This is a genomic window from Hydrocarboniphaga effusa AP103 (assembly GCF_000271305.1).
GTDB lineage: Bacteria > Pseudomonadota > Gammaproteobacteria > Nevskiales > Nevskiaceae > Hydrocarboniphaga > Hydrocarboniphaga effusa.
Genome location: NZ_AKGD01000001.1, coordinates 2,103,968 through 2,155,000, shown reverse-complemented (window position 1 = coordinate 2,155,000; position 51,033 = coordinate 2,103,968). Strand labels below are relative to the sequence as shown.

Annotated in this window: 43 protein-coding genes (1 of these 43 running past the window's edge); 24 read left to right on the top strand and 19 right to left on the bottom strand. The window is 66.2% G+C overall.

All coding sequences use genetic code 11. The annotated features are described in order from the left end of the window. Positions 1 to 407: 407 nt before the first annotated feature. Both WQQ_RS09440 and ppk1 read left to right on the top strand, forming a co-directional pair. Positions 408 to 1,118 (top strand): glycerophosphodiester phosphodiesterase, encoded by a 711-nt coding sequence (locus WQQ_RS09440; RefSeq protein WP_040453283.1) that lies wholly within the window; start codon positions 408 to 410, stop codon positions 1,116 to 1,118. 81 nt (positions 1,119 to 1,199) lie between these two features. Beyond that, on the top strand, positions 1,200 to 3,296 hold the full coding sequence (gene ppk1 / locus WQQ_RS09435) for a polyphosphate kinase 1 (protein ID WP_040453842.1): 2,097 nt from the start codon (positions 1,200 to 1,202) through the stop codon (positions 3,294 to 3,296). Positions 3,297 to 3,449: 153 nt separating this feature from the next. On the opposite strand, the gene glnA is transcribed toward ppk1, so the two are convergent. Together glnA and can are read right to left on the bottom strand one after the other, a co-directional pair. Continuing rightward, positions 3,450 to 4,862 (bottom strand): type I glutamate--ammonia ligase, encoded by a 1,413-nt coding sequence (glnA, locus tag WQQ_RS09430; protein ID WP_007184929.1) that lies wholly within the window; start codon positions 4,860 to 4,862, stop codon positions 3,450 to 3,452. Between the two features lie 147 nt (positions 4,863 to 5,009). Continuing rightward, positions 5,010 to 5,696 (bottom strand): carbonate dehydratase, encoded by a 687-nt coding sequence (gene can, locus WQQ_RS09425; RefSeq protein ID WP_007184928.1) that lies wholly within the window; start codon positions 5,694 to 5,696, stop codon positions 5,010 to 5,012. Positions 5,697 to 5,790: 94 nt separating this feature from the next. On the opposite strand from can, the gene glyQ reads away from it, so the two are divergent. The 4 genes from glyQ to gmhB all read left to right on the top strand — a co-directional run bounded on the left by glyQ (position 5,791) and on the right by gmhB (position 11,975). Next, the gene (glyQ, locus tag WQQ_RS09420; protein WP_007184927.1) at positions 5,791 to 6,699 is read left to right on the top strand and encodes a glycine--tRNA ligase subunit alpha; all 909 of its coding nucleotides are present in this window, start codon (positions 5,791 to 5,793) and stop codon (positions 6,697 to 6,699) included. A gap of 239 nt (positions 6,700 to 6,938) precedes the next feature. Beyond that, positions 6,939 to 9,152 carry a catalase/peroxidase HPI gene (katG, locus tag WQQ_RS09415; protein ID WP_007184926.1) on the top strand — a complete coding sequence of 738 codons (2,214 nt, stop codon included), beginning with the start codon at positions 6,939 to 6,941 and terminating at the stop codon, positions 9,150 to 9,152. Between the two features lie 209 nt (positions 9,153 to 9,361). After that, complete coding sequence (glyS, locus tag WQQ_RS09410) at positions 9,362 to 11,425, top strand: glycine--tRNA ligase subunit beta (protein ID WP_007184925.1); 2,064 nt, start codon at positions 9,362 to 9,364, stop codon at positions 11,423 to 11,425. A gap of 16 nt (positions 11,426 to 11,441) precedes the next feature. Then, positions 11,442 to 11,975 (top strand): D-glycero-beta-D-manno-heptose 1,7-bisphosphate 7-phosphatase, encoded by a 534-nt coding sequence (gene gmhB, locus WQQ_RS09405; RefSeq protein ID WP_007184924.1) that lies wholly within the window; start codon positions 11,442 to 11,444, stop codon positions 11,973 to 11,975. Between the two features lie 12 nt (positions 11,976 to 11,987). Here gmhB and folB read toward each other — a convergent pair whose 3' ends face one another. Both folB and tsaD read right to left on the bottom strand, forming a co-directional pair. Beyond that, positions 11,988 to 12,365, bottom strand: a complete 378-nt coding sequence (gene folB / locus WQQ_RS09400; protein WP_007184923.1) for a dihydroneopterin aldolase — start codon at positions 12,363 to 12,365, stop codon at positions 11,988 to 11,990. A 45-nt stretch (positions 12,366 to 12,410) separates the two neighbouring features. Beyond that, positions 12,411 to 13,433: a tRNA (adenosine(37)-N6)-threonylcarbamoyltransferase complex transferase subunit TsaD gene (gene tsaD, locus WQQ_RS09395; RefSeq protein ID WP_040453838.1), complete on the bottom strand. Its 1,023-nt coding sequence runs from the start codon at positions 13,431 to 13,433 to the stop codon at positions 12,411 to 12,413. A gap of 146 nt (positions 13,434 to 13,579) precedes the next feature. Between tsaD and rpsU the strand changes: the two genes are divergently transcribed. From rpsU to rpoD, 4 genes are all read left to right on the top strand, one after another. Further along, entirely contained in the window at positions 13,580 to 13,795 is a 216-nt protein-coding gene (gene rpsU / locus WQQ_RS09390; protein WP_007184921.1) for a 30S ribosomal protein S21, read from the top strand. Between the two features lie 105 nt (positions 13,796 to 13,900). After that, positions 13,901 to 14,347, top strand: a complete 447-nt coding sequence (locus WQQ_RS09385; protein ID WP_007184920.1) for a GatB/YqeY domain-containing protein — start codon at positions 13,901 to 13,903, stop codon at positions 14,345 to 14,347. 65 nt (positions 14,348 to 14,412) lie between these two features. Further along, positions 14,413 to 16,170, top strand: a complete 1,758-nt coding sequence (dnaG, locus tag WQQ_RS09380) for a DNA primase (RefSeq protein ID WP_007184919.1) — start codon at positions 14,413 to 14,415, stop codon at positions 16,168 to 16,170. A 109-nt stretch (positions 16,171 to 16,279) separates the two neighbouring features. Then, the gene (gene rpoD, locus WQQ_RS09375) at positions 16,280 to 18,130 is read left to right on the top strand and encodes an RNA polymerase sigma factor RpoD (RefSeq protein WP_007184918.1); all 1,851 of its coding nucleotides are present in this window, start codon (positions 16,280 to 16,282) and stop codon (positions 18,128 to 18,130) included. A gap of 110 nt (positions 18,131 to 18,240) precedes the next feature. Here the strand turns inward: rpoD and WQQ_RS09370 are convergent, their stop codons facing one another. Next, positions 18,241 to 18,879, bottom strand: a complete 639-nt coding sequence (locus tag WQQ_RS09370) for an outer membrane beta-barrel protein (RefSeq protein ID WP_157534563.1) — start codon at positions 18,877 to 18,879, stop codon at positions 18,241 to 18,243. A 234-nt stretch (positions 18,880 to 19,113) separates the two neighbouring features. Continuing rightward, positions 19,114 to 19,923, bottom strand: coding sequence for a porin family protein (locus WQQ_RS09365; protein ID WP_157534562.1), 810 nt, complete (start codon positions 19,921 to 19,923; stop codon positions 19,114 to 19,116). A 62-nt stretch (positions 19,924 to 19,985) separates the two neighbouring features. Here WQQ_RS09365 and WQQ_RS09360 point away from each other — a divergent pair, with 62 nt between their 5' ends. Continuing rightward, positions 19,986 to 20,732, top strand: coding sequence for a ParA family protein (locus WQQ_RS09360; RefSeq protein ID WP_007184914.1), 747 nt, complete (start codon positions 19,986 to 19,988; stop codon positions 20,730 to 20,732). A 107-nt stretch (positions 20,733 to 20,839) separates the two neighbouring features. On the opposite strand, the gene WQQ_RS09355 is transcribed toward WQQ_RS09360, so the two are convergent. From WQQ_RS09355 to WQQ_RS09335, 5 genes are all read right to left on the bottom strand, one after another. Beyond that, a complete protein-coding gene (locus WQQ_RS09355) occupies positions 20,840 to 21,931 on the bottom strand; it encodes a 5-(carboxyamino)imidazole ribonucleotide synthase (RefSeq protein WP_007184913.1) in 1,092 nt (363 codons plus the stop codon). Between the two features lie 16 nt (positions 21,932 to 21,947). Next, positions 21,948 to 22,469: a 5-(carboxyamino)imidazole ribonucleotide mutase gene (gene purE / locus WQQ_RS09350; RefSeq protein ID WP_040453279.1), complete on the bottom strand. Its 522-nt coding sequence runs from the start codon at positions 22,467 to 22,469 to the stop codon at positions 21,948 to 21,950. A gap of 217 nt (positions 22,470 to 22,686) precedes the next feature. After that, entirely contained in the window at positions 22,687 to 23,436 is a 750-nt protein-coding gene (locus WQQ_RS09345) for an SIMPL domain-containing protein (RefSeq protein WP_237715036.1), read from the bottom strand. 27 nt (positions 23,437 to 23,463) lie between these two features. Continuing rightward, positions 23,464 to 24,543 carry an efflux RND transporter periplasmic adaptor subunit gene (locus tag WQQ_RS09340; protein ID WP_007184910.1) on the bottom strand — a complete coding sequence of 360 codons (1,080 nt, stop codon included), beginning with the start codon at positions 24,541 to 24,543 and terminating at the stop codon, positions 23,464 to 23,466. Positions 24,544 to 24,596: 53 nt separating this feature from the next. Further along, positions 24,597 to 27,695 carry an efflux RND transporter permease subunit gene (locus WQQ_RS09335; protein ID WP_007184909.1) on the bottom strand — a complete coding sequence of 1,033 codons (3,099 nt, stop codon included), beginning with the start codon at positions 27,693 to 27,695 and terminating at the stop codon, positions 24,597 to 24,599. A 154-nt stretch (positions 27,696 to 27,849) separates the two neighbouring features. Here WQQ_RS09335 and sufT point away from each other — a divergent pair, with 154 nt between their 5' ends. Beyond that, positions 27,850 to 28,398, top strand: coding sequence for a putative Fe-S cluster assembly protein SufT (gene sufT / locus WQQ_RS09330; RefSeq protein ID WP_040453276.1), 549 nt, complete (start codon positions 27,850 to 27,852; stop codon positions 28,396 to 28,398). A 45-nt stretch (positions 28,399 to 28,443) separates the two neighbouring features. Then, a complete protein-coding gene (gene apaG / locus WQQ_RS09325) occupies positions 28,444 to 28,827 on the top strand; it encodes a Co2+/Mg2+ efflux facilitator ApaG/CorD (protein WP_007184907.1) in 384 nt (127 codons plus the stop codon). A 235-nt stretch (positions 28,828 to 29,062) separates the two neighbouring features. Here apaG and WQQ_RS09320 read toward each other — a convergent pair whose 3' ends face one another. Continuing rightward, complete coding sequence (locus WQQ_RS09320) at positions 29,063 to 29,647, bottom strand: superoxide dismutase family protein (RefSeq protein WP_007184906.1); 585 nt, start codon at positions 29,645 to 29,647, stop codon at positions 29,063 to 29,065. A gap of 86 nt (positions 29,648 to 29,733) precedes the next feature. Between WQQ_RS09320 and WQQ_RS24885 the strand changes: the two genes are divergently transcribed. Both WQQ_RS24885 and WQQ_RS09310 read left to right on the top strand, forming a co-directional pair. Next, a complete protein-coding gene (locus WQQ_RS24885) occupies positions 29,734 to 33,072 on the top strand; it encodes a UvrD-helicase domain-containing protein (RefSeq protein WP_007184905.1) in 3,339 nt (1,112 codons plus the stop codon). Positions 33,073 to 33,086: 14 nt separating this feature from the next. After that, positions 33,087 to 33,917 (top strand): M90 family metallopeptidase, encoded by an 831-nt coding sequence (locus WQQ_RS09310; RefSeq protein ID WP_007184904.1) that lies wholly within the window; start codon positions 33,087 to 33,089, stop codon positions 33,915 to 33,917. Positions 33,918 to 33,920: 3 nt separating this feature from the next. On the opposite strand, the gene WQQ_RS09305 is transcribed toward WQQ_RS09310, so the two are convergent. The 3 genes from WQQ_RS09305 to argS all read right to left on the bottom strand — a co-directional run bounded on the left by WQQ_RS09305 (position 33,921) and on the right by argS (position 38,479). Continuing rightward, on the bottom strand, positions 33,921 to 35,930 hold the full coding sequence (locus WQQ_RS09305; protein WP_007184903.1) for a S9 family peptidase: 2,010 nt from the start codon (positions 35,928 to 35,930) through the stop codon (positions 33,921 to 33,923). Between the two features lie 86 nt (positions 35,931 to 36,016). After that, the gene (locus WQQ_RS09300) at positions 36,017 to 36,772 is read right to left on the bottom strand and encodes an SPOR domain-containing protein (protein ID WP_007184902.1); all 756 of its coding nucleotides are present in this window, start codon (positions 36,770 to 36,772) and stop codon (positions 36,017 to 36,019) included. Beyond that, on the bottom strand, positions 36,773 to 38,479 hold the full coding sequence (gene argS, locus WQQ_RS09295) for an arginine--tRNA ligase (RefSeq protein WP_040453274.1): 1,707 nt from the start codon (positions 38,477 to 38,479) through the stop codon (positions 36,773 to 36,775). 221 nt (positions 38,480 to 38,700) lie between these two features. Here argS and WQQ_RS09290 point away from each other — a divergent pair, with 221 nt between their 5' ends. The 6 genes from WQQ_RS09290 (at position 38,701) to WQQ_RS09265 (ending at position 43,460) form a co-directional block, all read left to right on the top strand. Then, positions 38,701 to 39,549, top strand: coding sequence for an SDR family oxidoreductase (locus tag WQQ_RS09290; RefSeq protein ID WP_007184899.1), 849 nt, complete (start codon positions 38,701 to 38,703; stop codon positions 39,547 to 39,549). 43 nt (positions 39,550 to 39,592) lie between these two features. After that, the gene (gene mscL, locus WQQ_RS09285; protein WP_007184898.1) at positions 39,593 to 40,018 is read left to right on the top strand and encodes a large-conductance mechanosensitive channel protein MscL; all 426 of its coding nucleotides are present in this window, start codon (positions 39,593 to 39,595) and stop codon (positions 40,016 to 40,018) included. 13 nt (positions 40,019 to 40,031) lie between these two features. Further along, positions 40,032 to 40,406 (top strand): YidH family protein, encoded by a 375-nt coding sequence (locus WQQ_RS09280; RefSeq protein WP_007184897.1) that lies wholly within the window; start codon positions 40,032 to 40,034, stop codon positions 40,404 to 40,406. A gap of 178 nt (positions 40,407 to 40,584) precedes the next feature. Then, positions 40,585 to 41,709, top strand: a complete 1,125-nt coding sequence (locus WQQ_RS09275; protein ID WP_007184896.1) for an NAD(P) transhydrogenase subunit alpha — start codon at positions 40,585 to 40,587, stop codon at positions 41,707 to 41,709. A 12-nt stretch (positions 41,710 to 41,721) separates the two neighbouring features. Continuing rightward, the gene (locus WQQ_RS09270; protein ID WP_007184895.1) at positions 41,722 to 42,015 is read left to right on the top strand and encodes an NAD(P) transhydrogenase subunit alpha part 2; all 294 of its coding nucleotides are present in this window, start codon (positions 41,722 to 41,724) and stop codon (positions 42,013 to 42,015) included. Between the two features lie 5 nt (positions 42,016 to 42,020). After that, a complete protein-coding gene (locus WQQ_RS09265; RefSeq protein ID WP_007184894.1) occupies positions 42,021 to 43,460 on the top strand; it encodes an NAD(P)(+) transhydrogenase (Re/Si-specific) subunit beta in 1,440 nt (479 codons plus the stop codon). 100 nt (positions 43,461 to 43,560) lie between these two features. On the opposite strand, the gene WQQ_RS09260 is transcribed toward WQQ_RS09265, so the two are convergent. The 4 genes from WQQ_RS09260 to WQQ_RS09245 form a co-directional block, all read right to left on the bottom strand. Further along, complete coding sequence (locus WQQ_RS09260; protein ID WP_007184893.1) at positions 43,561 to 43,965, bottom strand: hypothetical protein; 405 nt, start codon at positions 43,963 to 43,965, stop codon at positions 43,561 to 43,563. A 90-nt stretch (positions 43,966 to 44,055) separates the two neighbouring features. Beyond that, positions 44,056 to 44,268, bottom strand: a complete 213-nt coding sequence (locus tag WQQ_RS09255; protein ID WP_007184892.1) for a cold-shock protein — start codon at positions 44,266 to 44,268, stop codon at positions 44,056 to 44,058. 191 nt (positions 44,269 to 44,459) lie between these two features. After that, positions 44,460 to 45,287, bottom strand: coding sequence for a DUF2799 domain-containing protein (locus WQQ_RS22950; RefSeq protein ID WP_007184891.1), 828 nt, complete (start codon positions 45,285 to 45,287; stop codon positions 44,460 to 44,462). A 115-nt stretch (positions 45,288 to 45,402) separates the two neighbouring features. Further along, complete coding sequence (locus tag WQQ_RS09245; protein ID WP_007184890.1) at positions 45,403 to 48,132, bottom strand: tetratricopeptide repeat protein; 2,730 nt, start codon at positions 48,130 to 48,132, stop codon at positions 45,403 to 45,405. 203 nt (positions 48,133 to 48,335) lie between these two features. Here WQQ_RS09245 and WQQ_RS09240 point away from each other — a divergent pair, with 203 nt between their 5' ends. The 3 genes in view from WQQ_RS09240 to WQQ_RS09230 are tightly spaced (at most 34 nt apart) and all read left to right on the top strand, a layout consistent with a single transcriptional unit that may run on beyond the window. Continuing rightward, positions 48,336 to 48,842: a hypothetical protein gene (locus WQQ_RS09240; RefSeq protein ID WP_007184888.1), complete on the top strand. Its 507-nt coding sequence runs from the start codon at positions 48,336 to 48,338 to the stop codon at positions 48,840 to 48,842. Between the two features lie 34 nt (positions 48,843 to 48,876). Next, positions 48,877 to 49,389: a hypothetical protein gene (locus WQQ_RS09235; protein ID WP_157534561.1), complete on the top strand. Its 513-nt coding sequence runs from the start codon at positions 48,877 to 48,879 to the stop codon at positions 49,387 to 49,389. Between the two features lie 29 nt (positions 49,390 to 49,418). Then, a protein-coding gene (locus tag WQQ_RS09230; RefSeq protein WP_007184886.1) for an Ig-like domain-containing protein crosses the window boundary here: on the top strand, positions 49,419 to 51,033 show its 5' portion. It continues 1,262 nt past the right edge of the window; only the first 1,615 of its 2,877 coding nucleotides appear in the window; its start codon is at positions 49,419 to 49,421; the stop codon falls past the right edge of the window.

The following is a 51,033-nucleotide window of genomic DNA, read 5'->3' as shown; positions in this document are numbered from 1 at the left end:
CGCCGCTAAAAGCGCTTCGGGCTATTTAGAGTCATCAACTTAAGCTCATTACGACTTGGCTTTAGTGATACTCATGTGTCACATGGCTTCGCCACGCTCACAGGAGCACCCACACAAATCACTTGCTTATTCTGTTAAAGATCAGGGCTTTAGCTTCGCTTCAAACCGCGTCGCCGTCACCAGGGAGGCGCATTCTACGCACCTCCCAGAAAGCGTCAACAAGCTTTTTCGGTCTATTTATCAAGTTGCTGATTTAAAACGATTTATAGATTGAAAAAGATCGTTGCACAGATAGAAAGCGGGCTCCGGGCGTTTTCTGCGGTTAAAAAAGCAGCAGAAGAACGGCGCCGCCCGGGGCTCGGGCGCACAATGAGTGCCTATATGGAGCCGCCTATTGAGGAGAACCCATGGCAGCGGACCCTTCCTTTACCGTCGTCGGCCACCGCGGCGCACGCGGGCACGCCCCCGAAAACACTTTGCTCGCCATCGACACCGGCATCCGGCTCGGTTCGCACATGGTCGAGATCGACGTACAGCTGCATTCGGGCGAGCTGATCGTGATCCATGATTTACGCGTCGATCGCACGACCAACGGACACGGACGAGTCGACGCCCTTTCCCTGGCGGAGCTGCGCGCCCTGGACGCGGGCCAGGGCCAGCGCATTCCGACGCTCGGTGAAGTCCTCGATCTCGTCGAGGGCCGGGTTCCGGTCAATATCGAGCTCAAGACCGGTGCCGGAACGGCCGAAGCGGTCGCCGCGCACCTGCGCGGACTCCTGGAAGCCAATGCCACGCCCGAGCAGTTCCTGGTGTCGTCCTTCCATCTGCCGGAGCTCTATGAGTTCCGCCAGCTATTGCCTCAGGTACCGATCGGCGTGCTGCTGTGCGGCGTGCCGCTCGATTGGGCGGCCTGCGCGGCGGAGCTTCAGGCCGAGTGCGTGAATCTGTCGGACGAGTTCGTCGACGAGCGGCTGATCGCCGACATCAAGAACCAAGGACGCCGCGTGTACGTCTATACGGTCAACGAGCCCGAGGACATGCACCGCCTACGCGCCATGGGTGTCGACGGGGTCTTCACCGACTATCCGGACCGGGCTCTCCAGCTCGTCGCGCAATGAACACTCCAAGGCTCGTCATGTAACGAGCCTGTCATGACCGCTCTCTCTACTGAGCAAGCGCTGCCCTTCAGAATGAACGCCATGGACGCCCCTTCGAAACTCGAATTCCAAGCCACCGATCTCTTCATCAACCGCGAGCTTTCGCTGCTCGAGTTCAACCAGCGCGTACTCGAACAGGCCAAGGACGAAAGCGTTCCGCTGCTCGAACGTCTGAAGTTCCTGTGTATCTCGAGCTCGAACCTCGACGAGTTCTTCGAGATTCGCGTCGCCGGCCTGATGCAGATGGCCGAAGCCGGTGGCACCGTGCAGCGTGGCCCGGACGGCATTTCGCCCCAGGAAGCGCTCGGCGCCATCAGCACGCGCGCGCATACGCTCGTCGACGAGCAGTACCGCGTCTTCAACGACGTGCTCGTGCCCGCGCTCGACAAGGAGCGCATCCGCTTTCTGCGCCGCTCGGAATGGACGCCGGAACAGGAGGCCTGGCTGCGCCAGTACTTCAACACCGAGCTGCTGCCGGTGCTGTCGCCGATCGGGCTCGATCCGGCGCATCCGTTTCCGCGCCTGCTCAACAAGTCGCTCAACTTCATCGTTTCGCTGTCGGGCAAGGACGCGTTCGGCCGCAACATCCAGTTCGCGATCGTGCAGGCGCCGCGCGCCCTGCCGCGCCTGATCCAGCTGCCGAAGGAGTTGCCGGGCAGCGGGCCGCACGACTTCACGTTCCTGTCGTCGGTGATTCACGCCTACGTCGACGACGCGTTCCCTGGCATGCAGGCCACCGGCTGCTACCAGTTTCGCGTCACGCGCAATTCGGATCTGTTCGTCGACGAGGAAGAAGCCACCGATCTGGCCGAAGCGCTCGAAGACGAGCTGTCTCAGCGCCAGTGGGGCGACACCGTCCGCCTCGAAGTGGCCGACAACTGTCCCGAGCCGCTGTGGACCTACCTGATGAAGGAGACGCAGCTGACGCCGGCCGACGTCTACCAGGTCAACGGGCCGGTGAATCTCATGCGGCTCATGGCGATTCCCGATCAGGTCGACCGGCCCGAGCTCAAGTACGCGCCGTTCACGGCGCGCGTGCCGAAGGCGTTGACGGGGGGCGACATCTTCGCCGCGATCCGCGAGCGCGATCACCTGCTGCATCACCCTTACGATTCGTTCACCCCGGTGCTCGAGCTGCTGCGCCAGGCCGCACGCGATCCCAAGGTGCTCGCGATCAAGCAGACGCTGTATCGCACCGGCGCGAAGTCGCCGGTCGTCGAAGCCCTGATGGAAGCGGCGCGCAACGGCAAGGAAGTGACCGTCGTCGTCGAGCTGCGCGCGCGCTTCGACGAGGCCGACAATTTGAATCTCGCCGAGAAGCTCGAGGAGGTCGGCGCGCACATCGTCTACGGCGTGGTCGGCTACAAGACGCACGCCAAAATGTGCCTGATCGTGCGTCGCGAAGAGGCCACCGGCGGCAAGACGCCGGGCCTGCGCTATTACGCCCACCTGGGCACCGGCAACTACCATCCGCGCACGGCGCGCATGTACACCGACTACGGCCTGTTCACGTCGGACCAGGAACTCTGCCGAGACGTGCACGCGGTGTTCCTGCAACTCACGAGCCTCGGCCGCATCGGCAAGCTGCACTGCCTGCTGCAATCGCCGTTCACGCTGTTCGATCAGATGAAGGCGCGCATCGATCGCGAGATCGAAAACGCGAAGAAGGGCAAGCCGGCGCGACTCATCGCCAAGATGAATTCGCTGGTCGAAGCCGAGATGATCAAGAAGCTCTACGAGGCTTCGCAGGCCGGCGTGCAGGTGGACCTGATCGTGCGTGCGATGTGCTCGGTGCGGCCGGGTGTTCCGGGCCTGTCGGAGAACATCCGCGTGCGCTCGGTGATCGGCCGCTTCCTCGAGCATCACCGCGTGTTCTATTTCCACAACGACGGCACCGGCGAGATCCTGCTGTCGAGTGCGGACTGGATGGAGCGCAATCTGTATCGGCGCGTCGAGATCGCCTTCCCGATTCGCGACAAGAAGCTGCGCGCGAAGGTGCTCGGGCAGCTCGAAGCCTATCTGGCCGACACCGCGCAGAGCTGGCTGCTGCAGTCGAACGGGCAGTACGTTCGCGCAGCTCCGGCAAAGGGCGCGGAAGCCGGCAAGCCGGTACAGCTGCAGTTTCTCGAGGACAACTGAGCTTCACGCGTCAGTCGTGCATAACGAAAAAGCCCCGCTAAATGCGGGGCTTTTTCGTTGCAGCTTCGACCAAGCCTTGCTTGAACCACCGGAGGCATCGCTTGCGATGCCTCCGTCAAACAATGCGCTTTTTCTATTCGTTGTGAGCTTCGCTCACAACGAATAGTACATGTCGAACTCGATCGGATGCGTCGTCATGCGGAAACGCGTGACTTCCTGCATCTTGAGTTCGATGTAAGCGTCGATCAGATCGTCGGTGAACACGCCGCCCTTGGTGAGGAACGCGCGGCTCTTGTCGAGCGCTTCGAGCGCCATGTCGAGGCTGTGGCAGACGCGCGGGATCAGCGCATCTTCTTCCGGCGGCAGATGGTAGAGATCCTTGTCCGACGGATCGCCGGGGTGGATCTTGTTTTCGATGCCGTCGAGGCCGGCCATCATCATCGCCGCGAAGGCGAAGTACGGGTTGGCGCTCGAGTCGGGGAAGCGCACTTCGATGCGGCGGCCCTTGGGGTTCGCAACATACGGAATGCGGATCGAGGCCGAACGGTTGCGGGCCGAGTAGGCCAGCATGACCGGCGCTTCGAAGCCCGGAACCAGGCGCTTGTAGCTGTTGGTGCCCGGGTTGGTGAAGGCGTTGAGCGCCTTGGCGTGCTTGAGGATGCCGCCGATGTAATACAGCGCGGTTTCGGACAGGCCGCCGTAGCCGTCGCCCGAGAACAGGTTCTTGCCATTCAGCGAGAGCGACTGGTGCACGTGCATGCCGGAACCGTTGTCACCGACGATCGGCTTGGGCATGAAGGTGGCCGTCTTGCCGAACGAGTGAGCCACGTTCTGCACGACGTACTTGAGCTTGAGGACGTCGTCGGCCTTCTGCAGCAGGGTGCCGAACTTGACGCCGATTTCGCACTGGCCGGCCGTGGCCACTTCGTGGTGGTGCACTTCGACCGACATGCCCACTTCTTCGAGCGTGTCGCACATGGCCGAGCGGATGTCCTGCAGCGCGTCGACCGGCGGAACGGGGAAGTAACCACCCTTCACGCCCGGACGGTGGCCGGTGTTGCCGGTTTCATAGGCCTTGCCGGAGTTCCAGGACGCGTTCTCGGCGTCGATCTCGACGAAGCAGCCCTTCAGGCCCGAATCCCAGCGGATCGAGTCGAAGATGAAGAATTCGTTTTCGGGGCCGAAGTAAGCGGTGTCGGCGATGCCGGTCGAGGCCAGGTAGGCCTGGGCGCGCTTGGCGAGCGAACGCGGGTCGCGCGAGTAGCCCTGCATGGTGGCCGGCTCGATGACGTCGCAGGTGATGACCAGCGTCGGGGTTTCGAAGAACGGATCGACGAAGACAGTGGTCGGGTCCGGCATCAGGATCATGTCGGATTCGTTGATGCCCTTCCAGCCGGCGATCGACGAGCCGTCGAACATCTTGCCGTCGGTGAACACGGACTCGTCGACGGTCGAAGCCGGCACGGTCACGTGCTGCTCTTTACCGCGCGTGTCGCAGAAGCGGAAGTCAACGTACTTCACGCTCTTTTCGGAAATTAGTTTCAGTACTTCTTTACCCGAAGACATGTCTTCTCCTGCAAGGGTCGGGGGTGGATTTGAATGGGCCGCTGCGGGAGCCCCCTGCCCCGGTTCGGCGGGGCAGAGCGCAGCACGTTCTATGCCAGAGAAAACCTCTAAGCATAGTAGCGGAGCCGCAAAGGGCGGCCAGTGTGCCTATCGGGCCGGCGAGCTGACAACCTCGGTGCCGCTGCCGGCCAGCGTGGCCTTCACCGCCGACTGGTAAGCGGCATTGAGACCGTCTCGCGTGGACAGCGTGAGATTCAGATTACGCAGCAGGCCGTCGCCGACGCCGTAGATCCAGGCGTGCACGGTGAGCGGCTGGCCGCGCTCCCAGGCGCTCTGGACGACGTCGGACTGGCAGACGTTGGTGACTTGCTCGAGAACGTTGAGCTCGCAAAGCCGATCGTGACGCTTCGGCAGTTCGGCGATCACGCTGAGCTGGTCCATATACATGTCCTGCACGTCGCGCACGTGGTACAGCCAGTTCTCCACCAGCCCGAGCCTGCGAGCACCCTCGACCACCGCGCGCACACCGGCGCAGCCGTAATGGCCGACGACCATGATGTGCTCGACCTTGAGCACGTCGACCGCGAACTGGATGACCGACTGCGCGTTGAAGTCGCTGTGGACGACCAGGTTGGCGATGTTGCGATGGACGAACACTTCGCCGGGTGGCAAGCCGAGGATTTCGTTGGCCGGCACACGAGCATCGGCACAGCCGATCCACAGATACTTCGGCGCATGCTGGCAGGCCAGCTTGTTGAAGTAATCCGGGTCTTCCTTGAGCCGGGCTTCGCGCCAGTCGCGGTTGCTGGCGAACAGATCGTCGAGGTCGTTCATGGGCGCGGATCATAGCCGCAGTGGCGGGCGATTCGCTCGGGTATGGAATAGCCAGTCGCTATACTCCGCGACCCGCCGTTTTCTCGTCCCGCTCATGACCTTTCAAGACCTGATCCTCAAGCTGCAGACCTTCTGGGCCAGCCACGGCTGCACGATCGTCCAGCCGCTCGACATGGAGGTCGGCGCCGGAACCTTCCATTGGGCGACTTTTTTGCGCGCTCTCGGCCCCGAGAGCTGGAACACCGCCTACGTGCAGCCGAGCCGCCGCCCGACCGACGGCCGCTACGGCGAGAACCCGAACCGCCTGCAGCATTACTACCAGTTCCAGGTGCTCATGAAGCCCTCGCCGGCCAACATCCAGCAGCTGTACCTGGACTCGCTGAAGATGCTCGGCTTCGACCCGCTCGTGCACGACATCCGCTTCGTCGAGGACAACTGGGAATCGCCGACGCTCGGCGCCTGGGGCCTGGGCTGGGAGGTCTGGCTCAACGGCATGGAAGTCACCCAGTTCACCTATTTCCAGCAGGTCGGCGGCATCGAATGCAAGCCGGTATCGGGCGAGATCACCTACGGCCTCGAACGCCTGGCGATGTACATCCAGGGCAAGGAAAGCGTCTACGACCTGGTCTGGTCGCGCGACCCCAGGACCGGCCGCGAAGTGACCTACGGCGACGTCTACCACCAGAACGAAGTCGAGCAGAGCACCTACAACTTCGAACACGCCGACACCGCGACCTTGTTCGATCGCTTCACGAGGGCCGAGGCCGAGTGCCAGCGCCTGCTCGCATTGCCGACCCCGCTACCGCTGCCGGCCTACGAACGGACGATCCAGGCCAGCCACACCTTCAACCTGCTCGATGCGCGTGGCGCGATCAGCGTGACCGAGCGCCAGGGCTACATCCTGCGCGTGCGTACGCTCGCCCGCGGCTGCGCCGAGGCTTATTACAACTCGCGCGCCCGCATCGCCGGCTTCGCTCCGCTTCCGGCCGGAAAAGCCGCCTAGGCGTTCGGATCGCCGCAAGAAGGCCGAGTGCCGACGCGTCCTAACGGGGTCGCGTCTCTACGCGGCGGCTCCCATCGGAACTTCAACCACGGTTCAGCAGGCTTCGCGTCTGATCGCGAAGCCTCGGTACGGCCGCAAAAATAGCTTTACGCAATCGTTCGATAACTAAAGATCAATTTTACTTAACGTTGGCGCGGGTTATCGTGGGCACGTCTAGCCCCTTCTGCCAGGAGAAACCAATGTCGAACGATGCCAAGTGCCCCTTTTCCGGTTCCGCAGCGGGCGGCTCCGGCCCCAAGCCGGCGGTCCGTACCAACAAGGACTGGTGGCCCAATTCCCTAGATCTGAGCATTCTCAACACGCCGTCCGCCGGCCCCGAATCGGCTGATTCGGCCGGTTACGCCAAGGCCTTCAAGTCGCTCGACCTCGAGGCCGTCATCCAGGATCTGCACGCGCTGATGACCGATTCGCAGGACTGGTGGCCGGCCGACTACGGCCATTACGGCCCACTGTTCATCCGCATGGCCTGGCACTCGGCCGGCACCTACCGCATCCACGACGGCCGCGGCGGCGCCTCGGCCGGCGAACAGCGCTTCGCCCCGCTCAACAGCTGGCCGGACAACGGCAACCTCGACAAGGCGCGCCGCCTGCTCTGGCCGATCAAGCAGAAGTACGGCAGCAAGCTGTCCTGGGCCGATCTGATGATCCTGGCCGGCAACGTCGCGCTCGAATCGATGGGCTTCAAGACCTTCGGCTTCGGCGGCGGCCGCGCCGACGTCTGGGAGCCGCGCTTCACCAACTGGGGCGCCGAGACCGAATGGCTCGCCACCAGCGACAAGGCCAACAGCCGCTACTCGGGCGATCGCGCGCTCGAAAACCCGCTCGGCGCCGTGCAGATGGGCCTGATCTACGTGAACCCGGAAGGCCCGGACGGCAAGCCCGATCCGGTGGCCTCGGGCCGCGATATCCGCGACACCTTCGGTCGCATGGCGATGGACGACGAGGAAACCGTCGCGCTCGTCGCGGGCGGCCACACCTTCGGCAAGGCGCACGGCGCCGGTGATCCGAAACTGGTCGGGGCGGAGCCCGAGGGCGCGAGCGTCGAGCAGATGGGCCTGGGCTGGATCAATACGCATGAAACCGGCATCGGCGGCCACACGACCACGAGCGGCATCGAAGGCGCCTGGAAGCCGAACCCGACGACCTGGGACAACGGCTACTTCGAGACCCTGTTCGGCTACGAATGGGAGCTCACCAAGAGCCCGGCCGGCGCGCATCAATGGAAGCCCAAGGGCGATGCCGGCGCCGGCACCGTGGTCGACGCGCACGATCCGAAAAAGTCGCATCAGCCGATGATGACCACGGCCGACCTTGCGCTGCGCTTCGACCCCGTCTACGAAAAGATTTCGCGCGATTTCATGGCCAACCCGGCCAAGTTCGCCGATGCCTTCGCGCGCGCCTGGTTCAAGCTCACGCACCGCGACATGGGTCCGAAGGTCCGCTACCTCGGCAAGCTGGTGCCCAAGGAAGACCTGATCTGGCAGGACCCGGTGCCGGCCGTGAACCATCCGCTGGTCGATGCTGGCGACATCGCGGCGCTCAAGGCCAAGCTGCTCGAATCGGGCCTGTCGCCCTCGCAGCTCGTCAACACCGCCTGGGCTTCGGCCTCGACTTTCCGCGGCAGCGACCTGCGCGGCGGCGCCAACGGGGCGCGCATTCGCCTGGCCCCGCAGAAGGACTGGGAGGTCAACCAGCCGGCCGAACTCGCCAAGATTCTCGACACGCTCGAAGGCATCCGGAAAGCCTTCAACGCGAGCGCCACCGGCGGCAAGCAGATTTCGCTGGCCGACCTGATCGTGCTGGGCGGCGCAGCGGGCATCGAGGCCGCCGCGAAGAAGGCCGGCCATGACGTGAAGGTGCCGTTCACGCCGGGCCGTACGGATGCGACGGCCGAGCAGACCGACGCCGAATCCTTCGCCGTGCTCGAGCCGGTGGTCGACGGCTTTCGCAACTACGTGCGCAAGGGCCTCGAAACGTCGGTGTCCGAAAAGCTCATCGACAAGGCCAGCCTGCTCAAGCTCAACACGGCCGAGATGACCGTGCTGGTCGGCGGCCTGCGCGCCCTCGATGCGAACACCGGGCAGTCCAAGAACGGCGTGTTCACCAAGCGCCCGGGCTCGCTGACGAACGATTTCTTCGTCAACCTGCTCGACATGCGTACGGTCTGGAAGCCGACCGAAAAGGATCCGCACCTGTTCGAAGGCCGCGACCGCAAGAGCGGCGAGTTGCGCTGGACCGCGACGATCGCCGACCTCGTGTTCGGCTCCAACGCCCAGCTGCGCGCGATCGCCGAGGTCTACGCCAGCGACGACAGCCAGGGTGCGTTCGTGAAGGACTTCGTGAGCGCCTGGAACAAGGTCATGGAGCTCGATCGCTTCGACCTCAGGGCGTAAGGCCGCCGTTCTCCTCTCCTCCGGGAGAGGGTCGGGGTGAGGGACTCGCAGTCATGGCCAGGCTTGGCGACTCCTGCGAATCCCTGATCCGTCGTGACGCGACACCTTCTCCCGGAGGGGGGAAGGAAATGCGAGTCCGCCGGCGCCGCAGTTGGCGCTGCCCGGACGATCACCGACAATTGCGCCCCCTTTGATTCTGGTTTCACCGCATGCCGCTCGACCTGCTGTTCGAACTCGGCGCCGAAGACCTGCCGGCCCGCTTCGTCGCCCCTCTTTCCAAGGCGCTCACCGACGGCATCGCGGGCGGCCTGGCTCGTCGTGGCGTCAGCGTCGGCTCGGCCCTGTCCTTCGCCACCCCGCGCCGGCTCGCGGTGCTGATCGCCGATGTCGCCGCCCAGCAGCCCGACCAGCTGCAGGAGCGCGCAGGACCAGCACTCGCCGCCGCGTACAAGGACGGCAAGCCGACGCCGGCGGCGCTCGGTTTCGCGCGCTCCTGCGGTGTGGCGATCGAGGCCATCGGCGAGAAGGACGGCAAGCTGCACTTCTCCAGGACCCAGCCCGGCCAGCCGACCGCAGAACTGCTGCCGGCGATCTTCGAGGAAACGCTCAAGCAGATGGACGAACTCGTGCCCAAGCGCATGCGCTGGGGTTCGGGCACCGAGACCTTCGTGCGCCCGGTGCAGTGGCTGCTGTGCCTGCTCGGTGGCGACGTGGTGCCGCTGAGCCGCTTCGGCCTCGAATCGGGCCGCATCAGCTACGGCCACCGCTTCCACGCCCCGGCCGCGATCGCGCTGTCGGAGCCGCGTGATTACGAGCCCGCACTGCGCAAGGCGCATGTCTGGGCCGATTTCGCCTCGCGCCGCGACAACATCCGAAAGCAGATCGAATCCAAGGCAGGCCAACTCGGCGGCCACGCGCGCATCACCGAAGATCTGCTCGACGAAGTCACCGCCCTGGTCGAGTGGCCCGTCGTCATCGCGGGCGACATGGAGCAGCGCTTCATGCGCCTGCCGCCCGAGGTCATCGTCTCGACGGTCGAGACCAACCAGCGTTATTTCACGCTGTTCTCGGACGCTGCCAACACCCAGCTGCTGCCGTACTTCATCACCATCGCGAACATCGAATCGTCCGACGTCGGCCAGGTAATCGCCGGCAACGAGCGCGTGGTGCGCCCGCGCCTGACCGATGCGCTGTTCTTCTACGAGCAGGATCTCAAGCAGCCGCTGTCGGCCTATGTCGAGAAGCTCGCCGCGGTGACCTTCCAGAAGGAGCTCGGCAGCATCGCCGAGAAGTCCGCACGCGTGAGCAAGCTCGCGCGCAAGATCGCCGCGCTCGTCGACGACTCGCTGGTCGCCGACGTCGGCCGCGCCGCCGATCTGGCCAAGGCCGATCTCGTCACCAAGGTGGTGTTCGAGTTCCCCGAGCTGCAGGGCCTCATGGGCGGCTACTACGCGAGCGCCGGAGGCGAGCCGCAAGCGGTGGCCACCGCGATTCGCGAGCACTACCTGCCGACCCAGCAGGGCACGCCGATTCCATCGACCGCCCAGGGCCGCATCGTCGCGCTCGCCGACAAGCTCGATACGCTGGCCGGCATCTTCGCGATCGGCCAGAAGCCCACCGCGAGCAAGGATCCGTTCGCGCTGCGCCGGGCCGCGCTCGGCGCGCTGCGCATCCTCGTCGAAGGCGGGCTCGACCTCGAGCTGCAGGACCTGCTCGAACAGGCGCTGATCGCCCAGCCCGCCGGCAACCGCGCCGAAGCGACCATCGACGATCTCTACGCCTTCTGCCTCGAGCGCCTGCGCAGCTACAGCGAAAGCCGCGGTGCGAGCGCGGAGGCCTTCGAGGCCGTGCGCGCGAGCGGCGTCACGCGGCCGCTCGATTTCGAACGCCGCCTGCAGGCCCTGCTGCGCTTTCTGCCGAGCGACGAGGCCAAGAGCCTCGCGGCCGCCGACAAGCGCGCGCGCAACATCCTGCGCCAGGCCGGCGATACACCGACCACGATCAAGCCCGACCGCTTCGAAGTCCCCGCCGAGCACGCGCTGTTCGAAACCCTGCAGCGCGTCGAATCCGCGCTCGCCCCGCTGAGGGCGGCGCGCGACTACGGCGCCATGCTCAGCGAGCTCGCCACGCTCAAGCAGCCGGTCGATGCCTTCTTCGATGCGGTGATGGTGATGGCCGAGGACGCGCAGGTGCGCAGCAACCGCCTGGGCCTGCTGGCCAGGCTCGATGCCTTGTGCCGCGAGGTCGCGGACTTGTCGCTGCTGCCGGGTTGATCGGACTCGCCCGGCGATGAAGTTCGTTTTTCTCGATCGAGACGGCGTCATCAACGAGGACTCCGACGACTACATCAAATCGGTCGCCGAGTGGCGGCCGATTGCGGGCAGCATCGAGGCCATCGCCAAGCTTTCGCAGGCCGGCTGGCGCATTTACATCGTCACCAACCAGTCCGCGATCGGTCGCGGCTATATGGATTTCGACGGCCTGTTCGCGATCCATGACCGGCTTCAGAAGCTCTGCGCCGAGCTGGGCGGGCGCATCGACGGCATCGAATTCGCGCCCGAGCACCCGGATCACGCAAGCGATATGCGAAAGCCCAATCCGGGCATGCTGCGCGACCTTGCCAAGCGGTTGCAGATCAAGCTCGACGAGGTTTTCTTCGTCGGCGACAGCTACTCGGACATCGAGGCCGCCCGTGCCGCCGGGGCTCGTCCTGTTTTGGTGCGAACCGGCAAGGGTCGACGCACTGAAACAAAGCATTCCCTGGAAGGCGTGCCGGTTTATGACGACCTGGCGCAGTTTGGAGCTGCCTTGCTGGCCAGCTGATAGCGCACCAAATTAGCGCATTCCGCAGGCCGCGTAGTCCTCGCGACGACGCTCGATCTCCACGCCGACGTCCTGCACCGGGATCGCACCGGGCTTGTGGATGACCAGCCGCAGCTTCAGCAGCAGCGGGAATTCTTTGTAGAGCGTGCGCGCAAGCCTTTCGGCCAGGGCTTCGAGCAGCGCCGGCCGGTATTCGGTCGCCACTTTCTCGACGGTGGATTGGATCGCCGAGTAGTCGAGCGCATCGCGCACGTGGTCGCTCGCGGCTGCGGAGTTGAAATCGGTGCCGAGATCGAGATCGAAGATCAGCGGGCGCATGAGCCCGCGCTCCCAGTCGTGCACGCCGATGATGGTCTCGACCTTGAGGCCGCGAATGAAGACGGTGTCCATGAGAGATGCCGGGAGACGGGAGACGGGAGACGGGAGACGTCCAGCTTACGCCGCGGCCATGGGCGGGCGCAGCAATTCGAGCGGCCAGCGCGCCGTGGTGAACAACTTGCCGGAGGCCGGCCGGGCTTCGGCCAGGCGGGCCCAGCCGGCGTAAGCGATCATCGCCGCGTTGTCGGTGCAGAAAGCCGGGCGCGGAAAGAACAGGCCCGCGCCGCGACGCTCGGCCAAGTCCGCGAGCCGGGCGCGCAAGCGCTGGTTCGCCCCGACGCCGCCCGCGACGATCAGCGCCGCATGGCCGGTCTGCTGCAGGGCGCGATCGCACTTGATCGCCAGGGTTTCGGTGACGGCCTCTTCGAAGCCGCGCGCGATGTCGGCCTTGTCCTGCTCGCTCGCGCCGGCCGGCAGCGCGGTCAGCACCGCGGTCTTGAGCCCGCTGAAGCTGAAATCGAGGCCCGGGCGATCGGTCATCGGACGCGGAAACTTGAAACGCCCGGGCGCACCGCCTTCGGCGAGCCGGGCCAGGTGCGGGCCGCCCGGATACGGCAGGCCCATCATCTTGGCGGTCTTGTCGAAGGCTTCACCGACCGCGTCGTCCAGGCTTTCGCCGAGCAGCGTGTAGCGGCCGACGCCTTCGACCGACACCAGCAGGGTGTGCCCGCCCGACACCAGCAGGGCGACGAACGGAAATTTGGGCTTGGGGTCTTCGAGCATCGGCGCCAGCAGATGCCCTTCCATATGATGCACGGCGATCAGCGGCAGGTCGTGCGCGAGCGCGATGCCGGCCGCGACCGAAGCACCGACCATGAGCGCCCCGATCAGGCCCGGTCCGGCCGTGTAAGCCACGCCCGAGAGATCGGAAAACCGCAGGCTCGCCTGCGCCAGGGCCTCGCGCAGCAGCCCGTTGACCCGGCGGATGTGATCGCGCGAGGCGAGTTCGGGCACCACGCCGCCGTACTGCGCATGCAGCGCGATCTGCGAATGCAGCGTGTGCGAGAGCAGTCCGCGCTCGCCGTCGTAGAGGGCGGCGGCGGTTTCGTCGCAGGAGGTTTCGAGGGCCAGGACGGGCATGGGGCGCGTATTGTGCCCATCGGCGCGACGGCCGGCGAGCCGCGATCCAGCGCCATCTTCCATCCAGGCTTTGCATTGCGCGCGGCTCGCGCATAAAATCGCCGCCCCTTTGGGCCCAGCCCTGTGTCAAGAGCGAGCTTCACCTTATGCCGACTGTCCGCGTCCGCGAAAACGAACCCTTCGAAGTTGCCCTGCGCCGCTTCAAGCGCACCTGTGAAAAGGCCGGTGTGCTGACCGACGTGCGCAAGCACGAGTTCTTCGAGAAGCCGAGCCAGGAGCGCAAGCGCAAGCGCGCTGCCGCCGTGAAGCGCCAGCTCAAGAAGGTTTCGCGCGACGTCACCCGCCGTCAGCGCCTGTACTAGCGCTGCGCGCAGCGTGGAGGGGCCCCATGCGCAGCATGGGATCCTAGCGTCGCGAGTCAGTGCTCTCGACGATTCAGCCTACCCCCTCACGCCATGGAGCATCCGATGTCCGATCTCAAGACTCGCGTCCTGGAAGACGTGAAAGCGGCCATGCGCGCGGGCGAAAAAGATCGCCTGTCGGTGCTGCGCATGCTCTCGTCCGAGCTCAAGAACCGCGAAGTCATCGACGCCATCGAGGTCACCGACGCCGTGGTCACGGCCACCGTCGAGAAGATGGTCAAGCAGCGTCGCGACTCCGAAAGCCAGTTCCGCGCCGGTAATCGTCCCGACCTGGCCGACAAGGAAGCTGCCGAAATCGTCATGCTGATGGGCTATCTGCCGCAGCAGCTGACCGAAGCCGAAGTGCTCGCCCTGATCGATCAGGCAATGGCCGAAACCGGCGCCGCGAGCGGCAAGGACATCGGCAAGGTCATGGGCTGGATCAAGCCCAAAGTCGCCGGCAAGACCGACATGGGCAAACTGTCCGGCCTGATCAAGACCAAGCTCGGATGAAAAGCCGAGCTGCGCGATTTCGCGATCGCGCCGTTTAGGTTTATTCGCCGGGCTAGACTGCAGCGGTGTCCGGCAGAATTCCTCAAAACTTCATTCACGACCTCCTCGCGCGAACCGATATCGTCGAGGTGATCAGCTCGCGCCTGGAACTCAAGCGCGCGGGCCGTGAATACAAGGCGCTGTCGCCGTTCAGCAACGAAAAATCGCCCTCGTTCTTCGTCTCGCCGACCAAGCAGTTCTTCCATTGTTTTTCCTCGGGCAAGCACGGCAACGCCGTCGGCTTTTTGATGGAGTACGACCGGCTGACTTTCGTCGAAGCGGTCGAGGAGCTTGCCAAGCGTGCCGGCCTGGAAGTGCCGCGCGAAGACGGCGGCGCGTTCGAGCGCCTGGTGCTCGACGGTCCGCTCGATGCGATGGCCGCGGCCGAGCGCTTCTTTCGCGAACAGCTGCGCAAATACCAACCCGCGGTCGATTACCTCAAGCAGCGCGGCGTTTCGGGTGACACCGCGAAGGTCTTCGGCATCGGCTACGCGCCGGAGAGCTGGGACGCGCTGACGCGCTTCTTCACCGATCCGAAGCACGCAATCGAGGCTGGTCTGCTGATCCAGAAGGACGGCGGGGGGTGCTACGACCGCTTCCGCAACCGCGTGATGTTCCCGATCCGCGATACGCGCGGCCGCGTGATCGCCTTCGGCGGGCGCACGCTCGGCGGCGATCCGGCCAAGTACCTCAACTCGCCCGAAACGCCGCTGTTCCACAAGGGCCGCAACCTGTTCGGGCTCTACGAGGCCAAGCAGTCGACCAAGGCCGAGCTGCCGCAGCTGCTCGTGGTGGAGGGCTACATGGACGTGGTCATGCTCGCCCAGCACGGCATTCGTGAAGTGGTCGCCACCCTGGGCACCGCGACCACGCGCGATCATCTCGCGCTGCTCTACAAATCCACGCGCAAGGTCGTGTTCTGCTTCGACGGCGACCGCGCCGGCCGCTCGGCCGCCTGGCGTGCGCTCGAGCAGGCGCTGCCCGAAGTGCATGGCGACCGCGAGTGCGTGTTCATGTTCCTGCCCGACGGGCATGACCCGGACACGCTGGTCCAGGAAATCGGGGCCGAGGCGTTTCGCGAACGAATCGGGCAGGCGCAGACGCTCAGCGCCTTCCTGCTCGGCGAGCTGTCCAAGCAGACCAACCTCGGCACGCTCGACGGCCGCGCCAAGCTCGCCTCGCTCGCCAAGCCGCATCTCGACAAGCTGCGTCCGGGTCCGCTGCAGACGCTGATGATCGACGAGCTCGCCCGACTCACGCGGCTGCGGCGCGAAGACCTGCAGGCGGCCGCGCCGGCGGCCGCAGAAGAGGCGCCTGCGGCCTACTCCGCGCCGCGCAAATCCGCCCCTCCGCGCATCGAGCCTGGCGGCAGTCGCCCGGTGCGGCGGGCCTTGCAATTGTTGCTCGAGCGCCCAGATATGGCCGATAGCGTCGACCAGCTCGAATTGCTGGCCAGCGCGGATGTCCACGGCATCGCCGCCCTGGTCGAGGCCCTGGACTTCTTCCACGAGAACCAGGGCGCGAATGCCGGGCAGCTGCTCGAGTACTGGCGCGGAACCCCCAAGGCGACGGCGCTCGAACAGCTCATGCGGCAGGAGGTGCAGCTCGATGACGCCGCGATCGAACGCGAATTCACCGACGTGATTCACCACTTGCGCCGCCGGGCGCTCAAAACGCGGCGCGACCACCTGCTGGCCGAAGCGCAGATTCGCTCGCTCAGCCAGGCGGAACTTGCCGAAGCCTCCGAGCTGACGCGCCAACTTTCGAGCCGACCTGCGGTCTAAGCCCACCTGCGACAAAAAGATGCTGGCCTTAAAACCGCATCGTCCAGTAAAATACGCAGTTCTCCGCCCAGTGCAACGGGCCGAGGCCTGCCCCGATACGAGCACCTGAATGAGCAATAGCGCCGAGAAGCAATCCCAGATCAAGGTTCTGATCGCCCTGGGCAAGGAAAAGGGCTATCTGACTTACGCCGAGGTCTCGGATCACTTGCCTGAAGTCGTCGATTCGGAGCAGATCGACGACGTCATCAGCATGATCCAGACGATGGGCATCCAGGTGCACGATGAAGCACCGGATGAAGAGAGCCAGCTGTTCTCCGAGCCCGCCGTCGTCGCCTCGGCCGAAGAAGAAGAAGACGCCGCCGAAGAAGCCGCCGCCGCGCTCGCCGCGAGCGACGATCAGTTCGGCCGCACCACCGACCCGGTGCGCATGTACATGCGCGAGATGGGCAGCGTCGAACTGCTCGACCGCGAAGGTGAAATCCGCATCGCCAAGCGCATCGAGGAGGGCCTGAACGAAGCCCTCTACGCGATGGCGATCTACCCCGAAACCGTGAAGATCCTGCTCGACGCCTACGCTTCCGTGGGCGAGGGCAAGCGCCGTCTGGCCGAAGTGATCACTGGCTTCTTCGATCCGAACGCCGAGCCGGTCGCCGAAGCGCCGCCGCCGCCGGTCGAGGAGGAAGAGGAAGAAGAGGAAGAAGACGACAACGCGGGCGGCGACGAGGAAGAAGAAGCCGTCGACACCGGCCCCGATCCGGAAGAGGCGCGCCTGAAGTTCGAAGAGCTGCAAAGCCTCTACGACACCGCCTGGAAGGCGTTGCAGAAGACCGGCGCCGACGACAAGAAGACGCTCGGCAAGCGCGAAGCGGTTGCCGACCTCATCATGACCTTCAAGCTGTCGCCGAAGATCGTCGACGAGATCAACCGCAACCTGCGCAACAAGATCGAGAACATTCGCGAGATCGAGCGCAGCGTCATGCGCATCTGCGTGATCGACGCGGGCATGTCGCGCGAGGAATTCCTCGGCAAGTACAAGGGCACCAAGCCCGACGATCACGATTGGCTCGAGAAGTCGATCCGCGCCAAGCGCAAGTATTCGGCCACGCTCGCCACGCGCCACGACGAGATCGTCGAGCTGCTCGGCCAGCTGACCAAGATCGAGAACGAGTTTTTGATCGCGGTCGACGAGATCAAGGACATCAACCGTCGCATGAACGTCGGCGAGGCCAAGGCCCGCCGCGCGAAGAAGGAAATGGTCGAGGCCAACCTGCGTCTCGTCATCTCGATCGCCAAGAAGTACACCAACCGCGGCCTGCAGTTCCTCGATCTGATCCAGGAAGGCAACATCGGCCTCATGAAGGCGGTCGACAAGTTCGAATACCGCCGCGGCTACAAGTTCTCGACCTATGCGACCTGGTGGATTCGCCAGGCCATCACGCGTTCGATCGCCGACCAGGCGCGCACCATCCGCATCCCGGTGCACATGATCGAGACGATCAACAAGCTCAACCGGATCAGCCGCCAGATGCTGCAGGAAATGGGTCGCGAGCCCACGCCCGAAGAGCTGGCGGTGAAGATGGAAATGCCCGAGGACAAGATCCGCAAGGTCTTGAAGATCGCCAAGGAACCGATCTCGATGGAAACGCCGATCGGCGACGACGAGGACAGCCACCTGGGCGACTTCATCGAGGACACCGCCGCGGTGTCGCCGCTCGAATCGGCCACCTCGTCGAGCCTTGCCGAAGCCACCCACCAGATTCTCGCGAGCCTCACGCCGCGTGAAGCCAAGGTGCTGCGCATGCGCTTCGGCATCGACATGAACACCGACCACACGCTCGAAGAAGTCGGCAAGCAGTTCGACGTCACGCGCGAGCGCATTCGCCAGATAGAAGCCAAGGCCTTGCGCAAGCTGCGTCACCCGAGCCGCGCGAATTACCTGCGCAGCTTCCTCGACGAGTAGACGGCGAGCAGCGAGCAGGCCCCGTGCAGCGCGGGATGCCGGCGACGCGAGTGAGCTTCACGAAAAAGCCCCCGCGAAAGCGGGGCTTTTTCATTGCCGCGGGAACAGGCTCAGAAGCTGAAGCGGGCGCCCAGGCGAGCTTCGTCGAGGCGCACGTCCGGATTGTTGCCGCCGGCGAGGCTGGTGTAGCGGTAGTCCGCGAAGATCGAGAAATGCTTGACGATCTCCACCGCGCCGCCAGCCGTGACTTCGAGGCCATCGACATCGCCGATGTCCACGTAGCCGATCTCGGTCATCAGTGTGAGCTTGTCGTTGAGCACCTTGCCCTGGGCGCCGAGGTGGCCGCCCCAGCCTTCGGACTTATCATTCTCGCGGGTGACGGTCACGCTACCGAGCGGGCCCGTTACACGGGTCTTCACCTTCGACTCGAAGCCGATGTACTCGCCGTAGGCGTAGAACGGGGTTTCAGGGAAACGGAAGCCCAGGCCGCCGCGATACTGCTCGGTGCGCAGGTCGGCGTCGATCGTAGAACCCAGGAAGCCCCCGTCGAGGCCAATATCGTCGAACTTGTTCTTCTCGTACTCGCCGCTCAGGAAGAACAGGTCGGACAAACCGAACTTGCCCTTCACGCCCCAGCCATCGCCATCGTCGAAATCGAGCGCGTCGTCTCCGCTGCCGATCTTGGCCGACGAGAACGGAATCCAGTAGCCATCCAGATCGGCGGCGGCCTGAGCAGCAGTGAAAGGCACGGCAACCAGCGCCGTTGCCGCAATGAGGGAAAGGCGAAACTTCCTGAGGCTGTACATTGATCTCTCCTGATGAGGGGCATCGATCGCCTTTGGCGTCTTTCTTGACTGATGGCGACGGCTGCGGAGGATGAGACCGGGGCGCTGAACTCGGGCTGTATGTTTTTTACATGGCTCGATAATGAAAAGCCCCGGAAAATCCGGGGCTTCTCGATACTTCTTGATGTATCTATAGGACTAGAACAAGACCCTCACACCGAGCCGAACATTGCTGTAAGCATCGTCCTCGTCCGCGAAGCCGTCATTGAAATCAATCTTCAGATCGGTGTAGCGGAAGTCGATGAAGGCGCCGATGTTGGGCGTGAAATCGACCGAGCCGCCGATCAGATATTCCGGGCCATCCGCATCGATGTCGCCATCCGATAGGCTCACATAACCGATCTGCCCGTAGAGATTGACACCGGGCGATATCGGAAACGACAGCCGGCCATGGATACCGAAGCCGTCCGGCTCAAACTTGAGCCCTTCAAAATCCTGATCGACGTTGATGTACTCGGCATAGACCGCGCCGGTTCCTGTGGCCAGCGGCACCTGGAAACCGCCACCGAGGCGGAACTGATCGAGATCGGTATTGACCTTCCCTCCGCCGAACCTTTTGTCTTGCGAAGTCGACTGATACTCGCCGATTGCGAAGAAGTTGCCCTGATAACCCAGCGGGATCATGCCCTTCACGCCGAACCCGTCTCCTTCGAGCTTCACCGAATCGCCGGTGCCGTCATCTGTCTCGTAGGCACTGTACGGAATGTAGTAGCCATCGATATGGCCTTGCTCGTTTGCCCATGCTGCCGACGGAGCAGCCAGCGTAGCCAGCATCAGCAGCTTTTTGACGTTCATCCTAGTAATCTCCTGGAAAATTCCTTGCGCCGATACAGCCCGCTGAAAGCAGCGGTTCAGTCGGCCGCAGCCGTTTATCAAATCGAAACCCGCTGCTAAATGAACGTGCAGCACGCGGTCGATGCGGAGAGCGACATGGACTTTGCCGATCACGGTTCGCCTCGGGGTCTGCCGCGCAGCCCGTTTTGCCGTCCCCTCGCAACGGGCGCCAGCGCATGAAGACTCTCGCGCTCTACAACATCAAGGGTGGCGTCGGGAAATCGGCCGGAGCGGTCAACCTCGCCTACTTCGCGGCCGCCAGCGGACTGCGCACGGTGGTCTGGGATCTCGATTCGCAGGCCGCGTCGAGCTGGTATCTGCACGGCGACGGCCAAGCCGCCAAGGCCAAGAGCGTGCTTGCGGGCGACACGCCGCTCGGCCGGCTCGTGCGGCCCACGCCGTACGAAAAGCTCTCGGTGATCCCGGCCGAATTCAGTTACCGCTACTTCGACATCCTGCTCAAGAAGGTCGAGCCCCCGCGCGAGGCCTTCAAGCGACTGCTCAAGCCGTTCTCCGAGCAGTATTCGCTGGCGGTGCTCGACTGCCCGCCCGCGCTTTCGCACCTTGCCGACAACGTCTTCACCGCAGCCGACCTGATCCTGGTTCCGGTCGTACCGACGCACCTGTCGCTGCGCGCCTACGAGCAGCTGCGCGAATATTTCGAACAGGAAGGCTTTCCGCTGCGCAAGCTCATGCCGTTCTACTCGATGGCCGATCGCCGTCGTTCCCTGCATCGCGAGCTCATCGAGCAGCCGCCCGCGCTCATGAAGGGCATGGCGCAGTCGGTGGTTCCGTATTCGTCGATGGTCGAGCGCATGGGCGAGCATCGGGCCCCGATCGCGGCCTATGCGCCGAGCGAAGACCCGGCGCTGCTGGCTTACGCCGAGCTTTGGCTCGAAGTCAGCGCGGCGCTGAAGCTGTAGGAAAGCCGGCTTCGCCGAGCTCGAGCGTCGGGCGGGCGTGGGGTGACCCGCCGTTTCCAAGCTGATTCGAATGACGAAGGCGGGTCTCGGCCCGCCCGACGTATCGGCTAGATTTCGGCCGCGTCGGCCAGCGCGCTGAGCCGGGCGACGCGCTCGGCGAGCGCTTCGCCCGACTCCGCCGTCACCGTCGCATGGCCGACCTTGCGCTTGGGCTTGGCCGCCTTGTCGTAGAGATGCACGTGTACGCCTTCGATCGCGGCCAGCGCAGCGGTGTCGGGGGCCGAGCCGATGAAGTTCACCATCGCCGAATGCCCGCGCGCCGCGGTCGAGCCGAGCGGCAGGCCGGCGACCGCGCGCAAATGGTTCTCGAACTGCGAGCAGACCGCGCCTTCGATGCTCCAGTGCCCTGAGTTGTGCACGCGCGGGGCAATCTCGTTGGCGAACAGCTGGCCTTCGGCGACGAAGAACTCGAAAGCCAGCACGCCGACGTAATCGAGCTTCTCGATCACCCGGCGCGCGTAATCCTCGGCCTGGGCCTGCAGCGGATCGGCGAGCTGCGGCGTGGACAGGCGTAGGATGCCGTCGCGATGGCGGTTCTCGACCACCGGGTAGAACGCGAGTTCGCCGCCACGACCGCGCACGGCCAGACACGATATTTCGCGCTCGAACGGCACGAAGGCTTCGAGGATCAGCGGCTGGGCACCCAGGGCTGCCCAGGCGGCGTCGAGGTCATCCGGCTTGCGCAGCACTGCCTGGCCCTTGCCGTCGTAGCCCATGCGGCGCGTCTTGAGCACGGCGGGTAAACCCGTGATGCGCACGGCCATGTCGAGCGCCTGGCGCGTCGCCACCGGCAGGTAGCGCGGAACCGGAATGCCGAGGTCGTCGAACAGCTTCTTCTCGTTCAGGCGATCCTGGGCGGTCGCCAGCGCCTGCGGCGGCGGATGCAACGGCCGGCGCGCGGCGACGAACTCGGCCGTGTGCGCGGGCACGTTCTCGAATTCGAAGGTGGCGACGTCGCAGCGCTCGCAGAACGCCTGCAGCGCGGTTTCGTCGAGGTACGGAGCCTGCAAGGTCTCGCCGAGCGAGGCGGCGCAGGCGTCCTCGGCCGGATCGACGAAGACGAAGCGCATGGCCAGCGGGTATCCCGCCAATGCGAGCATCCGGCCCAGCTGGCCGGCTCCGAGAATGCCGATCTTCATGAGGGTTCTTTCGACTTCAGGCCAGCGGCGGCAGGCTCAGCGGCGCATCGTCGAGCACCTTGCTCGTCTGCTGGGCGCGGAAATCTTCGAGCCGGGTCGCCAGCGCGGCGTCGCGCGTGGCGAGCATGCTGGCGGCGAGCAGGCCCGCGTTGGTGGCGCCGGCGACGCCGACGGCCAGGGTTCCGACCGGGATGCCAGCCGGCATCTGCACGATCGAGAGCAGCGAATCGAGGCCATTGAAAGCCTTCGACTGCACCGGCACGCCGAGCACCGGCAGCCGCGTCTTGGCGGCGCACATGCCCGGCAGATGAGCCGCGCCGCCGGCGCCCGCGATGATCACCTGCAGGCCACGCGCGACCGCGCTTTCGGCGTAGTCGAACAGCAGGTCGGGCGTGCGATGCGCCGAAACGACCTTGGCCTCGTACGGAACGCCGAGGTTTTCGAGTACGCGGACCGCGTGCGCCATGGTCTCCCAATCGGAACGGGAACCCATGATCACGCCCACCAGCGGCGCTTCGGTTTTGCTTGAGGAGGTCATGGCCGGCTTGGCAGCCCCGGCGGAGGAAAAGAGCCGGGGATTATTGCATCGCCAGATGACGGCTTCCACCTGGGGCGGGTTTCGGCCGGCTTTTCTTCTCTCTCTCCCGCCGGAAGAGGGACCGAGGGTGAGGGGCCCGCCGCGAAGCGCGGCTGTGCCTGAAACTGCCTCACCCCAACCCTCTCCCGAAGGGAGTGGGAGATGGAGATGGACAGGCCTACGGCGCCAGGTCGAACTCGGCGTTGACGCTCGCGCGGACGCGGATTTCGCCGGTGCTGATGCCCATCTGGGCGTTGCCGTCGGCGGCTTCGGCGCGCATCGCCATCGCCTTGACCATGGGCACCGGCGGCGAGGAGCCGTTCTCGGCGATGCTGCGGACGCCGCCGAGCTTCACGCCGAGCGTGCTCGCGAGCAAGCTCGCCTTGGCCTGCGCGTCCTTGGCGGCTGCGGCGAGCGCCTGGTTCTCCAGCTCCTTGGCCTTGGACGATTCGAGCTGCGGCGGCTGCACCTGGTTCACACCGGACTTGGTGGCCGCGAGCAGGAACGCGCCGAGCTTGTCGAGGCTCGTGATGCGCAGCTCGATGTCGCGGCTCACGCGGTAACCGGTCAGCTGGTTGCGACGCTCCTTCTCGTCCCAGACGTATTCGGGCTGGATGCTCACGCCGGTGGTGGTGATCTGCTCGTCCTTGGCGCCGAGCTTCTTGGCCTCGGCCAGATAGGTGCGCACGACCTTGTTGACCTCGGCTTCGGCGGTCGCCACGTCGGCGCTCAGCTGGGTCACGCCGAGTTGCAGGCGCGCGCGATCGGGCACGGCGGAGACTTCGCCGTCACCGCTCACGCTGACGAAGCGAGGGCGCTCGGGCGGCGGCGGGAAGCCCGTAGCCTGGGCCAGCGCGCCGGCGCTGAAGCTGGCGAGCAGGGTTCCGAGCAGCAGGTTCTTCATCGGGGCTTTCAGCGGAGTTTTCATGGCGCCTTTCATTGGAGTCTTCATTTTTCAGGACAGTCCTTTGTTCTTCGATTGACCGGCCATGCCGGGGCGATGTTCCCCGATCACCTTGACCGGGTCACCATCATGCAAAGTCTCGGCGCCGCGAACCACCACGGCTTCCTGCGGGCTCACCGGGCCTTCGATGGCGACCCATTCGCCCTGGGCCGAGCCGGTCTTCACGGACACGCGCGCAGCCTTGCCCGAGCGCACCACGTAGACCGACAGGCCGTCCTCGCGAATCACCACGGCGTCGCGCGGCACCGCGAGCTTCTGCTGCGGCGACTCCAGCGGCAGCACCACCTGCAGGCTGCGGCCGACCGCGAAGCCGGCCTCCTGCTGCGGCAGGTCGATCAGGGCCTCGAAACTCTGCGTGCGCGCATCGCCGACCGGCACGATCGCCCGGACCTGGCCCGCGACCGCGCGATCGGGCGCCAGCTGCACCTGGACCGAGCTGCCCGGCTGGATCGCGCGCACGTGCCGCAGCGGCAGGAACAGGCGCAGTTCGAGGTGCTCGGTGTCCTGCAGGCGGGCGATCACGTCGCCCCGATTGATCTCCTCGCCCTCGCGGCGCAGGCGCTCGGCGATCACGCCCGCGAACGGGGCGCGCACCTCGGCGCGGGCCAGGCGATCGTCGGTCTGGCGCAGGGTGGCGCGGGCGATTTCGAGATCGCTCTTGGCAAGGTCGCGCGTGTTCTCGGCCTGGTCGAGCTGGTAGCGGCTGACCGCAGTGCCCGAGGCGCGCAGGCGTTCGAGCTCGCGCTCGGCCTGGCGCAGGGCGATTTCGCTGCGCGTGAGCCGCGCGCCCTGCTCGGCGCGCTGCAGGCGGATTTCGCCGGTGTCGAGCCGGGCGATCACCTCGCCCTTTTTCACCGCCGTCCCGGGCTCGGCGACCCAGGCCAGCGGCCCGCTGGTGCCGGCCGCCATCTCGGCACCCGAGCGCGACTGCACCTGGCCGGTCGCGGTGATCGAGGGCGCGATGTCGCGCAGGCTCGCCGAGGCGGTTTCGACCGCCGAAGCCGGGCGCTCGGGCTGCGCATGGGCGTTCGCCGCGAAACACAGCGCGAGGCCGATCAGGGTTTTCTTCATGCAGCGCACTCCAGCGGCCGGGCGCGGCCGATCGACGAAAGAGAAAGGGACGTTCATGCGCCGAGCACCTCGGCCTCGGCGGCCACCGGCTCGCGCGCCGGGTGCCGCGCCTCGCCCAGGCGCAGCAGCGCCGGCATCAGGTACCAGGTGAACACGGTGCCGACGATCATGCCGCCCGAGACCACCGCGGCCAGGCCGCGATAGATCTTCGAGCCCAGGCCCGGCATCAGGATCAGCGGGGCCATGCCGAGCACGGCGGTCAGCGTCGACAGCACGATGGGCCGGGCGCGCGTTTCGAGCGCCTCGCGAACCGCGTCGATGCGCGCCATGCCGGCGTGCTCGCGGGCTCGCGTCTGGTCGACCAGCAGGATCGCCGCGTTGACCACCAGGCCGAGCAGGATGATGAAGCCGATCATCGTCAGCAGGTCCATGGCCTGGAAATCGAACACCCCGATCAGCCGCAGCGAGGCGACGCCGCCCGCGATCGAGACCGGAATCACCAGCATCACGAGCAGCGCGTCCCAGAGGTTGCGGAACAGCGCGCCCATCAGCGCGCAGAGCATCAGCAGGGCGAGCGCGAAGTTGGTTGCCATCGAGCCCAGCGCGAGCTGCAGCTCGTTGGCCTTGCCGCCGTAGCTGAGCTGGATATTCGGGTTCATGACCTCGCGCAGCTGCGGCTCGATCCTGGCCTGCAGGATCGCCACCGCCTCGTCGAGCGTCATGGTGTCGGGCGGCTCGAAGTTCACCGACACCGTGCGCCGGCCGTTGAAGCGCGCGAGCTGCGCCGGGCCCACCGTCTGGCTGATCTGCGCGAGTTCGCCGACGAGCTGGATGCCCGCGCCCGGCGTGGCGATCGGCAGCTCGGCGAGCTCCTCGGGCGTGTGCCAGTCCTGGCTGCGCACGATGATGTCGAGCCGCTCGTTGCCGTCGAAATATTCGCCGGCCCAGAGCCCGCCCGTGAATGCACGCAGGGCGCTCGACACGCTGCTGCGATCGAGCCCGGCACGCGACACGCGCCACTCGTTGGGCCTGATCTGCAACTCCGGCTGATCGAGCTGCAGGGCCGGCAGGCTTTGCGGAAACGTGCCCGGAATCGCCTCCGGAATCAGCCGCTCGGCGACGCGCGCGGCCTCCATGAGCGCATCCAGATCGGGGCCCTGCAGGAACAGCTCGATGTTGCGCGCGTTGCTGCCGTCGAGATTGAGCAGCGAGCCCTGGCTCGCGAACACGCGCACGTCGGGCAGGTCGACCAGGATCTTGCTGCGCAGCAGCTCGACCACGTCTTTGGTCTGGCGCGGATCGGCCGCGTAGGCGACGACCAGGCCACCGCCACCGTTCCCCCAGGCCGAGAAGTTGTAGTACTTGATGCCCGGCTCGGCCTTGCCTTCCAGGTGCGGACGCAGGCGCTCGATGACCTTGGGCGCGATCTCGTGGCGCACGGTTTCGATGTTGCCGCCCGGCGGCGTGCGGAAATTGCCCCATACGTTGTCGGTCTGCGCCACCGGCAGGTAATCCGGCTTGGGCGCGGCGAACCAGCAGAACAGCAGGCAGCCCGGCACCAGCACGCCGATCCAGGCCAGCCGCAGGGCCGACGAGCCGGTCGCGCGCATCGCGCTGCGTGCCATCGCCTTCCACCAGTGCTCGTGCTGGTCGGCCGGAATGCGGCGCGCGAGCGCCCAGCGGTTGGCGGCCGGAATCACCGTCATCGCCACCAGCAGCGAGGCCGCGTGGCTCACGCTCATGGTGATCGCCAGATCCTTGAACAGCTGGCCTTCGAGCCCCTGCATGAACAGCACCGGCAGGAAGATCGCCACGCTCGTGAGCATGGAGGCGAACAGCGCCGGAATGACTTCCTGGGTGCCCTCGATGGTCGCGTCCCGGGCGCTCCTGCCCTGCTGCAGGAAGCGGATGATGTTGCCCTGCACGATCAGCGCGGCGTCGGTGACGATGCCGGTGGAGAACGCCAGGCCGGCCAGCGAAATGACGTTGAGGCTGCGCCCGAGCAGATGCAGGGTGACCACCGCGAAGCCCAGCGACAGCGGGATCGTCGCCCCGATCACCAGCAGCGCGCGCGGCCCGCGCAGGAAGTACCAGAGCCCGCCGACCGCGAGCAGGATGCCGACCACCAGCGACTCTTGCACGAAGCCGATCGCCCGGTGCACGTAGACGCTCGCGTCCCAGGACAGGTCGGCGATGAGCATTTCGCGCGCGAGCGGGCCGGCGTTGAGCTCGGCCAGCGCCTCCTTGACGCCGTCGAGCACGGCGACAATGTTCGCGGTCGAGTTGCGCTGGATCGTCAGGTAATAGCCCGGCACGCCGTTGCGGAACGAGAAGGCCTGCTGATCCTGCAGGCCCACGCCGACCTCGGCGAGGTCGCGCAGGTACAGGGGGCGCTCGCCGTTCCAGCTGACGATCAGATTGCCGAGATCGGCGATCGGCTCGCGCCCGGTCACGCGTACGGTGAACTGGCGACGCCCCATGTTGACGAAGCCGGCCGAGGTATCGCGCGCCGCGATCACCGTGCTCGCGAGCTGCTGCGGGGTGATGCCGAGCGCCGCGAGCCGGTGCGCGTCGAAGCGGATCTGCACCTCGCTCGGCCGTCCGCCCTCGAGATTGACTTGGCTCACGCCCTCGACGCGCGACAGCCGCGGCTCGACCACTTCTTCCATGAGCTTCTGGTACGCGGCGGCCATGTCGGCGGTGTCGTTGCCGGGCAGCGGGCGCACCAGGATCGACGCGGCGTTCTCGCGGTTCCACGGCGCGCCGTCGAAGACCTGCGGTTCGTCGGCGTCGGGCGGCAGCGGCGGCAGGGTGTTGATGCGCGAAACCACGTCGAGCATCACGCGCGTCATGTCGGTGCCGATCTCGAAGCTCAGCGAAACGCCGCCGCCGCCGCGATTGATCTGCGAGCGCATCTCGGTCATGCCCGACAGCCCGCGCATCGCCTCTTCGATCGGCTCGACGAGGGCTTCCTCGACCTCGCTAGGCGCGGCCTCTCGCCAGTTCACGCTGATCCAGATCTGCGGGTTCTTGGTGTCGGGCAGCAGCTGCACGGGCAGGCGCGCCAGCGACAGCAGGCCGAACAGCAGGACGATCAGCGCCGCGGCCGCGATCGCGGCCGGGTTGCTGGCCGAGAATCGTGTTGTTTTCATGGTCTCCCCTCGTCCGCCCCTGCTGCGGTCTGCAAGCTGCGGCTTGGATGCGACACGGACCCCAGGGGTTTAAACTCGGTCCCCTGGCACCATCTTCCCGGTGCAGCCGGCGCCAGCGGGTGCCGGCGATTCGATCGCCAAAGCAGCAGGTTCCATGTCCGATTCCAACGAAACCGTCGCCCTCACCCGCGACGTGGTCGCCATCCTGATTCCCGCCGGAACCAAGGTCGAGCTGCCCGAAGGCGCCAGCGCCGAAATCACCCAGGCGCTCGGCGGCAGCTTCACGATCCAGGTTCAGGGCCATTTGTTCCGCATCAACGGTGCGGACGCGGACGCACTCGGCAAGGAAGTGCTGCGCGGCCCCGAAGTGGCCGACGACGCCGACGACGCCGAACTCGAAAAAGCGGTCTGGGCGCAGCTCAAAACCTGCTACGACCCCGAGATTCCGATCAACATCGTCGAGCTCGGCCTGGTCTACGAATGCCGGCTCGAGCCGCTCGACGCCAGCAACCGCAAGGCCTTCATCCGCATGACCCTGACCGCCCCGGGTTGCGGCATGGGCGAAATTCTCGTCAACGACGTCAAGACCAAGACGCTCGAAGTGCCCCGGGTGACCGAGGCCGACGTCGAGCTGACTTTCGACCCGCCATGGAGTCGCGACATGATGTCGGAATCGGCCCAGCTGCTGACCGGGATGTACTGAGAGCTTCCACCTTCTTCAACGCCGCGCTCACGGGAGAGAGCCACGATGTCCGATACCGTCACGCAGGGCATACGCATCGTGGTCAGACCGCAGTACGTACCGGAGCAATCGCAGCCCGAGCGCGCGCATTTCTTCTTCGCGTATCACATCACCATCCGCAACGAGGGCAGTGTCACCGCCCAGCTGCAATCGCGACACTGGATCATCACCGACGGCGAGGGCCGCAGCGAGGAAGTGCGCGGCCCCGGCGTGGTCGGCCAGCAGCCCAGGCTCGCACCGGGCGAGCAGTTCCAGTACACCAGCGCCTGCCCGCTGACGACACCCGTCGGCACCATGCACGGCAGCTTCCACATGGTTCCCGAGGACGGCGAGCCGTTCGAGGCGCTGATTTCCCCGTTCCGGCTCGCGGTGCCGCGCATACTCAACTGAGGGCGGCCGCTCGGCTCGGCTGAACGCGAATCAGCGTTGTGAGCGACGGTGGATCGGACGAGGACGGAGCGCAGGTCGGTGGCCCCCGGCCGCTGAGTGACTAAATGTCACTCAGCGGTAAGCCGGCGACGGAGCGTGCATACGGCACGTGAGGGTTTCGAGCACCGCCTCGTTCGAGCTACGGAGCGCAGCAGCCCTCTCATACCCGCGAGAGCGGATATGAGGTTTCGACGCATCAGCCGCCGTTGATGACGCCGCAGGCGATCCGCCCACCCGAGTTGCCAGCCGGCTGGCTCTGGTAGTCATCCGGCCCTTCGTGCACGACCACGGCCTTGCCGATCACGTCCTTCGCGCCGCCGGTGCCGATCTCGAGGCCCGGAAGCGTCACGCTGACGTCGGCGTTGCCGCTGTCGTCGGCCTTCACGTTCGGCGCATCGCCGGCGTGGTGCGGGCCCTGGGCGACGTTGCCGTGGGGCTGCTGATCCGGGTTCAGGTGACCGCCCGCGCTGCTTGCGTCCGGCGCACTGCAATCGCCTTTCTCGTGCACGTGGAAGCCATGCTCGGCGCCCGGCTTGAGGCCCGACAGCGAGCCGCTGACTTTCACGCCACCATCGCCGGCCTCGAACTTGAGCGTGCCCTGCGCCGTCTTGCCCTCGGTCGGGGACAGCGTGGCGGTGGCCGACGAGGCGCTGGTCGGCGCATCGGTCGACATGCCGGCCGCCGGGGAGGCGGAGGTCACGGGCGGCGTTTCCTGCTTGCAGGCCGACAGCGCGATGGCGGCGGCAAACGGCAGCAGGCTCAAGCGGTGGACGATCTTCATGGCGACTCCTGGGTCGATGTTCGGCGAGCGTCAGTTAAGACAAGCGCTGTGACGCACGCCTGAACCATGGCCGGTAAACTTCTCCGATGAACGATTTCTCCGCTGTCGCGCATCTGGTCGATTCACTCAACGATGCGCAGAAACAGGCCGTGACCGCTCCGCCCGAGCACCGCCTGGTGCTCGCGGGCGCCGGCTCGGGCAAGACGCGCGTGCTCGTGCACCGCATCGCCTGGCTCATCGCGGTCGAAGACGTCTCACCGCTGTCGATCCTCGCGGTCACGTTCACCAACAAGGCCGCGAACGAAATGCGCGGCCGCATCGAACAGCTGCTGACCACGCCGGTGCGCCAGCTCTGGGTCGGCACCTTCCACGGCATCGCGCATCGCATGCTGCGCCTGCACTGGAAGGAGGCGAAGCTGCGGCAGGATTTCCAGATCCTCGATGCGGACGATCAGCAGCGCATGGTCAAGCGTCTGATCAAGCAGCTCGACCTGCCGGACGATCAGTGGCCGCACAAGATGGTCACGCACTGGATCAATTCGCAGAAGGAAGAAGGCCGCCGGCCGCATCACTTCGACGACCTGGGCGATTTCACGCAGCGCGCGCTGGTGCGCGTCTACACCACGTATCAGCAGCAATGCGAAGCCCAGGGCGTGGTCGATTTCGCCGAGCTGCTGCTGCGCGCGTACGAACTGTGCCGCGACAACGCCGACATTCTCGCGCACTACCGGCGCAAGTTCCGCCACGTGCTGGTCGACGAATTCCAGGACACCAACACGCTGCAGTACCTCTGGCTCAAGCTGCTCGTCGGCGATCACGGCGTGCTGTTCGCGGTCGGCGACGACGATCAGTGTCTGGCGGCGGGAACGGCGGTCACGCTCGCCGACGGCAGCCACAAGCCGATCGAGCAGGTGAATGCGGGCGACAGCGTGCGCGCCGCCTTCGGCAGCGGGCGCTTCCACAGCGCCACGGTAACCGAGCGCGTGCACATCGGCAGTCGCCGCGATCTCTTCGAGATCGTGACGCGCTCGGGACGCAGGCTCGTGAGCACGCCCGAGCACACCCATTTCGCAGGCTATCTGCTCGGCGAAACGCCGCAGACCTTCTTCACCTACCTGATGCACAAACGCGGCGTCGGCTACCGGCTGGGCGTATCGCAGGTCTACACGAACGGCCAGGTGAAGCCGCTCGTAGGCTTCGAGCAGCGCTGCCTGCACGAGCACGCCGACGCGGCCTGGGTGGTTACCACGCACGACAGCGCCAATGCGGCACGCCGCGACGAAATCCTGCTGTCCCTGCGCTACGGCTTGCCGACGCTGCCCTTCGTCGCGCGCAAGGGTGGATCGCAAAACGGACTCGTCCACGATCCGGCCTGGATCGCCGAGGTGTTCGAATCGCTCGACACCGAATCCGCCGCCAAGCGCCTGCTCTCGGCCTACGGTTTGCGGGCCGATCAGCCGCATCATCGGCCGCGTTCGCGCAACGCGAACCGGCGCAACGTGGTGATCACGCTTTGCGGTGATCGGCGCGGGGCCCGTCCGATGCACCGCATCGGCATCGTCGGTAACGATGTCTTCGGTCGGCAGGCGCTGGAACTGGCCGGATTTTCGGTGCGCGCAGCCAAGGCGGGCTCGTCGAGCTGGCGCTTCGAAGCCGCTCGCGCGCATTTCGGCGAGCTGCTGCAGATCGCCGAGCGCGCCCGCAAGACGCTGGACGGCGACTTGCAGCTCAACGCACGCATCGGACGCCGCTCGCTGCCGTTCATTCACGCCTCCGCCGTGCGCAAGGGCATGGTCATGCTCGACGAGAACGGCGGCTTCGACATCGTCGAAAGTTCGCGGCCGATCACTGAGCCCACCGAAGTCTACGATCTCAATATCGCCGACGTGCACAACTTCGTCGCCGGGGGCCTAGTCACCCACAACTCGGTCTACGGCTGGCGCGGCGCCAAGATCGAGAACATGCTGCGGCTCGAGCGCGACCTGCGCGGCTGCGAGATCGTGCGGCTCGAGCAGAACTATCGCTCGACCGGCACCATCCTCAAGGCCGCGAACGGACTCATCGAGCGCAACAACGGGCGCCTCGGCAAGAACCTCTGGACCGAGGGTTCCGACGGTGCGCCAATCTCGCTCTACGCTGCGTTCAACGAGTACGACGAGGCCGAATTCGTCGTCAACCGCATCAAGGACTACATCAACGGCCCGCATCGCTACTCTGATCTCGCGATCCTGTATCGCTCCAACGCGCAGTCGCGCGTGCTCGAAGAAATGCTGATCCGCGCACGCCTGCCGTATCGCATCTACGGCGGCCTGCGCTTCTTCGAACGCATGGAAGTGAAGGACGCGCTGGCCTGGCTGCGGCTCATGCGCAATCGCGACGACGACATCAGCTTCGAACGCGCGCTCGCCACGCCTTCGCACGGCGTCGGTGCGACCAGCGTCGAAAAGCTGCGCGCCGCTTCGCGCGAGGCCGGCAGCTCGCTGTGGGCGACGGCGATGCGCGAACCGGCGCTGGTCGGCCGCTCGGCCGGCGCGCTCGCCAGGTTCCTCAACAAGGTCGAGTCCATCGCCACGCAAACCGCCGACATAGCGCTCGGCAAGCTCATCGACGTGGTCGTCGCCAACAGCGGGCTGCGCGAGCACTACCAGAAGGAGAAAGGCGAGCAGGCCGAAGGCCGTCTCGAGAACCTCGACGAAATCGTCAGCGCGGCGCGCAGCTTCGAAAAGCCGACACCGGAGCAGGAGGAGGAAGGCATCGATCCGCTGTCGGCCTTCCTCGCGCATGCGGCGCTCGAAGCCGGCGAAGGCCAGGCCGCGGCCGGCGAAGATTCGGTGCAGCTGATGACCCTGCACGCGGCCAAGGGCCTCGAATTCCCGATCGTGTTCATGGTCGGCATGGAGAACGGGCTGTTCCCGTCGATGCGCGCGGTCGAGGAAGGCAATCTCGAGGAAGAGCGCCGGCTTTGCTATGTCGGCATCACGCGCGCACGCCAGCAGCTGTATCTGAGCTATGCCGAAATCCGTCGCCTGCACGGCGTCGAACAAGTGGCCATGCCGTCGCAGTTCCTGAAGGAAATTCCGCCCGAATGCGTGATGGAAACGCGCCCGCGCGCGGGCGTGCTGCGGCCACCGAGCTTCGGTTCCGGTCGCGAGTCTTCGCGCTACGGCGGCGGCGGTTATGGCGGCGGCAGTTCCTACGGCGGATCGGGCGGCGGCTATTCCACGCCGATACGTCGCAGCACGCCGATCGGCACGCCGAACTACGGCGGCTTCAAGCTCGGCCAGCGCGTCATGCACGACAAGTTCGGCGAAGGCACGATCCTGTCGTTCGAAGGCGAAGGCGAAAAGGCGCAGGTCGAAATCCGCTTCCGCCATTCGGGCGTGAAGCGGCTCGTGCTCGGCCTGGCCAAGCTGCAAGCGGTCTAGCGCGAGGCCTTGCGATGTCGCAGGAAGCCCTCGTCGCGATCGTCGTCGCGGTCGCCCTGATCGTCGGGCCGCTGGCGACGCTGCGCGCCCTGTCGAAGCGCGCCGCGGCGCAAACCCCGCAGCGGCCCGCGCCGCTCGAATCGAACATCGAAGCGGAGTTGCTCGCGCAGCTGCCGGTGCTCGCGCACCTCACGCCCGAACTGCGGCAGCGCCATGTCGAGCGCGTGCGCGCTTTCCTCGCGAGCAAGCGCTTCATCGGCTGCGACGGACTCGAAGTCACCGAGGAGATGAAACTCGTCGTCGCCGGCCTGGCTTGCCTGCTCGTACTGCGACCCGATGCCGAGCTGTTTCCGGCGGTGAAGGCCGTGCTGCTGTATCCGGGCGCGTTTCTGGTTCCGGTGAACGAGCCCGATGAATTCGGCCTGGTCGACGACGAGCCGCAGGAACGCATCGGCGAATCCTGGCAGGGCGATCGCGTGATCCTGTCGTGGGAAGACGTGCAGGCCGCGCTCGCGGGCGACGGCGTCAACGTGGTCGCGCACGAGTTCGCGCACCAGCTCGACGACGAGTCGCCGTTCGAAGGCGCGCCGCATCTGCCCCGAGAATTCAACGGTTACGAGCGCTGGTCGCGCGTCATGCAGCGCGAGTTCGAGCGCCTGCAACGCCATCGCCGGCCGCCCGTGCTCGATCCTTACGGAGCCGAAAGTCCGGCCGAATTCTTCGGCGTCGCGACGGAGGCCTTCATCCAGCGAGGGGCCGATCTCGCGCAGCATCACGCCGAGCTCTACGAGCTGCTGCGCGATTACTACGGCTTCGACACGCGCGATTGGGCCTGGAGTGCGTAAGCCCTAAGGAGCCGGCGCCGGTTCGACCAGGACCTCGTACTTGTCCACGTCGACCAGCACCTGCTTGAGGAACATCACGACCGCGTTGTTGTAGACGTCGCGATTGGCCTTCTTGGCGAAGCCGTGGCCCTCGTCCTTTGCCATCAGGTACCAGACCGCGCCGCCGTTGTTCGCGCGGATGGTCTTGACCATCTGCTCGGCCTCGCTGCGCGGCACGCGCGGATCGTTGGCGCCCTGCACGATGAACATCGGCCGGGTGATGCGCGCGGCGTTCGTGAGCGGCGAAATCGATTCGAGAAAGCTGCGCATCTCGGGGTCGCTTTCGTCGCCGTATTCGGCGCGGCGCAGATCGCGGCGATAGTCCTGCGTGTTGGTCAGAAAGCTCACGAAATTGCTGATGCCGACGATGTCGATGCCGCCGCGCAGGCGATCGTTGAAATGCGTCATCGAGGCCAGTGTCATGTAGCCGCCGTAGGAACCGCCCATGACCACCACGCGGCGCGCGTCGAGCTCGGGTTGCCTGGCGATCCAGTCGAGCAGGGCGCCGATGTCGCGCACCGAATCCTCGCGCTTGCGGCCGTTGTCGAGTTCCAGATAGCGCTTGCCGTAACCCGAAGAGCCGCGCACGTTCGGCACCAGCACGCTGATGCCGAGCTCGCGCGCGTAGAACTCGATCAGCGGATTGAAGGTCGGCAGCGCCTGCGCCTCCGGGCCGCCGTGGATCTGGATCAGCACCGGGCGCGGGCCCTCGCCGACACCGCGATAGTAGAAGGCCGGCACGCGCAGATCGTCGAAGCTGTTGAAGTGCACGAGCTCGGGTTCGATGAAGCGGCTCGCGTCGAGTCCGCCGGTCTCGCTGCGCGTCCAGCGCTTGAGCGCCTTGCTGCCGATCTCGAACGAGAACACATCGGTCGGGCTGCGCGCGCTGTTGAGGCTGAAAGCCAGCTGCTTGCCTTTGGCATCGAAGCTCAGGCCGCGCACCACGCCGATCGGCAGCTTCGGCACCGGCACGAGCTTGCCGGTCTTGAGGTTCATCACGCGCAATTCGCTGATGCCGTCGGCGTTGACGATGTAGGCGAGATAGCTGCCGCGACGCGAAATCTCGAGGCCCTCGACATCCCACTCGACTTTGTCGGTCAGCACGCGCGCAGCGCTGCCGTCGAGCTTCTCGTAGCGCAGGCGCTGGAAATCCGAAGCCTCGTCGGAGACGGTATAAACGCCGCGGCCATCGCGCGAAAAGCGCGCGTTGGTGAAGCTCACGGGCTCGGCGGTCTCGTGAAAGCGCGTGAGCTCCGGCAAGCCTTCTTCGTCGATCTTGGAAAGATCGGCGATGTAGAGCTCGCTCTGGTTGATCGAGATGTAGTGCAGCAGCAACAGCCGCCGGTCGTCCGGCGAGAAATCGAGCGGAGCCCAGGCGCCTTCGCGCTGGCTCACACGCTGCAGGGGCGCGCCGTCGAGATGGCCGATGACGACGTCGGTGTCGCGGCCATTGCGGCGCGTGGTCGAGTAGGCGAACACATCGCCCTTGTTCGACCACAGCATGTCGGTGTTGCGCGAGCGCCCGTCGCTGACGAGCTTATAGTCGCCGGTCGATAGATCGAAGTGGTGGATCTGGTAGAACTCGTCGCCGCCGCTGTCCTTGGTGAACAGGAAGCTGCGCCCGTCCGGTGACGGCAGGGCCGACGACACCGGCTCGGCGAAGAACGTGAGCTGCGAGCGCATGCCCTCGGGCCTGGCGACGCGATGCACCTGCGCGGTGTCGCCGAAGCGCGTGCTGATCAGCAGCCCGTCTTCGGCGCGGCCGAGCCAGCCGGCGAGCACGGCCGAGCGCGTCTGCTGGTAGCGATAGGTGCGCTCGGCGATTTCGTCGGGCACCGGCGGCAGGTCTTCGAGCACCAGGTTGCCGCGCTCGATGCGCTCCACCGTGTGCTGCGCATCCTTGGCCGCATCGGCCGTCACCGCGACGAATGCGCTCGTCAGGCCCAGCAGCAGGCCCCAAATCCCTTTGCTCATTGCACCCGCCCCCGGCGCTACGAACCTTTGCCCAGCTACTGCGCTTGTCATCTCGCTGCGCCTGGACAAAGGTTGTGGTTGGTTTGCTACTTCACCCGCACGAGCATCCCGTTGATGCCATTGGACTCGAGCTGGGCCAGCGTGTCACGCGCCTTGGCCTCGTCCTTCACCGGCCCGACGCGCACGCGGTAATACGTGTCGCGATTGTCGATGGTCACTTTCTCGATACGCGATTCCACGCCGATCAGCGCGAGCGCGGCCTTCTGGCGCTCGGCTTCGGCCTCGGCCTTGTACGAGGCCACCTGGATGATGAAGGTGTCGCTGCCGGGCTGCGCCTTCACGGCGCCCGGCGCGTTCGCGGCGGCGCCGGACCCGGCCGTCGCGGCATTCGCGGGCGGAGGCGCGGCGCCCGGACGCGTCTTGCCGTCGGCCTGGCTCGGCACCAGCACTTCCTGGCTCGGCAGCAGCTCGTAGAACGTGAAGCGGGACTTCTCCTTCGGCGGAACCGCGATCTTGTCGTCCTTGTCGGCCGATTTTTCGGCCTGCGATTTCGCCTTGGCCTTCGCCGCGGCGGCCTTGCGATCGGCGATGTCCTCGATCTCGTTGGGCTTGAAGCGCTTGCCGTTGACGAGCTCCGACGCGGTCTCCGGATCGCCCACGCCGAGCGAGGCCGAAGTTCCGCGCAGCGGCGTTTCGGTGGGCCGCGAAATGTACACGAACACCGCGACCACCAGCCCCACGGACAGACCGACGAAAGCCCAGACCCAGCCCGGCAGACCGCCGCCGGACGGCTTGCCGCGCGAAGGCTTCCTGTTGCGCGCCGCGTAGTCGCGCGAGGCCATTTACATCTGCTCCGGGGCGCTCACGCCAAGCAGGGCGAGGCCGTTCTGCAGCACCTGCCGCGTGGCGGTCACGAGCGCCAGGCGTGCCTGCGTGAGCTTCGCGTCGTCGACGAGGAAGCGGATGCGCTGGCCCGAGGCGTCGATCGCGTTGTAGTAGCTGTGCAGCAGGTCGGCGAGATCGCGCAGGTAGAAGGCGATGGCATGCGGAGCCGATTGCTCGGCCGCATTGCTCACGGTTTCCGGGAACTTGGCGAGCTGCGTCAGCAGCTCCTTCTCGGGCGTCTCGGTCAGCAGCGACAGATGCGCGCTGCTTGCGGCCGCGTCGAAAGCCACGCCGCGCTCGGCCGCCTGGCGGAACACCGAGCAGATGCGCGCATGCGCGTACTGGATGTAATAGACCGGGTTCTCGTCGGACTTGGACTTGGCGAGGTCGATGTCGAAGGTCAGCTGCGAGTCCGCTTTGCGCGCGATCAAAAAGTAGCGCGTGGCATCGCGACCGACTTCGTCGATCAGATCGCGCAGCGTCACGTAGCTGCCCGCGCGCTTGGAGATCTTCACCTCTTCGCCGCCGCGCATGACCGTGACCATCTGGTGCAGCACATAGTCCGGCCAGCCCTTCGGAATGCCGACATCGAGCGCCTGCAGGCCGGCCCGCACGCGCGTGATGGTGCTGTGATGATCCGCGCCCTGTTCGTTGACCACGCGCTGGTAGCCGCGATTCCACTTGACGTGGTGATAGGCGACGTCGGGCACGAAGTAGGTGTAGCCACCGTCGGTCTTGCGCATCACGCGGTCCTTGTCGTCGCCGAAATCGGTCGTGCGCAGCCACAGCGCACCGCCTTCTTCGAACGTATGACCGCTCGCAATCAGCGCCTTGACGGTCTCTTCGACCTTGCCCTCGCTGTAGAGCGAAGACTCCAGGTAATAGACGTCGAACTTGACGTCGAAGGCCTTGAGGTCCGCGTCCTGCTCGCGCCGCAGGTAGGCGACCGCGAAATCGCGAATCGCATCGAGGTCGTCCGCATCGGCCTCGCCTTTCACTTCGCGATCGTCGGCGGTGACGGTTTCGCCATGCATGTAGGCGCGCGCGACGTCGGCGATGTACTGGCCGCGATAGCCGTCGGCCGGCCAGCCTTCGTCGTCGGGCGTCAGGCCTTTCACGCGCGCGAGCACCGAGGCCGCGAGATTGCTGATCTGCGCGCCCGCGTCGTTGTAGTAGAACTCGCGCGTGACTTCGTAGCCGACCGCCTCGTAGAGCCGCGCGAGCACGTCGCCGACCGCCGCGCCGCGGCCGTGGCCGACGTGCAGCGGGCCGGTCGGGTTGGCCGAGACGAACTCGACCATCAGCTTGCCGCGGCTCGCGCCCTCGCTGCGGCCATAAGCCGCGCCGGCCGCGATGATGTCGCCGACGATGGCCTGGAAGGCATCGGCCGCGAGCGTGAAGTTGATGAAGCCCGGCCCGGCGATCTCCACCTTGGCGACGCGGTTCGAGGCCGGCAGCGCCTTGATCAGCGCCTCGGCGACGGCTCGCGGCGGCTTGCCGAGCGGCTTGGCGAGCAGCATCGCGAGGTTGCTCGCGAAATCGCCGTGCCGGGCGTCCTTGGTCGCCTCGATCTGGAACGTCGACGGCAGCGCGACCTGCGCACTGGATTCGGCCAGCACGGTCGTCGCCGCCTGGCTCATGAGGGACTGCAAATGGGCTTTCATCGGAAGAAACGGTCAGAACACACGACCCGGGAGTCGCAAGGGCACCAGTTTACCCGCCGCCCGGCACAGTCGGGAAAGCAAGCAATACCCTCTCCCTCCGGGTGAGGGGTTCGCCGTGATAGCCAAGCTTCGCTCCTGCGGACGGTCCCTCACCCCCGACCCTCTCCCGGCGGGAGAGGGATGCATAACCCGCTCCCTTCAAAGTTCCCTAGGATGCCGGGATGAATCCTCTGATCCTCATCATCGGCTGCGGCGACATCGGCCTGCGCGTCGGCGCTCTTTTGCTCGCCGACGGCCAGGCCGTGCGCGGACAGGTCCGCAGCCCGGACAGCGCCGACGCGCTCGCCCGGGCCGGCATCGACGCCATCCGCCGCGATCTCGATGAGCCCGCCGTCGATGACGGCGCCGAGCAGGTGTTCTGGTTCGCCCCGCCGCCAGCGAGCGGCGCCCGCGACCCGCGCTTGCGCGGCTGGCTCGCGGCCAACCGGCCCCGGCGCGTCGTCTACATCAGCACCAGCGGCGTCTACGGCGATTGCGAGGGCCGCTGGATCGACGAGAGCGAGCCGCTCAAGCCGCAGACCGATCGCGGGCGCCGCCGGCTCGATGCCGAACGCGCGCTCGCCGAACATGCGGCCGCGCACGGCACCGAGACCGTGATCCTGCGCGTGCCCGGAATCTATGGCCCCGGTCGCCTGCCGATCGCGCGCCTGCAAGCCGGCCACGCGGTGATCGACGAGCGCGAGAGCCCGCCGACCAACCGCATCCACGCCGACGATCTCGCGCTGGCCGCCGTAGCCGCCATGCGGCGCGGCCTGCCGGGTGCGGCCTACAACGTCAGCGACGGCTCGCCGACGACGATGACCGACTACTTCTGCCGCTGCGCGGCGCTGCTCGGCCTGCCGGAGCCCCGGCGCGTGAGCCTCGCCGAGGCTAACCGCACGTTCACGCCGGCCATGCTTTCTTTTCTCGAGGAGTCCAAGCGGCTCGTCACCGATCGCCTGCGCTGCGAACTCGGCGTGACACCGCGCTATCCTGACCTGGCGACCGGTCTACCGAGCTGTCTTGATTAGTCGCGCCCCGTTCCATCGCCCGAAGAAGAAAGGAGTCATTCGCATGAGCCTGGCGGCAGAATTCAAGAAGTTCGCAATGCGCGGCAACGTCATCGACCTCGCGGTCGGTGTGGTGATCGGCGCGGCCTTCGGCAAGATCGTGTCCTCGCTGGTCGCGGACGTGGTGATGCCGCCCTTGGGACTGCTGATCGGCAACGTGAACTTCTCCGATCTGGGCGTCACGCTGCGGGAAGCCGTCGGCGATTCGCCTGCGGTGGTACTGGCTTATGGCAAGTTCGTGCAGAACGTGTTCGATTTCGTGATCGTCGCGGCCGCCATCTTCGCGCTCGTCAAGGGCATCAACGCGCTCAAGCAGCCCGAGCCGCCGCCGCCCGCCGCCACGCCGGCCCCGCCCGAAACCCCGCCCGACGTGAAGCTGCTCGCCGAAATCCGCGACCTGCTCAAGGCTCAGCAGCAACCGCCGGCCTGAGTAGGGGCCACAAGTGGGCGACAGAGACCCGCGTGTCTATTTCGCGGCCGAGCGCACGCTGCTGGCCTGGATCAGAACCGGCATCGCGATCATCGGCCTGGGCTTCGTCGTCGCCCGCTTCGGCTTGTTCCTGCGTCTGGTCGGCGGCCCATCCGCGCAGGCGCAGCCGTCCCACTGGGTTTCGTCGCTGCTCGGCATCGCACTGACCCTGGCCGGCGCGCTGGCGATGTTCGCGGCGCTGCTGCAGCACCGGCTGTTCACGTCCACGCTGCCGCCGCATGACCTGCCGGATCGGTACCAGCGCTCGATCGCTTCGCTGCTGGCACTGGTGATCGGCTGTTTGGGCGTGGGGCTGGCGATTTATCTGCTGCTCGACAGCCCGCGTTGAGCGCCATCGGTATCGACGACTGATATCAACGACCCGGCGCGCTGGCGGAATAGGTAATTTCCCCTAGCGCGAGCTTGGGCTAGACTTCGCCCCGTTTGCCTGCAGAACGCTCATTGCCTAAGCGACTGCTGCAGCGCAAAACCACTATTTCAAAATTGGTCGAAGGGGAGCGTCTCAAATGCCGGTCAAAATTGCCGTGCTGAAGGAAACCCGCCCGAACGAGCGCCGCGTGGCCCTGGTGCCGGTCGTTGCGGACAAGCTTGCGAAGCTGGGCGCGGAGCTGCACATGCAGTCGGGAGCGGGCACCGCGGTCAAGCTCGCGGACGCTGCCTACAAGAACGTGACGTTCGCCGCCAACCCGCAGGGTCTGGTTTCCGACGCCGACATCGTGCTGTCGGTGCAGCCGCCGTCGCTCGAAGTCGTCAACGCGATGAAGGAAGGCAGCATCCTGCTGTCCTTCGTCTACGCGCACAAGGAAGTCGAGATCACCAAGGCGCTGCGCGACAAAAAGATCACTTCTTTCGCGATGGAACTGGTTCCGCGCATCACGCGTGCGCAGTCGATGGACGCGCTGTCCTCGCAGGCCGCGCTGGCCGGTTACTACGGCGTGCTGCTGGGTTCGATCAACATCGCCCGCATGATGCCGATGACCACGTTCGCGACGGGCTCGATCCGTCCGGGCACGATCCTGGTCATGGGCGCCGGCGTGGCCGGCCTGTCCGCCATCGCCACCGCGCGCCGCATCGGCGCCAAGGTCGAAGGCTACGACGTGCGTCCGGAAGTGAAGGAGCAGGTCGAATCGCTCGGCGCCAAGTTCATCGACACCGGCGTCGACGCACGCGGCACCGGCGGTTATGCGCGTGAGCTGACACAGGAAGAGAAGGACAAGATCGCGTCGGTCGTCACCAAGCATATTCAATCGGCCGACATCATCATCACCACGGCCTCCATTCCGGGCCGTCCGTCGCCCAAGCTCATCACCAGGGCGCAGATCGAGGGCATGAAGTCGGGCTCGGTGATCATCGACCTCGCGTCCGAAGGCGGCGGCAACACCGAAGCCACGGTGCCGGGCGAAACCGTGCAGGTCGGCCAGACGACGATCGTCGGCCCGCTCAACGTGCCGTCGATGCTCGGCGAGCACGCATCGGAGCTGTACGCAAAGAACCAGTACAACCTGATCGAGCTGTTCCTCAAGGACAAGGCGATCAGCATCGACTGGAACGACGAGGTGCTCGCCAAGAGCTGCCTCACGCACGCGGGCGAAATCAAGAACGAAGCCGCTGCCAAAGCGGTTGCCGGCTAAGGGGAGCGAAACATGCTGACGGGTTTCATTGCGCTGTACATCTTCATGCTCGCGGCCTTCACGGGCTACGAGATCATCGGCCGCGTGCCGTCGATCCTTCACACGCCGCTGATGTCGGGCAGCAACTTCGTGCACGGCATCGTCGTGGTCGGCGCGCTGTACGCGCTGCTCAACGCCACGTCCGTCACCGAGCAGGTGATCGGTTTCGTCGGCGTGCTGCTCGGCGCGGGTAACGCGGCCGGCGGCTACGTGGTGACCGAGCGCATGCTGCAGATGTTCAAGTCGTCGGACAAGAAGAAGGCCTGATCGACATGAACGCTCTTTCCACGGCAACTCTGATCATCGACGCGGCGTTCCTCGCGGCGGCGTTTCTCTTCATCTACGGCCTCAAGCGCATGTCCTCGCCGGTCACGGCGGCCTCGGGCATTCGCGTCGCGGGCCTCGGCATGCTCGTCGCGGTGCTCGCGAGCTTCCTCTATGTGTTCGGCGTGTCCGAGGCGGCCAAGCCGCATCTGACCGTCAACGTCATCCTCGGCGCGGTCGCGCTCGTGCTGGGCCTCGGTTGGGCCTGGACCAGCGGCAAGAAGGTCGAAATGACCGCGATGCCGCAGATGGTCGCGCTCTACAACGGCATGGGCGGCGGCGCGGCCGCTGCGATCGGCGCGGTGGAGCTGTTCCGCACGAGCGCGGAGCACAGCACCATTCCGCTGGTCGTCACCATCATCGGCTCGCTGATCGGTGCGATTTCGCTGTCGGGTTCGCTGATCGCCTGGGCCAAGCTCGACGGTCGCGTCAACGGCACCTGGCGCTTCACCGGCCTGCAGCTCATGAACGGCACGGTGTTCTTCGCCACGCTCGCGCTGGGCCTGTACATCGCGCTGGTCGCGCACGGCCACGCGCCGGTCTGGATGACCGCCGCGTTCTTCGTGCTCGCGCTGATCTTCGGCGTGCTCATGACGATGCCGATCGGCGGCGCCGACATGCCGGTGGTGATCTCGCTGTACAACGCGTTCACGGGTCTGGCGGTGGGCTTCGAAGGCTTCGTGCTGCAGAACCCGGCGCTGATGATCGCCGGCATGGTGGTGGGCTCGGCCGGCACGCTGCTGACGCTGCTGATGGCCAAGGCGATGAACCGCTCGGTGAGCAACGTGATCTTCTCCAACTTCGGCGCCGCCGGCGACGAGCAGCAGGGCGAGATCAAGGGCAGCATGAAACCGGTCGATGCGGGCGACGCCGGCATCAACATGCGCTATGCGAGCAAGGTCATCATCGCGCCGGGCTACGGTCTGGCCGTGGCGCAGGCGCAGCACAAGCTCTTCGAGTTCGTGAAGCTCATCCAGGAGCAGGGCGTGGAAGTGAAGTTCGCGATCCACCCGGTCGCGGGCCGCATGCCCGGTCACATGAACGTGCTGCTCGCCGAAGCCGGCGTGCCGTACGACATCATCTACGACATGGAAGACATCAACAGCGAGTTCAAGGATGCCGACGTCGCCATCGTGATCGGCGCCAACGACACCGTGAACCCGGCTGCACGCACCAACAAGAGCAGCCCGATCTACGGCATGCCGATTCTCAACGTCGACCAGGCCAAGCAGGTCTACGTGGTCAAGCGTGGCCAGGGCAAGGGCTACTCGGGCGTGGAGAACGAGCTGTTCTTCGCCGACAACACCAACATGGTCTACGGCGACGCGCAGAAGGTGATGGTGCAGATGATCCAGGCCGTGAAGTCGCTGGATGGCGGCGGGCACTGATCCGCGCTGAGCATCGCGCTGCAAACGAAAAAGCCGCCGAAAGGCGGCTTTTTCGTGAGGTCACCGCATGACGGCGACCTTGCCTGCGCAACCCGAACGGCTACGCGCTTTCGGCCGACGAAGCGACCGGCGCGACCACCGGCTCGGCGGCGGGACGCGCGGAGACGGCGGGCATGAAGCTCGACAAGGTGATGGGCGCGATCTGCATGTGCTGATCGTAGAACGCCTTCACCTGGCTATCGGCTTCCTGGCGGCTGAGGGCATGGCGCAGCTGCACCAGCCCGGCGAGCACGTTGATGTCGCCATTGCTGCGGCTGAGCTCGGTGGCGTGCACCTTGCTCCAGGTGGTGCCGGCGATGCCGAGCACGGTCTTCCACTTGGCGAAGCGCGCCTGCTCGATCGCATCGGCGTGAGCGCGCAGCTGGCTCTTGGTCGGCGAGCCGGGTGCACGGCGCACTTTGGGCGCTTCGTCTCGCAGCGGCTTGCGGTTGTTCTTGGGTCTCATGGGAATCTCCTGCCTGAGAATGGAACGCGGCCGGGCCGCGTACAAAGGCGGCGGCGCATCGCACCGCCGCTACGACTCCGCACGCAGCGATCAGACCGGGCGGATCTTGGTGGCCTGCATGCCCTTGGGGCCACGCGCTTCGACGTATTCGACGCGCTGACCTTCGGCAAGCGACTTGAAGCCATCGCCGACGATTTCCTTGAAGTGCGCGAACAGGTCCTCGCCACCATTGGCCGGCGTAATGAAGCCGAAGCCCTTGGCGTCGTTGAACCACTTGACGGTGCCGGTTTGGGTATTGCTCATGAGATGTGTTCCTGATGAAGAGAAACGGGCCAACCGCCCGCTGGGCGCAAACGGTCAAGGAACGCATCTGGAATTTCGCGCCGAAGAACCGCTGTGGCGCCAACTAGCTGAATACACTGCCTGATACTTGCGCGGGGCACGGTACGCGCATTTGACCGGGATGTCGAACCGAGGTGCCCGCCACGCAACCGCTAGGGACCGTCGTAGCCCATCGCCGGCACCGCATATCGTGCGCTGAGTTCGCCGTCGTTCTGCTCGAAATCCCTGCGCAGTCCCTCATGCTCGTTGCGCAGATAGTCGTACTCGCGTTCCAGGTCGCGGCGGGCACGCCGTTCGAGCAGCTGTGGAGGCGGCGGCGGCGGTTGCGGGTTCTTGCGCATCAGGGCGACGTAGTCGCGGGCGCGCTTGTCGTCGTCGGCGAGGATGCGACCGATGTCGTCCAGGCGAGAACGTCGCTCGTTGAGTGCATTGAGCAGATCCGCAACATGGCGGCCATCCTGATAGGCCGGACGGAAACGGGCATCGAGATCGGGCGGGCACACCTCATCGTAGCTGCCACCATGGCGGCCGACGTCATAGCCGTTCGCAGCCGTGCAATAAACACCGAGCCCCTGCGCGTAACCGATCTTCCACCCGGTTTCGTCGGAGCCGATGCCATGCTCGGCACAGGCCTGACGCTCTTCCTCGTAGCGCACGGGTGATCGGCCGTTGACGCCGCTCTGGTAACCGATCTGCTGCCAGTTCGCCGTCTTGCACTGGTCTTTGCTGAGCGGAGCGCAGCCGCCGCTGAGCAACAGTGCGCCTGCAAGCCCGCACCTGCCGATCAGCGCCCGCATACCGGCAGCTTCAGCACCTTTCATCTCCCTCCGCATCACATTTTCCTTTGCGCCACTTGAAACAGCCTGTCCATTCGTCGAAGCAAGCCGTCGACATCTCCACACGAACTGCGGCATCGGCGACATCGCGGCCGGCGGCGGCTGAACCTGCGCGTCCGAAACAGCAGGCGCGCCGACGATCACGCTTTGGTGGCCGTGCAGTCCATTGAGCCCGTTCTGTCGTCAGTCTTCTCCATGTCCGCTTGCATCCGCAAGGACCTGCGCCCGGTGCCGCTATACGTCGCCGCAGACCTGGTGCTCAGCGCTGCGCGAGCGCCGTGAGCTTCAGCGTCTGCGGATGCGTGGCGCCGATCGCGTTCTCGTAAAGCACCCGCGCCGATTCGTACTGCGCCCGTGCCTCATCCTTTCGCTTCTGCAGGCTGCGTAAATGACCGAGGCTTTCGTGCAGGTAGCCGATGCGCAGGCTGTACTCGGGCAGCGTACGCTGCGCTCTCGCGAGGCCGTCGACGAGCAAACCGTCGGCACGGTCGTATTGCTTGAGCGCGATCAGCGCATCGGCGAGTGTGCGCTGGATCAGCAGCACGTTGGGATGATCCGGTCCCTGCGCTTTCACACTCTGCTCGTGCGCGCGTTCGAGCAGCGGCAGTGCTTCGCTCGCCAGCCCGAGCTGCACGAGCGCTTCGCCCACCCGATTGGCCGAATAGCGCGCCCAGACGTGATCGACGCCATGGGCGAGCACGCGGTTCTCGTAGGCGCGGCGCAGCAGCGGCAGGGCGGCCACCGGATCGCCGCGTTCGAGCAGGAGCTGGCCGCGATAGTGCAGCGCCGTGAGCGTGTACGGATGGGTTTCGCCGACCGTCGCCGCGAGCCCTTCGTAGGCTTCGTCGAACAGCGCCGCGGCTTCGTCCCAGCGGCCCTGGATCATCAGCGCGTCGCCGAGCGTGGTGCGCTGCCAGAGCGCGCGCGGATGCTTCGCGCCCTGCAAGCGGCTCGTGGTGGCGACGACCTCGCGCATCAGCGCTTCGGCTTCGGGCGTGCGATTGAGCTCCAGATAGCAGTCGGCCAGGCTCCACTGCGCGCTCGTGAGGCCAAGCTCATCGACTCCGCGATAATCGTCCACGAGCCGCTGGTACAGCGCGGCCGCTTGCGGATAGCGCCCGCGCTCGTATTGCAGCCAGGCCAGGCCGTCGCGCGCGGATAGCGTGCGCGCATCGAGCTCGCCGAACTTCGTGCGATGGGTCTCGTAAACGCGCCGGTACAAGGCCTCGGAATCGTCGTAGCGGCTTTGCAGCAGGGCGAGCGAGCCGAGCCGGTCGGCGATCGTCAGCGCGAGTTCGGAATCCGCCCCCTGCACGGCTTCGGCCTCGGCGAGCGCCACTTCGAGCCGCTCGCGCGCCTTGGGCCAATCGCCGAGCCCTTCGTAGGCGCGACCCATCGCCAGGCCCATTTCGGCGCGCATCGCCGGGTAGTCGGCGAGCCGCGTCGCCAGCCTGGGCGCGGCTTCGTCGAGCAGGCCCTTGATGCTCAGGGTCGGGCGTCCGCCACCGAACGGATCGGTGGCCGCGAGCACGTCTTCGCCGAGAAAACTCACCGCGGCGCGCGCTTCGGCGGCGGCGGCTTCGGCCCGGTGCTGCGCCTGCCGCGCGTTCCAGAAGCCCCAGCTCGACAGGCCCAGGCCGAGCGCGAGCACGGCGGCGATCGCGCGTTGCAGCTTGCGCCGGTGGCGGCTGCGTTCGAGCGCCGCATGCAGCGTGGCGGCCTCGGCTTCGAGCTCGCGCTGGTGCGCGCGCTGGCTGCGGCGTTCGTCGAGTTCGCGCAGCCGACGCGCGAGTTCGGCCGCGTTGGTGAGCCGCCGCTGCGGATCGCCGGCCGCGGCCGCGGCGACGTCCTCGCGCAGCAGCTCGTCGTCGAGCGTACGCTCCCAGCCCGGCGCGAGCGGCCGGCGCCAGTCACCGACCAGCAGCTGGTAGAGCATCACGCCGAGCGCGTAGAGATCGGACTGCACGGTCGGCTGCTGGCCGGCGAGCAACTCGGGCGCGAGGTACAGCGGCGTGGTGCCGGCCTCGTCGTCGTCGAGCATCGCGGTGAAGCCGAGCCGGGTGATTTCGAGCCGTTCGAGCCGCGCGAGATCGAGCACCCGGCCGCTGCCGAAATCGCCGAGCTTGAGCCGCGGTTCGGCCTCGCTGCCGGCGACGAGCACGTTCGAAGGCTTCAAATCCTTGTGCAGCACGCCGGCCGCATGCGCGGCTGCGAGTACCTCGGCGAGCTGGATCGCGAGCGCGATGCGCTGGGCGACCGGTACCGCCGCCAGGCCGCCGCGCCGCTCGCTCCATTGCAGCAGGCTGCCGCCGGCGACGTGCTCGGCCTCGACGAAGTAGGGCAGCGTTTCGAAATTCCAGTCGAGCAGGCGCAGCAGGTCGTCGCGCGGACCGTAGGTAGCCTGCAGCAGCCGGAACAGCGTGACCTCGCGCTTGAGCGCCGACAGCCCGGCCGCGTCGGTGGCGAACTTGAAGACGCGGCGCTCGCCGGTCTTGGCGTGTTCGGCGAGCCAGACTTCGCCGCCGCCGCCGGCGCCGATCGCCTCGCGCAGCACCCACAGCGGCCGCTGCGGCGGATGTCCGCCCGCGGACAGGCCGGCGCGCAGCTCGGTGGTCGCGGCGATCGGCGCGGCGTCGTGCTCGACCGTCACCGGCGCGATCAGCCGGTAGCCGAAGCCGTGCACGGTCTTGATGACCGCCTGGCCTTCGTCGCCGAGCCCCTGTCGCAGCTTGGCGACGCACTTGGTCAGCACCGACTCGGACAGGATGCGGCCCGGCCACAGGCCTTCGAGCAGCTCGTCCTTGGTCAGCACCTCGTCGGGGTGGCGCAGCAGGAACATCAGCATGTCGAGCGGCTTGGGCTCGAGCTTGACGAGCTGGCCGCGCACCGTGAGTTCGAGCGTGCGGCCGTCGAGCACGCAATCGCCGAAACGCCAGCGCGGGGCGCGGGCCTTGGCGTCGGGGCTGTCGGCGGCGAGTGGCTCGGTCACGACTCGAATGTCTCTGATCGGAGACGGATTTTGACCGCTCGCGTGGGCGCGCGAAACGGCGCCGCCGCAATGGTCGGGAAATGGTCGGAAATCGATCGGGCTTCGGTCCGGATTCGCGCGGCTTCGGGCCTTAGCGTCGGGGTGCCGGAGCCGATCGTCGATCGGGCTCCACATCTCGCAGCCCCCTCGTGAAGGAGAAGCCCATGTCCCTCGAATTCAAACTGCTGCTGCCGCTTGCCGCCCTGCTGCTCGGGCTCGCCGGACCCGCCCGCGCCGAATGCGTGAACGAGGACTACGACGTCGAAGTGCTCGAAGCCGGCACCAAGACCAAGCTGCCGGATGGCCAGCAGGTGACCTCGTCGGCAAAGACGCCGGCCGGCGTGCTCGAAGCGCGGGCACACGTGAAGAAAGGCGTGATCGTCAGCAGCGGGCTGTTCGTCGACGGCAAGGCCGGCGTCGAAACCCCGCTCGCCAAGCTGCCCGCCGAAGCGCAGAAGTGCGCCAGGTTCAAGCCGGTATCGCTGGCACCCAGGGCCGAATCGATCCTGTCCGCGCTGGCCGATTTCGTCGTGCCGGCCGCCGAAGCCCGCTCCTGCCGCGCCAAGCTGATCTTCCGCGCCGAGCACTGCAACTACGACGGCGGCACGCCCACCTGCGGCTACGCGAGCGTTTATTACTCGACGTGCAGCGGCAAGTACTACGTGATGTAAGCCGGCCCGGGCCTTCAAACCACCACTGCCCGCCATGCGACTTATCGCTTCCATTCCAGTCCTGGTGCTGTGCCTGCTGCTCGGCTCTACCGCAGCGCCGGCGCAGACGGCCGTGTCGCCCGCCGTGCCGGGCGCCTGCTTCGGCGCCGCCGGGCAGGGCTGCGCGACCGGAGGCGGCGGCCAGCCGGCCTACTGCAAGCCGGCCGGCGGGCAGCTCGAATGCATGGTGCACGCGGGCAGCATCGAGCACGACGTCTGCTGCGCCGCGCATCCGCAGGGCCAGGGCTGCGGCGGCAAGCCCGGTGTCGCCGCCGACTGCGCCTACGAATGGGAGAAGTCGCAGCAACGCACCTCGCACGGCCTGTACTGGACGCGAAAGCTCGATCCGCAGAAACCCAATCGCAGCGGCATCGCCGACTTCAACGCCCTGTGCGCCCCGGCCGGCGCCGTCGTCGCGCCCGGCGACGAGCGCTGGTGCTGCTCTCGCTCGGCCAGCGCGCTCGCCGAACGCGATCTGCAGGGCATCAACAAGCTGCGCTGCCGCTAGGCGCCGCATCAAGCAAAAGGAATCGCAACATGTTCATCGACAAGGATCGCAGGGATCGCCATGCGCGACGCCCGGGTTGGCGCTCGCTGCTCGCAGCACTCGCGCTGGCCACGCTGGCGGCTTGCAGTGGCGGCGGAGGCAACAACGACGACGGCGACGACACCCCGCCGGTCGATCCACCCGTCGCTGCCGTGCCCGCTCGCATCGAGATCATCGAGACCGGTCTGCTGCTGACCGAACGCGGCCAGACTCGCCTGCTGCACGCGCGCGTTCTCGATGCGTCCGGCGCGACGATCGCAGCGCCGGTGAGCTGGAGCAGTTCCGACAGCGGTCGCCTGTCGATCGACTCCACCGGCCTGCTCAAGGCCGAAGCGGCGAGCGGATCGAGCCAGATCGTCGCAACCACCGGAACGCTGCGGTCGGCTCCGCTGCTGGCGGCCGTGGTCGGCGTCGCCGACGACACGCTGCTGGTGGACGACTCGCAAGTGGTTCGCGGCGCGGTCGAAACCGATCCGGACGCCGAGCCCGGCCTCGACAACACCTACACCGTGATCGTCAGCGGCGTGACCGCGCCCGAGCCCGGAACGCTCGTCGTCGGCACCGGATCGGAGCCGGTCGCCGGTCGCGTGGTCTCCACGCAAACGCGTCCCGAAGGCATCGAACTCACGCTCGCGCTCGCACCCTTGAACGAGTTGTTTCCGGGCCTGGAAATCAACCAGGTCTTCGATCTGTCGCAAGCGCCGGTCGATATTCCCGATGAGATCGCGGCCGATTACGAGATCGCTCGCGAGGGCAACACGTTTTCGTTCACGCCACGCGCCTCGGCCGCCGCTGCGAGCGCCGATGCGCTGGTCGCCAAGGTCGGTGCAGCGGCCGGCACTTCGACGCTGGCTCGCGGCTGCGAAACCTTCATTCCGGATTTTCGCGAAGGCTCGCCGCTGCCGATTTCGATCCTGGCTCCGCCGGCCTTGCGCGTGACCATCAACCCGACCCTCGACGTGCTCTACACCGAAGCGCGCGGGCTCGAACGCCTGCTCGTGCGCGCCTCGCCGGTGGCGAGCGTCGAAGGCGGGCTCAACATCGTGGCCGCGTTCGAAGGCAAGGTGGAATGCAAGGCCGATCTGTTCACCTTCCGCGTACCGGTGGGCGGCGCGCTGTCGATGATCATCAGCGGCCTGGTTCCGGTCGGCGTATCGCTCGAAGCCGGCGGCAAGATCACCGTGGCGACGATGGGCATTTCGTTCAAGAACGAAACCCGCTTCAACGGCCGCGTCGGCCTGGAGTGCAACGGCGACTGCATGTTCGTGGCCGCAGCCGGCGACCTCACCAACACCATCACGCCGACGCTGAACCTGCCCGGCATCGAAGACCTGCGGCTCGAACCGAGCGTGCTCGCCTCGGCCACCGTCGGCGCGAGTCTCGGCAACCCGCTGCTCAAATCGCTGCGCTTCAACGCGTTTCAAGCCAAGGCCGGTCCGCGCCTGTTCGGCAGCTTCGCGCCCAAGACCACGCAGCTCGCCGATCCGCTCTACAAATCCAACTACCGCATCTTCGCGGAGTTTCGCGCCGGACTCGGCACCGGCATCGAAGGCCTGGCCAAGCTCTTCAACATCATTCGGCTCACCGGACTCGAGTTTCTGTCGC

Bases quoted from the DNA above. Each gene is read 5' to 3' on its own strand.
- WQQ_RS09440 (WP_040453283.1), top strand. From the start codon at position 408: ATGGCAGCGGACCCTTCCTTTACCGTCGTCGGCCACCGCGGCGCACGC.
- ppk1 (WP_040453842.1), top strand. From the start codon at position 1,200: ATGGACGCCCCTTCGAAACTCGAATTCCAAGCCACCGATCTCTTCATC.
- glnA (WP_007184929.1), bottom strand. From the start codon at position 4,862: ATGTCTTCGGGTAAAGAAGTACTGAAACTAATTTCCGAAAAGAGCGTG.
- can (WP_007184928.1), bottom strand. From the start codon at position 5,696: ATGAACGACCTCGACGATCTGTTCGCCAGCAACCGCGACTGGCGCGAA.
- glyQ (WP_007184927.1), top strand. From the start codon at position 5,791: ATGACCTTTCAAGACCTGATCCTCAAGCTGCAGACCTTCTGGGCCAGC.
- katG (WP_007184926.1), top strand. From the start codon at position 6,939: ATGTCGAACGATGCCAAGTGCCCCTTTTCCGGTTCCGCAGCGGGCGGC.
- glyS (WP_007184925.1), top strand. From the start codon at position 9,362: ATGCCGCTCGACCTGCTGTTCGAACTCGGCGCCGAAGACCTGCCGGCC.
- gmhB (WP_007184924.1), top strand. From the start codon at position 11,442: ATGAAGTTCGTTTTTCTCGATCGAGACGGCGTCATCAACGAGGACTCC.
- folB (WP_007184923.1), bottom strand. From the start codon at position 12,365: ATGGACACCGTCTTCATTCGCGGCCTCAAGGTCGAGACCATCATCGGC.
- tsaD (WP_040453838.1), bottom strand. From the start codon at position 13,433: ATGCCCGTCCTGGCCCTCGAAACCTCCTGCGACGAAACCGCCGCCGCC.
- rpsU (WP_007184921.1), top strand. From the start codon at position 13,580: ATGCCGACTGTCCGCGTCCGCGAAAACGAACCCTTCGAAGTTGCCCTG.
- WQQ_RS09385 (WP_007184920.1), top strand. From the start codon at position 13,901: ATGTCCGATCTCAAGACTCGCGTCCTGGAAGACGTGAAAGCGGCCATG.
- rpoD (WP_007184918.1), top strand. From the start codon at position 16,280: ATGAGCAATAGCGCCGAGAAGCAATCCCAGATCAAGGTTCTGATCGCC.
- WQQ_RS09360 (WP_007184914.1), top strand. From the start codon at position 19,986: ATGAAGACTCTCGCGCTCTACAACATCAAGGGTGGCGTCGGGAAATCG.
- WQQ_RS09355 (WP_007184913.1), bottom strand. From the start codon at position 21,931: ATGAAGATCGGCATTCTCGGAGCCGGCCAGCTGGGCCGGATGCTCGCA.
- purE (WP_040453279.1), bottom strand. From the start codon at position 22,469: ATGACCTCCTCAAGCAAAACCGAAGCGCCGCTGGTGGGCGTGATCATG.
- WQQ_RS09345 (WP_237715036.1), bottom strand. From the start codon at position 23,436: ATGAAAACTCCGCTGAAAGCCCCGATGAAGAACCTGCTGCTCGGAACC.
- WQQ_RS09340 (WP_007184910.1), bottom strand. From the start codon at position 24,543: ATGAAGAAAACCCTGATCGGCCTCGCGCTGTGTTTCGCGGCGAACGCC.
- WQQ_RS09335 (WP_007184909.1), bottom strand. From the start codon at position 27,695: ATGAAAACAACACGATTCTCGGCCAGCAACCCGGCCGCGATCGCGGCC.
- sufT (WP_040453276.1), top strand. From the start codon at position 27,850: ATGTCCGATTCCAACGAAACCGTCGCCCTCACCCGCGACGTGGTCGCC.
- apaG (WP_007184907.1), top strand. From the start codon at position 28,444: ATGTCCGATACCGTCACGCAGGGCATACGCATCGTGGTCAGACCGCAG.
- WQQ_RS09320 (WP_007184906.1), bottom strand. From the start codon at position 29,647: ATGAAGATCGTCCACCGCTTGAGCCTGCTGCCGTTTGCCGCCGCCATC.
- WQQ_RS24885 (WP_007184905.1), top strand. From the start codon at position 29,734: ATGAACGATTTCTCCGCTGTCGCGCATCTGGTCGATTCACTCAACGAT.
- WQQ_RS09310 (WP_007184904.1), top strand. From the start codon at position 33,087: ATGTCGCAGGAAGCCCTCGTCGCGATCGTCGTCGCGGTCGCCCTGATC.
- WQQ_RS09305 (WP_007184903.1), bottom strand. From the start codon at position 35,930: ATGAGCAAAGGGATTTGGGGCCTGCTGCTGGGCCTGACGAGCGCATTC.
- WQQ_RS09300 (WP_007184902.1), bottom strand. From the start codon at position 36,772: ATGGCCTCGCGCGACTACGCGGCGCGCAACAGGAAGCCTTCGCGCGGC.
- argS (WP_040453274.1), bottom strand. From the start codon at position 38,479: ATGAAAGCCCATTTGCAGTCCCTCATGAGCCAGGCGGCGACGACCGTG.
- WQQ_RS09290 (WP_007184899.1), top strand. From the start codon at position 38,701: ATGAATCCTCTGATCCTCATCATCGGCTGCGGCGACATCGGCCTGCGC.
- mscL (WP_007184898.1), top strand. From the start codon at position 39,593: ATGAGCCTGGCGGCAGAATTCAAGAAGTTCGCAATGCGCGGCAACGTC.
- WQQ_RS09275 (WP_007184896.1), top strand. From the start codon at position 40,585: ATGCCGGTCAAAATTGCCGTGCTGAAGGAAACCCGCCCGAACGAGCGC.
- WQQ_RS09270 (WP_007184895.1), top strand. From the start codon at position 41,722: ATGCTGACGGGTTTCATTGCGCTGTACATCTTCATGCTCGCGGCCTTC.
- WQQ_RS09265 (WP_007184894.1), top strand. From the start codon at position 42,021: ATGAACGCTCTTTCCACGGCAACTCTGATCATCGACGCGGCGTTCCTC.
- WQQ_RS09260 (WP_007184893.1), bottom strand. From the start codon at position 43,965: ATGAGACCCAAGAACAACCGCAAGCCGCTGCGAGACGAAGCGCCCAAA.
- WQQ_RS09255 (WP_007184892.1), bottom strand. From the start codon at position 44,268: ATGAGCAATACCCAAACCGGCACCGTCAAGTGGTTCAACGACGCCAAG.
- WQQ_RS09240 (WP_007184888.1), top strand. From the start codon at position 48,336: ATGTCCCTCGAATTCAAACTGCTGCTGCCGCTTGCCGCCCTGCTGCTC.
- WQQ_RS09235 (WP_157534561.1), top strand. From the start codon at position 48,877: ATGCGACTTATCGCTTCCATTCCAGTCCTGGTGCTGTGCCTGCTGCTC.